This is a genomic window from Mesorhizobium sp. M1295 (assembly GCF_040318135.1).
In the GTDB taxonomy this organism is placed as follows: domain Bacteria; phylum Pseudomonadota; class Alphaproteobacteria; order Rhizobiales; family Rhizobiaceae; genus Mesorhizobium.
This window is the reverse complement of sequence record NZ_JAMYLU010000014.1, coordinates 56,451-113,603: the sequence shown is the minus strand read 5'-3', so window position 1 is coordinate 113,603 and position 57,153 is coordinate 56,451. Positions and strand designations below refer to the sequence as shown.

The window sequence follows — 57,153 nt, the reverse complement described above, 5'->3', positions numbered from 1 at the left end:
TCGGATAGCTCGCCGTGCCGCCCGGCACATAGAGCCCGACGGCCTCGATCGCCGTCCAGCGCGAGCCGAGCTCGACGCCGGCGGCGTCGGTATAGCGATCGTCTTTAGGCAGCTGCCGCTGGTGATGGGAGCGGATGCGCTCGCGGGCGAATTTCAGCGCCTCGACCGTCTGCGGATCGGCTGCATCGTAAGCCTTGGCAATGTCATCCTTGGACACCGCAATGCCGAGCCTTGTCAGGTCGCCGCCGCCGAATTTCTGCGTGTAGGCGACGAGCGCCGCGTCGCCGTCGGCGCGCACCTTGGCGATGATCTCGCGCACCACGGCGTCGACGTCGGCCGAGACTTCCCGCTTGGTCAGCAGGAACGCGGCAAAGCGCTGCTCGAAATCGGCGTCGGACTGGCGAAGCGTGATGGCCATCGGCTCAGACCCTGTGGACCGGGCGCGACGTCGCTTCCCAGGCACCGCCGACATCGGCAAGCCGCGCCTCGATGCATTCGACATCGAGCATGATGGCGCCGCCTCCCGCAAAGATCAGCTCGACGATGCCGGCCGGCTTGTCTAGCGCGAGAAAGCTGATCGCCAGCAGCGACAGCACCTCGTCCGGTTTGTCGCGGGCAATGCCGCTGGTCTTGGCGGCGAGCACCCGGTCGAAATGCAGCACGGCTTGCCGCCGCTCATTGTGCTGGCGCAAGAAGCCCGATTTCGCCTCCCAGACGAAGCGGTTCATGGTCAGCACGAAGCGCTTGACCGAAGGCAGGTATTCGAGATCGCTGACCTTCATCACGGCATCCTGGACATGCGCCGAGATGATGCTCAGATCCTGATCGTCGAGCGCGACAAGCTTAAGGCCATTCATGCGGAATTCGCACCTGCGAGTTGACTATTCGACCTTCTGTTAGGCGGTCTTTCCGGCTCGTGCAACCGCACCGGAGGTCTTGGCCAGGCAATCGCCCCGGTCAGCGCCGCCCCTCGTCCGCCTGCCGGGACCTTCTCCCCGTATAGGGACGGGGAGAAGAGGCTGGCCGCAACCTCGGCACCCTCTCCGCAACGCTGGAGATTGGCGAAATCCTTCGCCAGGCGGTCCTTCTCCCGTCCCTATACGGGGAGAAGATGCCGGCAGGCAGATGAGGGGCGGCGCTGACCTGAGCCTGCTATCGTTACCCCGAAATGCGCTCGATCTCCGCGCCGCAGCCGGACAGCTTTTCTTCCAGCCGCTCGAAGCCGCGGTCGAGATGATAGACGCGGTTGACCGTGGTCTCGCCTTCTGCCGCAAGGCCGGCGATGACCAGCGACACCGAGGCGCGAAGGTCGGTTGCCATGACAGGCGCGCCCTTCAGCTTCGCCACGCCGTCGACGATCGCCGTCTGGCCGGACAGCGTGATGTGGGCGCCGAGCCGGGCGAGCTCCTGGACGTGCATGAAGCGGTTTTCGAAGATCGTCTCGGTGATGCGCGACTTACCCTTGGCCATCGTCATCAGGCCCATGAACTGCGCCTGCAGATCGGTCGGGAACGCCGGGAACGGCGCCGTCGTCACGTCGACCGGCGAAATGCCGGCGCCGTTGCGCCTGACGCGGATGCCGGAATTGGTCTGCGTGATCTCAGCACCGGTCTGCGAAATGATGTCCAGCGCCGTCTGCAACAAGTCGGGCCGCGCGCCTTCCAGCACGACGTCGCCGCCGGTCATCGCCACCGCCATCGCATAGGTGCCGGTCTCGATACGGTCGGGGATCACCCTGACGCGGGCGCCCGACAGCGCCTCGACGCCGTCGATGGTGATGGTCGCGGTGCCAGCGCCGGAGATCTTCGCACCCATGGCGTTGAGGCAGTCGGCAAGGTTGACGATCTCGGGCTCGCGGGCTGCGTTTTCGAGCACCGTCTCGCCCTTGGCCAGCGAGGCCGCCATCATCAGCACATGGGTGGCGCCGACCGAGACTTTCGGGAACACGTAGCGGTTGCCGACCAGCCGGCCGTTCCTGGTCTTGGCGATGACATAGCCGGTATCGACGTCGATGTCGGCGCCCAGCGCCTGCAGGCCTTCCAGGAAGAGGTCGACCGGCCGCGTGCCGATGGCGCAGCCGCCGGGCAGCGACACCTTGGCCTCGCCCATGCGGGCCAGCAGAGGGCCGATCACCCAGAACGACGCCCGCATCTTCGACACCAGCTCGTAAGGCGCCGTCGTGTCGACGATGTTGCGGGCGGAGAAATTGATGGTGCGCGAATAGCCCTCATGCTGCTTTTCGCGGCGGCCATTGACCGAATAGTCGACGCCGTGATTGCCGAGGATGCGGATCAGCTGCTCGACGTCGGCCAGATGCGGCACGTTTTCCAGCGTCAGCGTGTCGTCGGTCAAAAGCGCGGCGATCATCAGCGGCAGCGCGGCGTTTTTCGCGCCCGAGATCGGGATGCTTCCGGCAAGCTTGTTGCCGCCGACAATTCTGATGCGATCCATGAAGAGCGTCCCCTCGGCCGAAAAGCCGGTTTAAATCGGTTGAGTCAGTTGCGGCCCATCTAGACCATTGGCCGGCTTGGTTCAAGAAACAGGCTATTTCCCCGCGTTGGCCCACGATACCTTGGCCAAAATACCGGCGACCAACATAGCCGATTCGCGTTAATCCTTCTGCTTTGCCGCCTGCAGCCCGTCCGGCCGCTGGTCGGCCCCGCCGGTTCGCCGTGAGCGCGATTGCGCCTTGCGCTTCTGCAGATTGGCACGCAACTGCTCGGCCAGCCGGTCCTTCCGGCCAGCCTTTTTTGGTAGACCATCCTTGTTCGGAGAAATTGTCTTGTCGTTCATCGTCCCGTCCCCGGCCGGCGACCCGCCCGTGCGGATCAAGGGATAGCCAACATTGTGGCATGGCCATGTCCGGAACAATCGCCTGGTGCTGCCTTTCAACCCGTCTTTGTCTTGGCCTTGCGCTTGCCGGTTCGATATGGCAGAAGCCCCGCCATCGGCGGCTGCGGTAGCTCAGTGGTAGAGCACTCCCTTGGTAAGGGAGAGGTCGAGAGTTCAATCCTCTCTCGCAGCACCAGATCGTTTTCGCTAGCGCACCTTCCAAGGCCGCTTGACCTGCTCGATGATGATTGTGCACGGTTGGCGAGGTTGCCGAAAAATAGGCGCCCCGCGACCTGCCGAGTGCCACGCGCGCAGGCTTGTCAAAAATGATCGTCTTGCACGCTCACCTCCCGAGTCTCGAACGCGACTCAATCCTCTGTGATGTGATAGCTTACCGCCATGTCGGATCATATTCTGCCTGGCCAGAAGCAGCCCAAGCTGATCGTCGTCGTGGCGTTCGATCGTGGCGAGGACGGCGAACTGTTTCCCACCTTTGGTCCGGCTGATCAGCAAAGCGAGGAACGCGCCATCCGCACCGCTAAGACGCTCGCAGGGAAGCACGTTGGCGTAATCGCATGGAGCCGTGACGCGAACCCGGCGCTTGGTGACTACGGCCCGCCGACCGTGCTATTCACCAGCGGTGACGTGCCGGATATGGAGTAAATTCAGTCGGGGTCTATCTCACGGTGCTCGATGGGACGTGCTTTACAAGGACGATGAGCCTTTTTGCTCGATTCATCCTCGCCCTTTCAGTCTGCTTGATCTGTCTGCCTTTGGAATCCAAAGCGGCTCCAGGCTCCACAGCATCCCGCGATGTGCAGGAGGCCGAGGCGTGCAGTCCTCTAAACAAAGCCAACGAAAGAGTATTAAGGACGCCCGCCATTCAGGTTACGGACCACTTAATTAGGTATGGTGACCAACCTGGGTTTCTGCATCAAGAAGAGATCTACATAGGCGATATGGTATACTCACGACGCCAGCCTTTTGGGCGCTGGATCGCGACGGCACGTCCTCCGGGCAGCGACTTTAATCCGGACGGGACGCCGATAAACCGAACTTGCAGCCGCGTCGGTGAAGAGAAGTTGGACGGCATAAATACCGTGGTCATCAGATATGATAAAATGATCAACGACCAACACCAGTCGTACCGCTGCACCACTTGGCTTGAAACTCCAAAATACAGACCCCTAAAGATGGTGTGTAAAGGACCCTTTGAGTGGACAAGATATTGGTTCTACCGGACCGACATTAAGCCGCCGATGCCACCACCGAAGTGAGCGCCTCTCGCCGTTTCACCTCTCAAGTTCCGTTCATGCCGCATCATCGCATCCGCGATGACCTCGCGGTGGCGTGTATAGATGCCGGGGCTCGACACAATTGATGCAGGCGTGCCGAAGACGCACGGTTGATCGTTCCAAGCGATTGTGGCGGGACGGTCCATGTGCCAATTAATTGCGGTACACTGACGTGCCCGATTTGGAGAGCCTCATTTGAAATGCGCCGGCAAATTGATCGTCGCAACAGCACTGCTGATTGCTGGCTGTCAAAGCGATGGTAGAACCCAGTTTGAAGCAGGCAGAGCGAAACTGCAGAGTCCGGAACAGAGGCGCGCTGCAATTCAGCACTGCCTCAAAGGCGTAACATCGAAAAAGAGATGGGTTCGAGGACGACCTCCTCCCGGAGGCGTGAAGTGGTGCACCGACTTTGTCAATGCTTGGGCCACCGGCCGCTGGACCTATAACGACTATCGCAACGGAACTCCGAAGACCGGCTATGACTACAGAAGAGACAAGATCGTGAAACTTCCCGCCCCATGAAGGCCTGGACCGTCGTTGTCAGGCCTCGCTGGAAATATGAGCCCCGAGCGGGAAATGGACGGCTATGCAGGTCAGGCGAACCCAATCCGATGGCGTTGGGGTCAAAACCCACCACGCTGAACGACCCGAGTTCGACCCAGGGCAGACATTCACAGCTCGTTGACCGACTGTCTGCAACAGGTGGAGAGCGGAAGTACCACCCCGGGAAATGTCGCCTCAGTCGAGGCTGGCCGGCGACGAGAACGGCTGCTTGGCGTCGACCACGAAGATGGCCAGCTCATCGAGATCGGTTGTGCCGGCGCTGAACACCTCCATCGGCGTGTTGGCCCCGTGTCCGATCATGGCTGTGCCAGCTTCAGCATAGGTCACTCCGTGGGGCGTCCTCTGGCCGACCTTGCCGGCCAGCACATAGAAGGCCTCCGGTCCCGGATGCGTATGGATCTTCGTCTTGACGCCGGGCGCTCCACCGGCGCGGTTGACGCGCAGCAAATACTCGCTTGCACTGATCGGAGGGATCGGTCCGATCTCGATGACCTTGGTTCCGCCGGTTGTCGAGCCATCCTTCGGTCCAAGCGTGAACAGCCAGACCTTGCCTGCGATCTCCGCCGCAAGCGAGGTCGGGCCCGCCGCGCTTTGGGCCTGCGCCAGCGTTGGCAGATTATCCAGCCGCCAGTACAACGGTCCGGAGGGCAGTTCCGTCACCTTTTTCTCAACCACCGGCTCGACGGCGAATTTGCTGTCTGCGGGCATTGAGACTGACGTCATCAGCCCGAAAGCACACACCGAGAATATAAGCAGGCTAATACGGCGCGCGCTGAGGGAATGCGGCTTCATGGTTGGTCCTCCCTGTTCATGGTCACCCCCTCGACACAATATTAGCTATAGCATATGTACCGCCTTACGGGGCGGACCAAATTTCGGGCCACCCTAGTGCGCCTGCCGCCAAAGAAGACTGTTCATGATGCCAAACCGTCTCGGGAGAGTTTTCAAGTATTGGAACTAGGTCGTCGCGGTGGCATTGGCTGCGATGACGAGTGCCAGCAGAGGAACGCGTGGCTCCTCCGGTCGTCAAATGGGTAGCCGACGGCCCCGTTTAGGGTTCGAAGCAGTCTTGCCCCCAGGCTACTGTGTCTGACGTGAGTCCAACGGTCCTGCCGTCCAAGATCGGCCCGCGCATGGCAGCCAGAGCCGCTCAGGCGGGCGCTCGAAAATGTCTGAGGTGCCAAGGTCGGCGCACAGCTCCGCTCGCATGCGCCATGATGCGTGCGGGGAAAGGCTTCTGGTCTGCCCCTGCTGCAGGCGGCTTAGCAAAGCTTGCAGCCGGGAACAACCACTCAACGACTCGCGTTTCTGCCAGGGCCCGCTTCTTTTGCAACAGGGCGGCGGGCGTCGAAGGCTCGCAAATGTCGCGCCGGCGTTTCAATAGCACTCGCCTCAGCCCTCACGATTTGGCTATTTGTGAACGCGTGTTTGATCAGGTTTGCGCAGATGAACACATTGACCTTTTAAGCCTGGATGCCGAAGCCTTAGCGGTGATGATTGTCGCAATCTTCCGAAACTTGACTACCAATGAGCGCGAACTGCTGGAGGAAGTTAGGTCTCTTCGTCGCTCAAAAGGCAGAGAGAAGGCGCACTAGCTTTGCGGCGTTCCGAGGTGAATTGGTCTAATCCCGCTTTGGCACAGCCGTTTGGCATCTGAATTGCCCATTGAGAATCGCCAGAGTGTAGCCACCGAGCTTGCGAAGGGGATGGAAATGGGCTTAGCCAAAGACTTATCGGATGTCGCGCTCACATTCGAATGTCCGGATTGCTCGCATCCGGCGGTAAGAAAGGGCTCTGCACTCAGAACAATCGCGCACTTCAAATGCGACGGGTGCAACGCAAAGGTGCGGATCACCTATCCGCAGAAGCTAGCGATTTTTGAAAAGCACAGGCTATTGGCCGCAGGCGACCGCCGCCAGCGAGGCCAGGAACACTACGGTGCCCGCAACATCGATCGGGCCGATGCGGCCGAAGTGGCTTCGCGACCTCTGCCGCGTGCAGCGACGCGTGCTTAAGCCTTCCTCATCCGCGCGGCCTTCGCCCTTTTTACGCATGTTGACCGTGAGAATGCCGTCCATCGGAATAATTCGGGCGAAGGGCTCGTTTGTTCCTTAGACGATGCTAAAATATAGCAAAGTGTCCGAATGTCACTTCATGAAGCCCGCCAGACAGGCTGCGGCTTGCTCTGGCCTAACCTCGAAGGGAACCAGGGATGAAAACGGCTGTTTCAACCTCTTTGACAAGACGAAGTGTTGTTGCCGCGCTGGCGCTGGCCGCCGCGTCGACGGCGGTATTGCCCGCCGACAACGCACTCGCCCAGGCCAAGAAAACCACAGCTGACAAAAGTCTGTATGAGCGGCTGGGGGGCGTATTCGCCATCGCAGCGGTGATCGATCATTTCAGCGACGCCGTCGTGAAGAACCCGATCGTCGGCAAGAAGTCGAAGAACCCACAATTGCGCAAATGGCACACCAAGAACCTTGAAAGGTTGCCCGGCCTCAAGTTCATGCGCACGCTGTGGGTCTGCGACGTTTCTGGCGGGCCCTTCAAGTTCGTCGCCACCAAGCCCGGCACGACGCCGCTCGGCCTCGAGGAGGCGCATCGCGACCTGCGGATTTCCCCCGCGGAATTCGATGAGGTCGCAGCGGAACTCGGGCGGACCCTGGATCATTTCAAAATTCCGAAGCCTGAGAAAACCGAAGTCTTGGAAGCTTTCGCCGCCCACAAAGACGAGGTCACCGCCGGCAACGTCAAGCGGGGCTGAAGCGCTTATATCGTGCGGGCGGATGCATTCGCATGGCGCCAGCGTCGCCCTGAATGCAGCGCGGCCCTGACCTCGAGGTCAGAGGGGCCTCGGGACATCGTCGACCCACCTCTACGAACCTTGCAGCTCAAGGTGAGAACGCGGAATTTTCGACAGACGCCAGGGAAGGTTCGGCCTGGACCTCCTCCGTCACGACTTCGAAGCGGGTAAGCCGCGAAAAACCGAAACTGGTTGAGATGGCGACGTCGGTCGCGTCGCGCCCGGTTGCCATCAATATCCGCCCGATGCGCGGGCGGTTGTGGCGAGGATCGAATGTGAACCAGGTGCCGGCGAGATAGGCCTGGAACCAGGCGCTGAAATCCATCGGATACGGCGCCGGCGGTACCCCGATGTCACCGAGATAGCCGGTGCAGTACCGCGCGGGAATATTCATGCAACGGCATAGCGCGATCGCCAAATGGGTAAAGTCCCGACAAACGCCGGCCTGGTCGGTGAAGCTGTCGTGAGCCGTCCGCAGCGGGTCGGCTTTCTGGTAGTCGAAGACGATGTGATTGTGAACGAAATCGCAGATCGCCTGGACACGCGCGCATCCAGGCGCGGTATTGCCGAATTTCGCCCAGGCAAAATCTCCAAGACGATCGGTATCGCAGTAGCGGCTGCCGAGAAGAAAGACGAGCACTTCGTCCGGCAGGTCCTTGATCTTGTGCTGCACAGCCTGCTCGGCGACCGCATCGGGCTCGCCGCTATCGTAGATATCGAAGGTGGTTGAGATCGTCGTCAGGCCCGAGGGCGCCTCGATCCTCGTGCAGGCGTTGCCGAAACCGTCGACGTAGCCGCGTGCTTCGACGGGACGATCGAAATCGATGACCTGTTCCGTCAACAGATCGACCCGGCGCGATGGATGGATTTCGAGCGCCAACAGCATCGGCGTTGGCTGCGGACATTCGTAGGTGAGGGTGTAACCTGCGCGGATCCGCATCGACGCTCCGATTGTTGTCATTCAGCAACCGGGCAAACTCCGCGTCGGCCAAACAGTTCCGGGAAAACATCAGCGGATGCTAATTTTCCTACGCACCGATCTCCTTCGCCACATTCACCTCGACGGTCATTGCAAGAAAGCTCGACGCGCTTCCCGAATAACTCCCGGAAAGCGGAATGGCTTGACGAGGATGCCGGGCCACGGCCACCCTGATCAAATCCCGATTGCCGACAATGCCATTGGTGGGGTCGAACTCGACCCAGCCGGCACCCGGCAGGTAGACCTGGCACCAGGCATGCGTCGACCCGCCGCCAAGAACCGTCGCGCTGTCGCGGCTCGGCACATAGACGTAACCAGTCACAAAACGGGCGGCAAAGCCGAGCGAACGAACCGCCTCCATCATGAACAGCGCAAAGTCCCGGCATGTGCCGCGACGCAGGTGCAACGTCATCAGCGGCGGCTGCGTCCCAGGCTCGCTTCGACGGGAATACACAAAGCTCTCGTGGATGGCATAGCAAAGCGTCATCAACAGATTGCCGGTCCCGGTGTGCCCTGCGGCACTGAGGAACTGTCGTGCCCAGTTGCCAACCTCGTCACTGTCATCCTCGTATTGACGTTCCATCGTCTGGGAGAGATCTGCGGCTTCGTCGGGATCGTAGGAAAACGGATAGTGAAGCGCAGCTTCGTCGATACGGAAATCAGGCGCATGCTGCGGCGTGTGGTCCAGCCGAATGTCTGTCGCAAAGCGCAGTTCTTTCGCGGGATTCTCGAAATCGATCACCGCCACGCAGTTTCCGAAAACGTCATGGATCCAGCGAACCTCTTTCGGCTCGGGATCGACAGACAAGGCGTGGTCCAGGAGTCTTTGATCGAAGCTGTCGCGCGGTCTGAACATCAGCCGATGCTCGCCGAACCTCACCGGCCGGCTATAGCGATAGACCGTCGTATGCTGGACTGAGAAGATCGGCATCAGTTTTGGTCGACAAGTTTACCTGCGATGTTGGCGCAATCATATAATCTTTTCCACGCTCATTCGATGGTTCCTACTCGGAACCTGCGCGAACTGTTTCTGCTCTGAGCGACCCTTCCGGCAGCGGCCGCATGAGTTCAGCCTCGGACTTCGTCAGATGGATCCATGCCGCCCAGTCCGATGGCCGCAGCACAACCACTTGGCGGTTGTGATATGGCGCCACGTCCGGCCCCGGATCGGTCGTCAGCATCGTGAACGTCGGCGGCTTGTTGCCGACCCCCTCGCGCCAAAGCCCGGCAATCGCCATGAACGAATGGCCATTCAGCGTGAACTTGTGCTTGGCTTTCGGATATTTCGTTCCCGTGAATTCGAAGAATGCCGACGCCGGGACGAGGCAGCGTTTGCTGTTGCCGAATTGTCGACCCTCCGAGCGAAAGTTGAATACAGGTCCGCCTTTTGGTCCGGCCGGAGGAAAGCCGAACGTCATCGACGCCAGTTCGATTGTGTTGCCGGCAGCCCGCATTACAGGCGCGGGGTCGTTGATGTGGATGTCATCCGCCTGCGGCAGATCCAGTTCGGTTTGATGGCTGGGAATATTGAGCGCCAGCAAAGCCATCATCCGGCAATACTCGGCCCAGGCGATGTGCTGCTCGTAGTCATTGCACATTAATATGGCTCCGGACGCTCGATCGAGATCAGTTTCAATATAGCGTTATCGGTTCGCGCCGATTGCTGGCGGACTTGCCCTATTTGGGCCGGCGTGCGGCGGCGATGGCCTGCAACAGATTGATGCTGTTCATGTCGGGTTCGCTGGATGCGGCAACGGCAAGTGCGGCGGCCTCGGCTATTTTCGCGACGTCGTCGCTGCTGATTGTTCCGCGCTTTTCCAGCAGATTTATAAGTTCGACAACGAGAAGAAAGGCGTTCACGCCATATCGTTCGGCTTTGAGCTCGAACTCGCCTCGAGCCAATCTCTCCGCGTCTCCTTCAGCCCGTTTGTCCATCTCGGCGTCCTCTCCTATGGCGACAAGCTGTGAACGCTTAGCACGAATGGTTTAATCCTTCGAACTGGCCGCACCTTTCGCCAGTTGCCGATTGCCGGAGCTTGGCACCGTGTCGCCGGCGGCAGGGCACGGCTTCAGCCAAGGATGAGACCTGCCAATAGAACGGTAAGGATAAGGGACAGCACGACGGCAAGCAGCCGGCATGCCTCCAAGGTGTTGGTTTGCCAAACTTTTGTCGGGCGCCTCCGGTTTGAATTCCCATTTCGCGAAACAAACTTCATCGGGCACCAGATTGGACGCGGAGCCGGCTTGAATTTGTGTAAGCGCTCGTCTTCATCTGTCCGGAACGGCAGATGCGCCGCGGCATCTCCACGGAACTCCGAAGCACTGCCTGCGCGGCGCCGGCCTGCTTTTCATCGACGCGGGCCATCACCAGAACGACACCCTCTGCGATCTTCGGCTTGCCCGGCTTCTGGGCAAAATTGGCGAAGGTTCCGAGAAGCCCGCCGCCAAAGCCGCCCCACGCCGCACCGACCAGAGCCATGCCGGTCATCCCCGCGGGATCAATGCCCTGAGCTCCAAAAGCGCTAAAACCGGCCAGCAGACCAGCCGTCGCGCCAAGTGCGGCGCCTGCGCCCGCACCTTGCCAGAGAGCGCTCATCTCATCGTTGTAATATCCAGCAACGCTGATCGGTTCATCGTTGTCATTGTAAGATCCGACCACGCTGATCTGCCGGCGACGAATCTTGGCGGCCTGAAGCCTGGCAACAGCACGTGCTGCCTGGGCATGGGAATCGAATAGTCGGCTGATCGTTTGCATTTACGCCCAAACCCGACGCTCGTTCGGAGCGTCGGGCTTCTCCTCTCTGGCTTGAACTCTTCCGCCCAGACGCATCTTGGTCGCGCCAAAGCTCACTACAACGTGAGCCAGCCGGCTACGTTCCTCAGCCGGGGCTTCGGTCCATTTCTGGAGGGTATTGCTTAGGACCTAAGTCTGATCTGTTGGGCGCAGCGGTCAGTGAGGCCACGCCGACCGGGGAGCGCTGTCGGGTCGAAGAGAAGGCCCAGATGCTACCGCAGACCCAAAAAGCTCAAAATGGCTATTACGATCACGATGGCGCCGACCAGCCAGATAATGTTGTTCATGATTACGCTCCTTCGCCTCCGGGTCGGGCACACGCCAAGGCGAAGCCCGCCACGCAAGTAGAACATTAGATATAGCTAAAGGTTCCTCGCGGGCCTCGCTGTCGAAAGAGCCCGCCGCACCATTCGGCACGGCGGGTGACTCAGAGGTTAACCCGGTGGTGGGCAGCAGACAGCGTTACGTCCAAGGCTCAGCCGATGCTTCTGGACCAGTCATCTACCTGGCGCTCCGCCTCTTCCTTGGCGATCCCATATCGCTCCTGGATACGTCCCAAGAGCTGGTCTCGGTTACCCTCGATCCGATCAAGATCATCGTCGGTGAGGTCACCCCACTGCTCTTTCGCCTTGCCTTTGAACTGCGTCCATTTTCCCTTGATTTGATCCCAGTTCATATGTTCCTCCTTGCTTCCTGGGCCCGCACTAAAGCGGAGCGCGGACCGATCGAGCATTTCGATGTCGGTGACGAATGAAGATTAGCGGCCGCTAAAAGTTCCGGAGCCGGCGCAAAAAAGCCCGCCGTGCCCGTGCCGGACTGCGAGCTGATGTTGATGATGTCCAGAGCTTGATGCTCTCTCGCAGCGCCATCCTATCCCGTTGAAGGCGCTGAGCTTCTCGCTGGGTGGCCTTGGCTGGCAAGCCTCGAAAGGCTGCCCAGCAGCATTGTTCTGTCCTTGCCGATCATCAGCACGCCGCTGTCGGGCGCCAACAGTGCCGAGAACGGCAGCATCGCGGCGCCGATAGGCGAGGCCTCGGGGCCGAATTGTCCCGATACGATTTCCGGCGCCACGATGCCGATGGCGCTGATCGTGTTGAACTGGGTCTGCACCTTTGCCAGCAGCTCGAGATGGATCGGCCGCGGCAGGATGCTGTCGAGGACGATCGCCTCGATGTCGATGACCGAGGTGATGGCGATGATCGCCTCGACCAGCGCATTGGCACAATCGTCGATCCATTCGGACAGCGGCTCGCGCGCCCCCGGCGGCAAGGGATTCAGTTCGCGCACACGATTGATCTCGATGCCGCGCGATTTGAGATGATTGACCAGCACATAGATCGAGGCGCGATGCAGCAGACTTTGGTAACGCGCCGGCTTGGCCGCCACCGAATCGAGGCTTGAAGGCGAAACCGGCAAAGGACCGAGCGCGGCGCTGTTGCCGTGCGGACCGGTATGGACCTTGCCGCCTTGCACCAATCCGCCGCCGACAAAGGTGTCGATCGAAATATGCATGAAGTCGCGGAACCGCGCGCCGGTCCCCTGGATGAGTTCGGCGAGTGCGGCCGATGACGCGTCGTTTTCCACGAAGACCGGGGTCTTCGGTTTTGTGGCGAAGAATGTCGTCAGATCGATTGCTTCCCAGCGGCTACCGAGGTCATCGGGAAAGCCGAGTTCCTCGCTCCAGCCGCCGAGGAAATATGGCGAAGCGATGCCGACACCGACGATGCTGGCATCGCCAAGCCCCTCGACCAGCTTGTCGAAATTGGCCAGCGACATGTTGCCGGCCTTGAGCACCAGATCGGGGTCCGGAAAGCGATATTCGTGCGACTCGCGGGAGCGGACCTCGCCGGCGAAGTCGACGAGCACGGCTTCCAGCGCGCGCCGGCCGATCTTGATGCCGGCGCTGTAGATGCGCTCCGGTGTAAGCCGGTAGAGGGTGGACGGCGATCCGCGTTGCCCGAACCTTTTTCCCACTTGCTTTACGAATCCGGACGACTCCAGCCCGTCGACAATGGTGGCGACCGCGGCCGGCGTCAGATTTGCGGCGCGCGCCAGATCGGACTTGGATGCCTCCTTCAGACGGCGGATGGCATCAAGCACGAAGCGCTCGTTGTAATGCCGAACCTTGACCGAATTGCTGCCTTTTCCGGACAAAACCGGCGCCTCCCCATTCATTCTCGCGGAGCCACTCTGGCCGCCTGCAGCTTTTAGGCTGCTGGGTCGAGCACTCCAGCTGCACCCGTGCGCGACGCGACAGTGCCCTTCGGGGTCATGGAAGTCAATTTTCCAGTTGCGGCGTCAAACCATTTAATATAGCAAATTGAAAAAACAGGACCAGGGAGGAAGGGTGCTGCACTTGGGCGCATTAGGCGAAGCCGATGCCGTGGTGAAGAGCGACGTGGCTGTCCCCGTTGCCCTGGTTCAGGCGACAAAGGCCTTCGGCGGCACGATTGCCCTCAAGGACGCGTCCTTCGAATTGCGCTCAGGCGAGGTGCTGGCTCTGCTTGGCGAAAACGGTGCCGGCAAGAGCACCTGCGTGAAGCTGCTGGCCGGCGTGTACCTCCCTACCGGCGGCCATATCGAAGTCGACGGCAAGCCTGTGGTCTTCCATTCGCCGCACGATGCCCAGGCTGCCGGCATCTCGGTCATGCACCAGCACCCCGGTCTTTTCCCGGATCTTTCGGTGGCGGAGAACATCTATCTCGGCCATATACCGCGCGACCGCTTCGGCGGCATCGACAACGCCGCCATGCTTGCCGGTGCGCGTAAGGTGCTGGCGACAGTCGGCCTCGACGTGCCGGCCGAAACCCGGCTCGGGATGTTGCGCACCTCTGAACAGCAACTGGTCGAGATCGCCCGCGCCCTGTCGCTCGACGCGCGGGTGCTGATCATGGACGAGCCGACGGCCGCCCTGTCGCAGCGCGAGGTCGAGCGGCTGTTCACCGTCGTTGCCGACCTGCGGCTGCATGGCGTGGCGATGATGTTCGTCGGCCACCGCATGGACGAGATCTTCCGCATCGCCGACCGCATCGCGGTGCTGCGCGACGGGCGCCTCATTGGCGTCAAGCCGAAGGCCGAGCTTGGCCGCGCCGCCGCCATCGGCATGATGGTCGGCCGCGAGGTGACCGACCTCTATCCGCAACGAAACCACGCAACCGGCGCGCTGGTGCTGGAGGCGAGGGGGCTTTCGCACGCCGGCGGCTTTTCCAACATCGACCTCAAGCTCCACGCCGGAGAGGTGCTCGGGCTCGGCGGCCTGGTCGGCAGCGGGCGGACCGAGATCGCGCGCGTGCTGTTCGGAATCGACCAGCCCGATGCCGGCGAAATCCTGATCGACGGCGAGGCTGTGCGCTTCGCATCGGCACGCGACGCCATGGATGCGCGCATCGCCTATGTCTCGGAAGACCGCATGGGCCAGAGCCTGGTGATGGATTTTTCCATCCTCGACAACGCGGTGCTGCCCGTCCTCGACAAGGCAGCCCGCTCCGGCTTCTACGGCACGGACCGCGCGATCGATCTGGTTTCGGACTGGCTGAAGCGGATGAAGCTTCGCTTTTCCGGCTACGCGCAGCCGGTGAAGGAACTATCCGGCGGCAACCAGCAGAAGGTGGTGCTGGCCAAATGGCTGCGCACCGAACCGCGTGTCCTCATCCTCGACGAGCCGACGCAAGGCATCGATGTCGGCACCAAGGCGGAAGTGCATGCGATGATCGCCGACCTTGCCGCGCAAGGCATGGCTATCATCCTGATCTCCTCCGAAATGCCCGAGCTCATCGGCATGTGCGACCGCATCATCGTCCTGCGCGAAGGCCATCGGACGGCCGAATTTACCAGGGGCAAAGCCACCCAGGAAAAGGTGCTGGAAGCAGCGACCAAGGCCGGCGAAAGCACCGACCGGGCAGCACAGCCTGCCAGCGAGGAGAAGAGAAAAGGACCGTTCGACATACTGAAGCGGCGGGAGTTCGGCCTGCTCGCCGCGATGCTGGCGGTGGCCATCCCGGTCACCATCATCAACCCGCGCATGGTGAGCGCGGCAAACCTGACCGCCGTGTCGATGGATGCCGCCCTGCTCGTGGTTGCAGCGCTCGCGCAGATGCTGGTGCTGATCACCCGCAACATCGACCTTTCGATCGCGGCGGTGATTGGCCTGTCGGCTTACATGGCGGCCAGCATGGTTCAGGCCTATCCGGGGCTCGACATCGGCATCGGCCTGATGACGGCATGTGCCGTCGGTGGTGTCGCCGGCCTGATCAACGGCCTCGTCGTCACCAGGGGAAAGATCCCGGCCATCGTCGTCACGCTGGCCTCGATGTCGATATTTCGCGGCTTCAACTCGATCTGGGCAGCCGGCGACCAGATCAGCGCCGACGAAGTCACGCAAGCCTGGCTCGACATGACCGGCCTGAAGATCGCCGGCGTGCCGCTGATCGTCATTATCGCGATCGTCATCCTGTGCCTGGGTTATGTGCTGCTCTATCGCACCGCCATCGGGCGCGAACTGTTTGCCGCCGGCTCCAATCCCGACGGCGCACGTCTTATCGGCATCCCCGTCGACCGGCGGATTCTGCTGGCCTTTGGCATGGCCGGCCTGCTCGGCGGCCTGTGCGGTGCGCTGTGGGCATCCCGCTATGCGACCATCGATGCCCGCGTCGCGCTCGGTTTCGAACTCACCGTGATCGCGTCGGCGGTGGTCGGCGGCGTCGCCATCCGCGGTGGTTCGGGCACGCTGCTCGGCATCATCCTCGGCGCGCTCACGCTGCTCGTCATCAAGAACGGGCTGACGCTGGTGCGCGTCGACCCGCTGTGGCTGCAGGGCGTCTACGGCCTGGTGATCCTGGTCGCCATCGGCATCGACACGTTCATCGTGCGGCGTGCCGAGCAGGCAAGACAGGCGAGGGCGCGGTGAGAAAGTTCCTCCGTTCGATCGACTTCTGGGATCTGCTGCTGGCGACCTCCTGCGTGGCCATCTTCCTCTACGCGGCGATCTTCGTGCCGAATTTCGTCTCCGGCTTCAATCTCTCGCAACTGGCCGCCAGCGCCTCGGAAAAGGCGCTGCTGATCCTGCCGATGACGCTGCTCATCATCACCCGCGAAATCGACCTGTCGATCGCCTCGGTGCTGGCGCTGACGTCCGTCGTCTTTGGCTTGCTGGTACAGGCCGGCGTGCCAACGCTTGCCGCAATCCCGCTGACGCTCGTCGCCGGCGGCCTGCTCGGCGCTTTCAACGGCTACCTGGTCTCGGGCCTTGGACTGCAGTCGCTGGTGGTGACGCTCGGCACGATGGCGCTCTATCGAGGTATTGGCTACATCCTGCTCGGCACCGGTTCGGTCAACATCCTGCCGCCCGCGGTCGTGGATTTCGGCATCAACAATCTGCCGGGCACCGAGATACCGTGGACCATCGTCCCCTTCCTGGCGCTGGCGCCGGTGTTTGCGGTCGTGCTGCAGAAGACGCCGACCGGCAAGCGCATCTACGCGCTCGGCGGCAGCCCCGAGGTGGCGCGCTATTCCGGCATAAACACGCGCCGGATGGTGCTGAACCTGTTCGTCGTCTCGGGCGTCGTCGCGGCGATAGCCGGCATCGTCTATACCGCGCGCCTTTCCAATGCCCGCGCCAACAATGCGCTCGGCATGGAGCTCGACGTCATCACCATCGTGCTGCTCGGCGGCGTCAGCGTCTTTGGCGGCAAGGGCCGCCTGACCGGCGTCATGCCGGCGCTGGTCCTGATCGCCATCATCCGCAATGTGCTGGCGCTCAACCAGATCGGTGGCGACGCGCAGGGGATGATCATCGGCCTGCTTCTGATCGGCTCGCTGCTGGTCGGCAATTACTGGCGCTCCACACAGGAGATGCTCAGCAGATCCCGCGCAATGCGCGAGACCAAGGGGTGATCTCGGGCCCCTTCCTTCAAGCCCGAATTTTAAACGGAGGAGTCACAATGAAAGCGTTTAGATTAGCCCTGCTCGCATCCGCGGTTCTGCTCGCGCCAACCTCGCTGGCGTTCAGCCAGGAATGCGCCAAGGAACCCGTAACGGTCGGTTTCCTGCCCAAGCTCGACACCGACCCCTACTTCAAAGTGGCCTTTGGAGGCGCACAAGAGGCAGCCAAGGAAATTGGCGGCACCGCTACGCAGGTCGCCCCATCGCAGGCGACTGCCGAGGCGCAGATCGAATTCATCAACAGCCTCGTGTCGCAGAAGGTTGGGGTCATCGCAATTGCCGGCAACGACGCCAATGCCGTCGCGCCTGCGCTGAAGCGCGCCGTTCAGCAGGGCGTCAGGGTGATTTCGTATGACTCCGATGTGGCCGCCGATGCCCGCGCGGCATTTGTCAATCAGGTCAAGGGCGACAGTCTCGCCGAGATGATGCTGGAAAGTGCATTCGCCCTCAGCGGCGGTGAAGGCGAATTCGCGATCCTGTCGTCGACGCCGACGGCGACCAACCAGAACGCCTGGATCGACTTCATGAAGGCGAAGATGGCTGCCGAGCCGAAGTTCTCCAAAATGAAGCTGGTGCAGGTGGCCTATGGCGAAGAAAGCGAACAAATCAACCAGCAGCAGGCGCTGGCGCTGGTCCAGGCGTTTCCCGATCTCAAGGTGATCATCGTCCCGGCAGGCATCGGCCTTCCGGCGGCCGCGCGTGCGCTCGAGGAGGCGGGCATGATCGGCAAGGTCAAGCTGACCGGCCTCGCGCCGGCTACTCTGATCTCGAAATACATCAAGGACGGGGCGGCCCAGGATATCTGGTGGAACGTCACCGATCTTGGCTATCTTACCTACCAGACGGCCCAGGCGCTTGCGCAGTGCAAGATCACCGGAAAGGAGGGTGAGAAGTTCACGGCAGGCAGGCTCGGCGAATACACGATTGGCGCCGGCGGCGAACTGATCCTTGGTCCAGCCAAGATCGTGACCCCCGAAAATCTGGCCGAGTTCAAGTTCTGATCCTTTGGAGTTCGAACTCCGCGGGGCGCCGGTCCAACCGGCGCCCTTCCTAAACCTCTCGAATGAAAACAGTGCGGGGGCGGCAATGAAGATATTGCTTGCGGGCGAAACCTTTGCGGCGACGACGTCGGTCGCCGTCGGTAGCGATGTGCTTACAAGTGCGACCTCGACAAATGGCGCGACGGCCTTCAATGCCGCGCTGGCCACTGAGGGCATCGCCGTCACGCAGATCGGCGGTGAGCGTTGCAGCGCGGAGTTTCCCTATGACCTCGATGGGCTCGCCCAATATCAGGCGGTGGTGATCTCCGACGTCGGCGCCCTGACATTGCTGGTGACGCCGGATGCCCGCGCCGGGCGTGTCGGCGTCAACCGCCTCGATCTGCTCAAAGCCTATGTCGAAGGTGGCGGCGGGCTGATGCTAGCCGGCGGCTATATGGGCTTTCAGGGCATGTTCGGGACGGCGCGGTTCCACGACACCCCGGTCGAGGACGTTCTGCCGGTCCGTTGCCTACCCTACTGCGACGGCATGGAGGTGCCGCAAGGCCTGCAGGCCTCCATCCTGCAGCCGTCACATCCGATTTTTTCCGGGGTGGAGGGGCCTTTGCCGCCGATCCTCGGCATGAACAAGCTGGAATTCAGGCGCGACGGTTCATCCCGGCTTCTGGCGACCTGCCACCACCGCGGCACCGACTGGACGCTCCTTGCCGTCGGCAGCCACGGCCGCGGCCGCACGATTGCCTGGGCAGCCGATATCGGCCCGCATTGGCTCTCGCAGGATTTTCTCGCATGGCCGTTCTACGGAAAACTGACGGCGAACATGGTCCGTTGGCTCGCCGGCAATGAATGAGAAAGCCGGACACCAGGTTTGACCACTGCAGTCCGCCTGCCGCTGCCTCCGATGCCGCGCGAGGCGCCGGTGACCAGCACCACCTTGCCGGCCAGGTCGAATTTCGGCGTGAACTCATTTGTCATGCAATTCCACCTTGTTCTTCAAATCGGACCGGCTGCCGTGTCGAACCGAATAGGCTCGCGTGAATTCGGCGCCCAGCAGAAATATCTCGGCCGAATAATAGACCCACAACAGCACGACGAGCAGGGCGCCGGCCGCGCCGTACGACGATGCGAAAGCGCTGGTTCCGATATACCAGCCAATCAGCGACTTGCCGATGGTGAACAGAAACCCGGTGACGACGGCGCCAAGGCCGACATCGCGCCATTGCAGACTGCGGTCGGGCAGCACCTTGTAGATCGCGGCAAACAGCAGCGCGATCAGGGCAAACGAGACAATCCCGTTGACCGCGCTCAGGATGATGGTGCCGAACGGCAGATAGGCGTTGATGACGTCTCCGAGCGCCGAAATCGCGGCGCTTACAACCAAGGACACCAGGAGCAGGAAACCGAGAGCGGCGACCAGGCCCAGGCTTGCAATGCGTGCCCGCACCAGCCGTGAGATCGTTGCTGCCCTCGGTTTGACTTTCCAGATTTCGTTCAGCGCCAGCTGCATTTCGCCGAACACGCCGGATGCGGCGACGAACAGCGTGACCAGCCCCAGAATGCTGGCAAGGGTTCCCGCTTCCTTCTGCGAAGCGTTTTCGATCGTCGCCTGCAGCAGCTCGGCACTTTGCGGTCCCATCAGGCCGGCGATCTGTGCCGAAAGGGCGAGTTGTGCCGCCTCGTGCCCGAAGGCCATGCCGGCGATAGCGACGACGATCAGCAGGATCGGCGCAAGCGAGGTCGTGGCATAAAAAGCTATCGCCGCCCCATGGCTCAGCGCATTGTCATCGATGAAGCCGAGGACGCTCTGCTTGAGGAGCCTCCAGCTCTCTGCTGCCAAATTCCACATGTGGGCCTCGCATGCTGTCAACAAACAAGTAGCGGCGGCGCAGCGCTGGGCGAGGGAGGGGCGCGAAGATCGCAACGGAGCGGCACGACAGGCCACGACAAGAACACCTCTTGCCCGAACACTTGCCAAGCGCCGGCCATCATGATGCCATGGCGCTGTGGAAGATTGCACGCTGGGTTGGGGTGGGCGATGTTGTTTCCAGGTGCAACAGGGCGCATAGGCGTGGCGTTTGCCGCGCTGCTTTTGTGCGCGCTGGTTCCTGCTCGGGGCGAGGAGCCGAAGGCGCTAAAAGGCGTCGCGCTCGTCATCGGGCAGTCCGACTATGAGCATGTCGGCAAGCTGCCCAATCCGGAAAACGACGCCCGCGCCATCGAGGAGATGTTCGACAGGCTCGGCTTCGAAACCGATGTCGCCGTCAATCGCGACGCGCGCAAATTGCGGCGCGACCTCGAAGGCTTCGTCGACGATGCCGAGGGTGCCGACGTCGCCATTATCTACTATTCCGGCCACGGCATCGAAGCCGGTGGCGAGAATTTCCTGGTGCCCGTCGATGCCGACATTGCGGCGCTCGAGGATGCCGGCGAGAAGCTGGTCCCGCTGTCGTCGATCGTGGCCGAACTGAAGGCCAAGGTGCCGGTCACCATCGTGCTGCTCGATGCCTGCCGCAACGACCCGTTTCCGCCGGGCACGCTTTTGAAACTCAAGCCGGGTGAAGCGGGCAAGCCGATCGGCGCCGGCGGCCTCGGCGATACCCGCAGCGTCGTGGCGTTAAAAGACAGCGCGCCGGCCAAGGGTTCGGCCGACGACAGCGGTTCTGGCAACGACAGCTTGGGCCAGGTCATCGGCTTTGCCGCCGAGCCCGGCAAGGTGGCGCTCGACGGTCCCGCCGACGGCAACAGCCCCTACGCGGCAGCCATATTGCGTCACATCGACACGATGGGCGGCGAGGAATTCGGCACTGTGCTGCGCATGGTCGGCGAGGAGGTCTATCTCAAGACCGGCGGCCGGCAGCGGCCCTGGGTCAATGAGAGCCTGCGCCGGCTGCTCTATTTCGGCACGCCCGCCGAGGTGCCGAAAGGCGAGGAGGGCGAGATCCTCACAGAGCGCCGCCGGCTGCTGCTGACGATCTCGACGCTGCCCGACCCGCAACGCCGCCAGATCGAGACGATCGCCCGCGACGGCGGCGTACCGATGGACGCGCTCTACGCCATGCTGAAGACGCTGGGCACCGAGACACCCAGGGATGCAGCCGAACTCGACACATTGCTGCGCGGCCAGACCGAGCGGCTGAAACAGGTACTGGCCGAGCAGGCGACGCTGAAGAGCCAGGATCCGGAAATCGTCCGGCTTTCAAAACTGGCCGAACAAGCGGTGCAGGAAGGCGCGCTGGAAGCAGCGCAGAAAATCCATGAACAGGCCAAGGCCCGCGTTGGCGAACTGTCGAAGACCGTCGACCGGGCTGAAGCCGACCTCAAGGCGCGTCGTTTCGAGTTTGCCGAGGTTTTCGGCGACAGCGCCAAAACCTACGAAATCTCCTTCAGCTATCAGGCGGCAGCCCAGGACTATGCCAAGGCCTATGAGCAGGTCGAGAAATGGGACGACCATGAAGCCTGGTTCTACAAGGCAGCCGAGGCCCAGGCGCTCTCCGCGCATGGTTCTTTCTCGGGCGACAACGCCTTTCTGGTGCAGGCGGTCGCTGCCTATGAAAAGGCGCTGACCTATGTGTCGCGCGAAAACAGCCCGCGGCAATGGGCGGCCACGCAAAACAATCTCGCCACCACACTGTCGACGCTGGGCGAGCGCGAGGCCGGCCGCGAAGACCTCGACAAAGCGGCAGCCGCCTTCGATCAGGCGCTGAGCGTCTACACGCGCGACGCCAATCCGGACGACTGGGCCTCGACGCTAGGCAATCTCGGCACCGTCTATTGGCGGCTCGGCCAGCGCGAGAACGGCACGACGTTGCTCGACAATGCCGTTGCCTCGTTCCGCGCGGCGCTCGAGGTGCAAGTGTCGAAAAAGCTGCCGCTCGAATGGGCGGCGACTGAGGATAATCTCGGCATCGTGCTCTCCGAACTGGGTGAGCGCCAAGCCACCAGCGACAGCTTTCGCGCCGCCATCGAAGCGCATCGCGCCGCGCTGACCGCATACCGCAGGGAGCGCGTGCCGCTCGACTGGGCGTTGAGCCAGGTCAATCTCGGCACGGCCTTGTTTCGCCTTGGCGAGCGTGAACAAGACGTACCGACGCTTGAGCAGGCCGTTGCCGCCTATCAGGCGGCGACGGAGGAAATGACGCGCGAGCGCGCGCCGGCGCAATGGGCGACGATCCAGAACAATTTGAGTTCGGCGCTGGAATCGATCGGCCAGATCAATGGCGACATTGCTACGCTTCAGCGTGCTCGGGAGGCGGCAGAGGCCGCACTGACGGTGTGGACGCGCGACCATGCGCCGGCCAGCTGGGCAAACGCCCAGTTGACGCTTGGCAATGCCTTGCAGCGTCTCGGCGCCAGGCAGGCCGGCAATGACGCGCTGCTCAAGGCGGTCGCTGCCTATGAGGCCGCACTTTCTGAATATCCGCGCGAAAAGCTGCCGCTCGACTGGGCTTCGTTGAACCAGAATCTGGGCTCGGTCTATGCGACGCTTGGCGATCGGGACACCGGCATCGACTATCTCCGGAAGTCGGCGTCCGCCTATCGCGAGGCCTCGCAGGTCTATACCGTCGCCGCCGCGCCGCTCGAATTCGCCTCAATAGAGCACAGTCTCGGCAACTCGCTGTCGACCTGGGGCGACCGTGCTCGCGACAAAGCGGTCCTTGAAGAAGCGGTCGCCGCCTATGATGCAGCGCTCACCGTGCGAACCAAGGAGAGCGCCCCGAAGGACTGGGCGAAGACGCAGTACCGGCTGGGCGCAGCACTTTCCATGCTCGGCAAGGCCGATGGCGGTTCGGACGAGGCGCTCCAGCGCTCGGCGGTGGCCTATCGCGCGGCGCTCGAAATGCAGAGCCGTGACAGCGACCCCGACGCTTGGGCGGCAACGCAATGGGGTCTCGGCCATGTGCTCCTGGTTCTGGGCGACCGCACGCAGGACGGCGAAGCGTTCAACCAGTCGGCGACGGCGCTTGAAGCGGCGCTGCCCTTCTACGACCTCGCCACGGTGCCGGAAGATCACGCCCAGCTGCAGAACGAACTCGGCAGCGCCTATTACTACCTTGCCGGCAGCGCCAATGACCCGTCGCTCTACCAGAAGGCGGCGGCCGCGCATGAAAAGGCACTGGCCGTCTATGCCACGCTGCCCGACCGCTCGCTCTGGGCTTCGGTCGAAGGCGACCTCGGCAATGTCCGCATGATGCAGGCAAACGCCAGTTCCGACCCGGACGCCATGGCCAAGTCTGTCCAGGCCTATGAGGCGGCACTGACAGTGATAAGCCGCGACAGGGATGCCGACGAATGGCTGCGCAACCAGACCAATCTGGCCAGCGCGCTTTCGACGCTGGGCTACTGGCGCGACGACGTTGCCCTGCTGAAGCGTTCGGCCGGCATCTATCGTTCGATCCAGAGCGTGCGCACGCGCGACCGCGCCCCCGAACGTTGGGCCAGCACGCAGGCAAGCCTGGCCAATGTGCTTGGCATGATCGGCGCGAAAGAGCCTTCGCCGGCTTTGTTCCACGAGGCGGTCGCCGTCAATCGGGCGTTGGCAGACCAGGTCGACCGCGACCGCGACCCCGAGCGCTGGGCGAGCCTGCAAAACGAGATCGGCTATCAGCTGACGCTCGCCGGCCGCGCCGAAAACGACGTCGCCAAAATCGAGGAGGCGGTGCCGATCCTGCGCGAGGCCATCGCCGTGCAGAAGAAGATCGGTTCGGTGCCGGGCATTGCGTTCACCGAGGACAGCCTGTGCGACGTGCTTACCGATCTGGGTGCTGCTCGCAAGCAGAAGGCAATGGCCGAGGAAGCGATAGCCGCCTGCCAGCATGCGCTCGTCATCTTTCGGGATGGCAAGATGGACGACCTTGCCGCCGGCTCCGCAAAGAACCTTGCCAAGGCACAAGCGTTGCTGGCCGAATTGCAATAGCGCACAGGAAAAGGTGGCCGCGACCGGTTTCGATTGGCAAAGGGTTGCCGTTCCCTGCTATTCCCGCTTCAAATCAAAAAAGCAGTGGACGTTTCCAGCATGACCAATGTCGCCTTGACTGGGCTTGCCCGGGATCTTGCCAAGCGCGCGGCGGAAGGCCGCCCGGTGCGCATCGGTGTCATCGGTTCGGGCGAGATGGGCACCGATCTGGTGACACAAGGCATGCTGATGCCGGGCATTTCGGTTTGCGCGATTTCGACCCGCCGGCCGCATACAGCGCGTGACGCCATCCGCATCGCCTATGGCGACGAGGCAATGGCAGCCGAAGCGGACAGCGCTTCGAAGGTCAGCCAGGCGATCGAGAGCGGCAAGATCGCAATCACCTCGAACGAGATGCTGGTCACCAATCCGCTCATCGATGTTGTCATCGATGCCACCGGCAAGCCCGGCGTCGCCGCCGATTTCGACCTGATGGCGATGCAGCACGGCAAGCATCTGGTGATGATGAATGTCGAGGCCGACGTCACTATTGGCTGCTACCTCAAGCAGCAGGCCGACCGGCTCGGCGTCGTCTATTCGGTCGGCGCCGGCGACGAGCCGTCGAGCTGCATGGAGCTGATCGAGTTCGCCTCGGCGCTCGGCTACACCATCGTCTCCGCCGGCAAGGGCAAGAACAACCCTCTCAACCACGACGCCGTTCCCGACGACTACCGCGCGGAAGCGCTGCGCCGCAACATGAATCCGCGCATGCTGGTCGAGTTCGTCGACGGCTCGAAAACCATGGTCGAGATGTGCGCCATCGCCAACGCCACTGGGCTGGTACCCGACGTTCCCGGCATGCACGGCCCCAAGGCCGACCGTGACGAGCTGGTCAAGGTGCTGATCCCGCGCGAGCAGGGCGGCATCCTGTCGAAGAAGGGCGTTGTCGACTATACCGTCGGCAAGGGCGTGGCGCCCGGTGTCTTCGTCATCGTCGAGGCGACTCATCCGCGGATCATCGAGCGCATGGACGATCTGCACATCGGCCACGGCCCCTATTACAGCTTCTTCAGGCCCTACCATCTGACCTCGCTGGAAGTGCCGCTGACGGCCGCCCGTATCGCGCTTTACGGCAAGCCCGACATGGTGCCGCTGCCGAGGCCGGTGGCCGAGGTCTGCGCCGTGGCCAAGCGCGATCTGGCGGCAGGCGAGACGTTCGACGCGATCGGCGAGACCTGCTACCGCTCCTGGACCATGACCGTCGAGGAGGCTCGCGCCCACCACGCCGTGCCCGTCGGCCTGCTCGAAGGCGGCAAGGTGCTGAAACCGGTGAGGAAAGGCGAATTGCTCACCGCCGACAATGCCGCGCCCGACCCGACGACCAGGCTATTCGCCTTGCGCCGGCTGCAGGACGAGATGCTGTATGGGGCGGGTTAGGTGCGGTGCAGAAACTTTGACGTCGGCGGGACAGCGCCCCTCTCTGTCCTGCCGGACATCTCCCCCACATGGGGGGAGATCGGACGTCACGCCGGCTTTCGCCAATCTCCAACATCGCAGTTCGTGAGCGGAGCGCCCAAACTGCCAATCTCCCCCCTTGTGGGGGAGATGTCCGGCAGGACAGAGGGGGGCGCGAAGGATCGCTACAGAGCGTTTGCTATTGCCCCTGAAACGCACGGCCGACCCACGCCTCGACAGCTGTTACTTCCCCAGCTCTACCGACCGCAGCCGCGCCGCTTCCACCGCCTCGGTGAGCAGGCGTGTCAGCCGGTCCTCGCCCATCAGTACTGCAAGGGCCGCAGCCGTGGTGCCGTTGGGGCTGGTCACCTGCTGCCTGAGCACGCCGGGCTCCTCGCCGCTTTCGGCGGCCAGCGATGCGGCGCCGTAGACCGTCTGCATGGCCAAGAGCTTGGCAGTCCTGGTCGGCAGGCCAGCCTTCTCGGCGGCCACGGTCAGCGCTTCGATGAAATGGAAGATATAGGCTGGACCGGATCCGGAGACTGCCGTCACCGCATCCATCAGGCCCTCGTCATCGATACCGGCCACTTGCCCGCTTGCCGAAAGCAGGTCGGCGACAAGGCGTTTGGTGTCCTCGGAAACCAGCCTGTTGGAAAACACCACCATCATGCCCTTGCCGATAGCCGCCGGCGTGTTGGGCATGCAGCGCACGATCGGCGCGCGGTCGCCGAGAATGCCTTCGAACGTGGCGACCGGCGTCCCGGCGGCGATGCTGAGGAAAGTGGTTCGGCCATCGTTGAAGCGGATGTAGCCAGCCGTCACGTCGCGGATCACCTGTGGCTTGACCGCAAGGACGACGAGGGCCGGCACGGCGTCCGCCGGGATGACGCCGGCATCCGCGGCAGCAGCGCAGCCCAGTGCTTCGGCACGCTTGCGCAACTCGGCATTGGGCTCGACCACGAACACCGCAGCCGGAGCGAGCTTGCCGGCTTTCAGCCAGCCCGAGAGCATGGCGTAGCCCATATTGCCGCAACCGGCGAGAACAAGCCTGATCGTCATCGAAGCTCTCCATTCGAAAGGTTGGCTTTGCCATAGACGTTCATGGGCGGACGGGGAAGCCCCTCTCGGACCTTGATCAGGGGCCGGGTTATGTCGCCGCTTTCGCCGCCTGATCGGGCTCGGTCGGTCCTGACCCGATCACTCTGGACGGCCAGGTTCGGCCCATCCCAGACTAAAAACAGGGATTGCAGACGAGGTGGGAGCGATAGCCTGGATTCTCCAACAGCGCACCAAAGCCGACAAGAAATCCTCCCCAACCAAGCACAACTGCCACGGCAACGACGCCGACTCCCATAGCCATCTTGCAAGCCGCCACGGCCCCTGAAGAAAAGCGCCATGGGCGTATCAAAGCAAGGATTGCGGTCCCTGCCAGCAGACTAAGCACCGGAACTCCGAAGAGCACAGCGTGCATCTCCAGCATCAGCGCAAACGGAGTGTCTGGCGTTATCATACGGATAGCCTCCCCCGAATTCTGACGGTGTTCAAGATGGCGACTTCATGAACAATGGAACGTCTGCCTCCAACCCTAACCGACATCCCGCCATTTTTCGAGTGATCGACCAATCGCGGGCGACGAACTCGATGGCATTGTCTTAAGGCGGGAAACGAGGTCTCTCAGCCGACCAAATTAACCTTTTATTTCCTATGCCTGTTTAGCATCGCTTAACCAGTGGGCGGTCGCTACGTCCCAGCCCTAGGGGAAAGCTCCAGGAACCATGGCTTACAGGGATAATCGTCAACACCGGAGGAACGAGCTGTCCTTGCTGTCGCTCGTCGAGGCAGTGCGCGACGAGGACGAAGCATCGCTGGTTTCGCTAGAGGACCGTGCAGGCGCGTCATGGCGCGAGGATGCCGCCACACGGCATCGTCTCGCCCGGTCGCGCCGCGAGGCGCGTGCCAGTCCGATCCTGTTGGCAGCCGCCGGCACAAGCCAGCTCCATCCTGATGGGCCGGAGGCCGCCACCATACTGACGGAAGAGCCTGCAGCTGCCGATGTATTGTTCGACCCCGCTGGCTCCGTTGGCGGCCGCGATGCCGGTCCCGCTGAGGACAAAGCGTACCGGGCAGCGCGTCGGGGTCCGATCGGTACCGTGTTGTCAGCGCTGCGCAGGCTCATGCCCGGCAGAGCGCCGGAGGAGATGGCGTCCGGCGAGACTTCCGCCGCGACAAATTCCGGCGCAGCGATGCCGCCTGCCTTCGATCTACAGCCGCTCTATGCCGGACAGCCACCTTATCCGCAGCAACCCACGCCGCAGCATTCGGCCTATACTCAGGCCTGGTCGAAGGAGGCAAATCAGGTTTCGGAAGCCGCCGATCAGCAAAGCCAGATCGAGGAAATCCGTGCCAGCCTGCGTGAATTCCGCGAAGCGGTTCGCGAGCTCACCGAAAACCGCACGCGCCGCTATTTCTAAGCGTCGAATAAAACATGCCGGTTTCGAGTTAGCGGCATGGGACGGCGCATTGACGGGATTGCCCGGCTCGATTTTCGTGAAAATGCCGCGCTGCATGTCCGCCCGGCTGCGCATGGTTCTGGGCAACGACATGCATAAAAGGTATCTGGAGTACGCCGCGGGATGCTTTAACGCGGCAGGCTTAGGCGATCGGCGTCGAGGGTGGTTCATGGCTGAGTTGATTGACGGAAAAAGCGTCGCCGAAGACGTGGTGCGGCGGGTCAAGGCCCTGGTCGCCGAACTGGCGGAAAAGGGCGGACGGCAGCCCGGCCTCGCGGTGGTCATCGTCGGCGAGGATCCGGCGAGCCAGGTCTATGTCGCCTCCAAATCCCGCACCGCCAAGGAATGCGGCTTCCATTCGGTTCAGCACACGCTGCCGGCCGAGACCTCCGAGCCGGACCTGTTGAAGATCATCGGCCAGCTCAACGCCGATCCGGCCATCAACGGCATCCTGGTGCAGCTTCCGCTTCCCGGCCATATCGATGCCGGCAAAGTCATCCAGACCATCGCGCCGGAGAAGGATGTCGACGGCTTCCACTTCATCAATGTCGGCAAGCTCGGCACCGGCGAGCTCGAGACCGCCTTCGTGCCTTGCACGCCGGCCGGCTCGATGCTGCTGATCGAACGGGTGCGCGGCAAGGATCTGTCCGGCCTCAATGCGGTCGTCGTCGGGCGCTCGAACATCGTCGGCAAACCGATGGCGAATCTACTGCTTGCCGCCAACTGCACGGTCACCATCGCACACAGCCGCACCAGGGACCTGCCGGCGCTTGCCCGCACCGCCGATATTCTGGTCGCAGCCGTCGGCCGGCCTGAAATGGTCCGCGGCGACTGGGTCAAGCCTGGCGCCACCGTCATCGACGTCGGCATTAACCGCATCGCCGCACCTGAAAAGAGTGAAGGCAAGGCCCGCCTCGTCGGCGATGTCGAGTTTGCCGAAGCAGCGAAGGCGGCCGGCGCCATCACGCCGGTGCCTGGCGGCGTCGGGCCGATGACCATTGCCATGCTGATGGCCAACACGCTAGCTTCCGCCTACCTCGCAGCCGGGTTGAAACGGCCTTCCTTCTGACCAGAGAGCAGCGTCCTTGCCGAACCTCACTGTTCCCTTAGAACGGCCGGTCACCAATGATCCCGTTCAGGGCGGCCGGCAGTTCGGGTTTCTGCTGGTCGACAAGTTCTCCATGTTCTCGCTGGCCGCGGCAATCGACACGTTCCGGTCGGCGAACCGGCTGCTCGGCCGCGATTTCTATGGCTGGACGACGGTGTCGGCCGACGGCGATGCCGTCATGGCTTCCAACGGCCTGCCGCTCAAGATCGACTACGCCGTTGTCGATCTGCCGCCGGTCGATATCCTTTTCGTCTCGGTCGGGCTGACGACGGAATTTCCCGGCAAGAGCAAGGTGCTGGCTGCGCTGCGCAGCTGGGGTCGGCGCGGCAATGCGCTCGGCGCGCTTTCGGTCGGCTCCTATCTGCTTGCCGAGGCAGGCCAGCTCGATGGCTATCGCTGCACTATCCATTGGGAAAACCGCGCCGGGTTCCTCGAACGCTTTCCGGACATCAACTGCACCGGCAACGTCTTCGAGATCGACCGCAAGCGCTACACCTGCGCCGGCGGCACCACCTCGATCGACCTGATGCTGGAGATCGTGCGCGGTGATTTCGGCTCGAGCCTCGCCAACGGCGTCGCCAACCAGTTCCAGCATGAGCGCATTCGCTCGGCCGGGGACCGCCAGCGCGTCGGCCCGGAACGCGACCTGACCGGCAAGTCGGAGAAGCTTCGCCGCATCGTCGAGCTGATGGCCGATCATCTCGACGAGCCGCTGTCGGCGGTGCAGCTCGCCAAGTCGGCGGGCCTGTCGGTGCGCCAGGTCGAGCGCCTGTTCCTGCGCCATCTCAGTGTGACGCCCGGGCGCTATTACATGCGGCTCAGGCTCGAGCGGGCGCGCGAATTGCTGCGCCAGACCAACATGCCGATCCTCGACGTGGCAATCGCCACCGGCTTCACCTCGCATTCCTATTTTGCCCAGAGCTACCGGCTGCAATTCGGCCGGCCGCCTTCCGAGGAACGCCGCACGACCTATTGAGGGTTTGGCAGAGAGGCGACGCAGCTTCGTACTCCGTCCGGGCTTGTGTCGCGACGCGGCGTCAAATAGCGTTCCGGCGCCGAGCGGCGGCGACTGACGGGGGAGATTTTTGATGGCGGGATTTGTGCGGAGCGTCGCTGCGGCGGCCCTGTTGCTCTGGACGACGGGGTTCGGTTTCGCCGCCGATCGCGTCATCGTCATTCTCGATGCCTCCGGCTCGATGTGGGCGCAGATCGACGGCAAGCCCAAGCTCGAAATCGCCCGTCAATCGCTGCGGAACGTGCTGCAATCGGTCCCGGCCGATGAGGAAATCGGCCTCATGGCCTATGGCCATCGCGAGAAGGCCAGTTGCGACGACATCGAACTCATCGTGCCGCCGCAGGCAGGCTCGGCAAGTGCGATCTCAGCCGCGGCCGACAGCTTGAAATTTCAGGGCAAGACGCCGCTGACCGCCGCTGTCAAGCAAGCGGCGGAAGCATTGAAATACACCGAGGACAAGGCGACGGTCGTTCTCATCACCGATGGCATCGAGACATGCAGCGGCGATCCCTGTGCGCTCGGCAAGGAGCTTGAGGCTGCCGGCATCGACTTCACCGTCGATGTCGTCGGCTTTGGCCTGACGGCTGCCGAAGGCAAGCAGGTCGCCTGCCTGGCCGATAACACCGGCGGCAAATATATCGAAGCATCGGATGAAAAGGCATTGCAGGACGCCCTCGTCGAGACCGTTGCGCCGCCGCCATCCGCTCCTGAACCGGCTGCCGCCCCGGAGCCTGCTCCCCAGCCGGCGCCTGCCCAGCCGGCGGAGTCCAATTTCGTGCCCACCGTCGTGCTTGCCGAAGGTGGCGATCCCGTCACCGACGGCAATGCCTGGGAGATCTATAAGGCGAATTCCGACGGCACGCGCGGCGATCCCGTCGCCACTGAGTACGGTGCCTACAAGGGCAATCTGGAGGCGGGCGACTATATCGTCGTCGCGCGCGCCGGCGAGGCCAAAGCCGAACAGAAAATCAAGATCGAGCCTGGCCAGGTCGCCAAGCCGCTCTTCACGTTGAATGCCGGCACGCTGGTTATCCACCCGCGGCCAAGCGAAGGGGCGGACGTTGACGGCGGCGCGGCGGTCGTGATCGCCTATCCAGGCGTCGACACCCTGCCGACCTACTATGGCGACACGAAAGTCGTGCTGCCGGCCGGCGACGAGAAGGTGACCGTCACGATCGGCCAGGGCGTGGTTACCGAGACGGTCCCGCTTGCCGCCGGCAGGGTCATCGACAAGGATATCATCGTCGGCGTCGGGCATGTCGTCGCCAACGCCTACTATGCTGCCGGTGGCGACAAGGCCGAGGGTTCTGGCGTCGGCTTCAAGGTGTTCCAGGCGAAAAAGGACATCGGCGGGACCAGGCAGGAGGTGACCTATGCCTACGGCCCCGACAGCAAGTTCGATCTGCCGCCCGACGATTATGTAATGGTCGCGACCGTCGATCTCGCGGTGGCCGAGCAGCCGTTCAGTGTCAAAATTGGCGAACATCAGGATCTGAAGATCGCCATGAACGCCGGCGTGCTGGCGATCACCGCGCCAGGGGCCTCGAAGATCGAGATATTCGAGGCCAAGAAGAACATCGATGGAACCCGCAAGTCGGTCGGCTACGCCTATGACCAGAAGTATCAGGCCACCTTGTCGGTTGGCGACTACGCGGTGGTTTCGGAGAAGTCGGACAGCAGCTCGAAGGAAGGCGCGGTAACGGTCAGGGCCGGCGCGCGAGCCGAGCTGACGGTTCAATAGATCCAAGGGAGAGCGGCCACCAGCCGCTCTTCCTCATGGCCGAAAAAGTCACGCCACGCCGAAGGCGCTCGCGCCATGGTCGGCGCGGCCCACCATCTGCCGGAACCCGGCGAAGAGCTCCCGGCCGAAGCCGAATTCATTGCCTATGAGGTCGCTGTCCGCGGGCCGGCGCAGTGCGAAATCGCCGGCCGGCACCAGCACCTCGAGCGTTCCGGCCTCGGCGTCGAGCCTGATAATATCGCCGTCATGAATCCTGGCGATCGGCCCGTCCTCCGCCGCTTCCGGCGTCACGTGGATCGCCGCCGGCACCTTGCCGGAGGCACCCGACATGCGCCCGTCGGTAACCAGCGCCACATGCTGGCCGCGGTCCTGCAGGATGCCGAGCACGGTGGTCAGCCGGTGCAATTCCGGCATGCCGTTGGCCTTCGGGCCCTGGAACCGAATGACGGCGATGAAGTCGCCGGTCAGCGACCCCGCCTTGAACGCCTCGTTCAGCCCTTGCTGGCTGTCGAACACCTTGGCCGGTGCCTCGATGATGCGCCGCTCCGGCTTGACCGCCGATGTCTTGATGACGGCGTGGCCGAGATTGCCTGAAAGCACTTTCAGCCCGCCGCTCGGCTGGAACGCCTTCTTGAACGGCGCCAGCACCTTCTCGTCGCCGCTCTGGCGCGGCGAGGCCTCGCGCACGACGCCGCCATCGGCGCCGAGCTTGGCCTCGACCGCGTAGGGGCGCAGCCCTTCGCCCCACACCGTCTGCACATCCTCATGTAAAATGCCTGCGTCGAGCAGTTCGCGGATCAGGAAGCCGAGCCCGCCGGCGGCGTGGAAGTGGTTCACATCGGCAAGGCCGTTCGGATAGACCCGCGCCAGCAGCGGCACCGCTTCCGAGATGTCGGAAATATCCTGCCAGGTAATGGCGATGCCGGCCGCCGCCGCCATGGCGATCAAATGGATGGTGTGGTTGGTCGAACCGCCGGTGGCGTGCAGGCCGACGATACCGTTGACGATCGAGCGCTCATCGATCATCCGCCCGGCTGGCGTGTAGGCGTTGCCGAGCGCTGTGATCGCCAGCGCCCGCTTGGTCGCTTCCCTGGTCAGCGCGTCGCGCAGCGGCGTGCCCGGATTGACGAACGAGGCGCCAGGCGTGTGCAGGCCCATGATCTCCATCAGCATCTGGTTGGAATTGGCGGTGCCGTAGAAAGTGCAGGTTCCCGGCCCGTGATAGGATTTGGATTCGGCTTCGAGCAGTTCGGCCCGCCCCGCCTTGCCCTCGGCATAGAGCTGGCGGATCTTGGCCTTTTCGTCGTTCGGAATGCCGGTCGTCATCGGCCCGGCCGGGATGAAGACCGCCGGCAGATGACCGAAGGTCAGCGCCGCGATCACCAGCCCCGGCACGATCTTGTCGCAGACGCCGAGATAGACGGCGGCATCGAACATGTTGTGCGACAGGCCGATCGCCGCGGCCATGGCGATCACGTCGCGCGAGAACAGCGACAGCTCCATTCCGGGCTGGCCCTGGGTTACGCCGTCGCACATCGCGGGCACGCCGCCGGCCACCTGGGCGATGCCGCCGGCCTCGCGGGCCGCGTCCTTGATCAGTGCCGGAAACGTCTCGAAAGGCTGATGCGCCGACAGCATGTCGTTATAGGAGGTGATAATGCCGAGGTTCGGCACCCGGTCGCCGCCAAGCGCCACCTTTTCGGAAGGACTGCACACGGCAAAGCCATGGGCCAGGTTGCCGCAGGACAGCACGGCCCGGTTGGCGGTGCGGTTCGAGGCTTCGGCGATGCGGCCGAGATAAGCCTCGCGACCGGGCCTGGAGCGCTCACGGATGCGCTGGGTGATGGCTTCGATGTCGCGTCTTGCGGTCATGGCGGTCGGTCCTTTCAGGCGAGGTCCCGCAAACACCTTCCGGCTGTTGCCGGGACCTGCAGCCAAGTTGAGATCAGGGTGCCCAGAAAACCTCTACGGGCTTTTGAGTTGCATCGAGCACGGCGCGAATGGGCTTTCGTGTTCCAACTCCAAGCGCGGCCTCGAATGCGGTGCGTTTTTCCGCGCCCTCGATATGCAGCGCGATGAAGCCGGCATTGATGATCCGCGCCAGTGACAGCGTCAGCCGCGGCTCGCCGGCGCTTGCCGCGTGAACCGGAAGCACGATCCTTTGCGACGACGGATCGAGCAATCTTGCCAGGTTGTCGGCATCCGGAAAGAACGAGGCGGTGTGGCCATCAGTTCCCATGCCGAGCACAACAACATCGAGGGGCCAGGGCAGCACTTGCAGCGTCTCACTGTCGGAGACCGCTGCGCCCGCGATAGTTGCCGCAGCGTGGTAGAGCGGCACGAAATTCGCGGCGGCGGCCGCGTTCTGCAGCAGGTTGGCGGCAACCAGACCGGCATTGGAGCGCGGCGACGAGGGCGGCACGAAGCGCTCGTCGACCAATGTTATCGTCACCTTTTCCCAGGCGATAGGAACGGTCGAAAGCGCCGCGAAGAATTTCGCCGGCGTCGTGCCGCCCGAGACTGCAAGCAGTGCCGTGCCGCGCTCGGCGATCGCCTTTGACAGGCGGCCGGCGACGTGGCCGGCAAGCGCTGTCGCCAACTCCTGGCGTCCGGCAAATTCGTGCCAGTTGTAGGCGCCGCCTAATTGCTCTCGTGCCATGTCCGCCCATCGCGTTCGATCAGCGCAATCGAGGCCGAGGGGCCCCATGTGCCTGCGGTGTAGCCTTGCGCCTCTTGCCTTCCGCTTTCCCAGGCGTCCTGGATCGGGTCGATCCATTTCCACGCAGCCTCGACCTCGTCGCGGCGCATGAACAGCGTCTGGTTGCCACGGATGACGTCCATGATCAGCCGCTCATAGGCATCGGGCGCGCGGCCGTCGAAGGATTGCGCAAAACTCATGTCGAGCGGGATCTGGCGCAGCCGCATGCCGCCCGGGCCCGGATCCTTGATCATGATGAACTGCTTGACGCCTTCGTCGGGCTGCAGCCTGATGACCAGTTGGTTGGCGGAGATCGGCCCGGCGCTCTCGCCGAAGATCGAATGCGGGATTGGCTTGAATTCGATAACGATCTCCGAAACGCGGGTCGCCAGCCGCTTGCCGGTGCGGAGGTAGAACGGCACGCTGGCCCAGCGCCAGTTGCCGATCTCGGCCTTGAGCGCAACGAAGGTCTCGGTGTTGCTGTTCTTGCCGAGTTCCTCGACATAGCCCTTCACCGGCCCGCCGGCCGAGGCGCCGGCACGGTATTGCCCACGCACCGTGTGCTTGGGCGCTTCGTTGCCGTTGATGCGTTTCAGCGCCCGCAGCACTTTCAGTTTTTCGTCACGGACGGCATCGGCGTCCATCGACGACGGCGCCTCCATGGCGACGAGGCAGAGCAGCTGCAGCATGTGGTTCTGTACCATGTCGCGCAACGCGCCAGCCTTGTCGTAATAGGTGACGCGGTCTTCCAGGCCGACCGTCTCGGCCACGGTGATCTGCACATGATCGACATTGGCGGAATTCCACAACGGCTCGTAGAGCGCGTTGGCGAAGCGCAGCGCCATCAAATTCTGCACCGTCTCCTTGCCGAGATAGTGGTCGATGCGGAAAATCTGGCTTTCATGGAAATCGTCGCCGACCAGGTCGTTGAGCGCGCGCGCCGAAGCGAGATCGCGGCCGATCGGCTTTTCCAGCACGATCCGCGAATTCGGCGTGATCAGCCCGTGCTCCTTCAGCTTGTGCGAGATGTCGCCGAACAGCGCCGGCGCCACCGCCAGATAGAAAGCGCGGATGTGTTCGCTGTCGCCGATCGCCTTCTTCAGCCTGTCGAAGCCGGCACCTGTGGTTGCGTCGGCCGGGACATAGGAGAGCCGTGCGAGGAACGTTTTCAGTTCCGTGGCGTCGATATCTTCCGGTTTCACATGATCGGCAATCGCCTGCCTGGCGAAAGACTGGAATTCCTCATCGGTCATCTTCGAACGTGATGTGCCGATTATGCGCGTCGGCTCGGAAAACTGGTGGTCGCGCTGCCGGTGGTACAGTGACGGCAGAAGCTTGCGTTCCGACAGATCGCCGGTGCCGCCGAAAATGATAAAGTCGAAAGGGTCGACGGGGATGATCTGGCTGGTCATGGTCTGTCCGCTCTGACGCCGGTCGCGATAACGCGGCTGATATAATCTAATCGATTTAAACTTGCCAGTGTCATTGCGTCACATCCGCGTGTGCTCTTGACACCGGCTCTGGCCGGAGGCTTGTCGGCAAGCGATGCTTCCGGGAGCGTTCGCAGGTGCAGCATAGAGCGGGATCAAGGCGAAAGCCAAAGGAGAAATCGGCAATGGACACACATCTTTCGATGGCCATGGCCAAACGCGTCGTCGATCGTCTTCAACGATGAGTGAGAAAGGCATGCGCCTCCAAAACAAGGTCGCCATCATCACCGGCGCTGCCTCGGGCTTTGGCGAGGGCATGGCCAGGCGCTTTGCCGAGGAGGGCGCGCGGGTCGTTGTCGCCGATCTGAACGCCAAGGACGCAGAGCGCGTCGCCGGCGAGATCGGCGAAAAGGCGATCTGGACCCAGACCGACGTCTCGCTGCGGTCCGAATTCGACGACATGGTCCATGCTGCAATGAGTGCTTTCGGTCGCATCGACATCATGGTCAACAATGCCGGTTACACCCATCGCAACGGTGACATGCTGGAAGTCGACGAAGCGACCTTCGACCTGATCACGTCAGTCAACATGAAGGCAATCTACAACGCAGCACTTGCCGTGGTGCCGGCCATGGAGCGGCAAGGCGGCGGCGTCATCCTGACGACGGCTTCCACGGCCGGTATCAGGCCGCGGCCTGGTCTCACCTGGTACAACGCATCGAAGGGCTGGGCGATCACCGCGACCAAATCGATGGCGGTGGAACTCGCGCCAAAGAACATCCGTGTCAACTGCCTGTGCCCGGTCGCCGGCGAGACCGGCATGCTTGAGAAATTCATGGGCGCCGACACACCCGAGATCCGCGAGAAGTTCCGCGCATCGATCCCGCTCGGCCGGCTTTCGACGCCGCTTGACGTGGCCAATGCCGCGCTTTGGCTCGCATCGGATGAAGCAGCTTTCATCACCGGCGTGGCGCTGGAAGTCGACGGCGGCCGTTGCATTTGAACCCCTAGGCCATCCGGCGACAGGCGGCTGATGGCGAGCGATCCGAGCCGCGATCGCTCTGTCTGTCCTACGCCCCGGTTTTGACGTAGCTCTTGTAGACCCAGCCGCGCTTGCCGTTGTAGACGATCTGGCACCACTGCTTGCAACTCATCACTTGCACCGAGGTCTTGGCCGGCACGGTGAGAATGGCGGCCGCATTCTTCTTTGGGCCGGTGCGCATGGTGACGGATCTCAGGATGCGTCCGGTACCGGCAGTATTGGTTTTTCCGGATTTTGCCTTGGTGCTGTTGTCGTCTTCGCTCGCGGACTGCGTCGGCAGTTGCGGCTTGGGTGTGGGGATGGCAGCGGTCTGCGCACCGTCGGGCCCTGTGTTTTTCGTCGAGCTGCCGGGAGCCGCCACCTTGGCAAACAATGCCGCAGCGTCGGGTTTCGCTGCCGGATCGGCGAATGCCACCGAAGCAGACGATTTATCGGCCGCCTGATCGGTCTGGCTTGCCAGTTGGTCGGATGCTGCTGTGGCGGCGGCCGATGCCGTCTTTGGTCCCGTCCAGCGGGGATCGTTGGGAGCCAGCGCCGGTATGTCGGCTTCCGCCGCGGCCACCGCCGGGGAAACCGCGTCGGCCTTGCCCGTCGTCCGCGGCGCCGCAGCGACCTTGGAAGGCATGATCTTCGTCGTCTTGACCGGAATGGTCGGAACGGTCTGCTCAGGGCTCGCCGCCGCCTGTCGTTCATTGGCCGGCAAGGCCAGCCACAGCGCCACTGCGGCAACGCCGAGCAGTGCTGCCGTGCCAAGCGCAGCGATCACGAGATGCGCGTTCGACCGGACCCCGTGCCAGAACGTCGGCCGCATATCGTAACCGAATTGCATCGCAAGGCGCCGTCGTTCCGGCGCACCGAAACTGAAGGGCTCTCTCACACTTGCCACCTCCATTTGCGGGCCGATGTTCTGACGACCGATGCCGGAGAGCCGGCATTTCGATCGGCATCGTTCCCAAACCAAAAGCGGGCAGGCCCGCAAAAATTCCCCGTTCAGCTGCCCACGAGCATCATCTTTCGCCCGCGATTGTGGCATCACTGCGCCCTTGGCGGGGATTCTGCGCCCTGGTTAAGGATTCTGCAACGCCTGGTTAAATCCTGTCCCGCAACGCGTACCAGTTGAGCGCAAGAAAGAGCAGTGGCGCGCGGAAACGCCGGCCGCCGGGGAAAGGCGGAATCTTCAGATCCTCGATCAGCTTCAGCCGGTCGCGGTTGCCGGCGACCGTCTCGGCATAAAGCTTGCCGAAAAAATTGGACAGCATGACGCCGTGGCCGGAATAACCACCGACCGAGATCACATTGGGCATGACTTCGCGCACGAACGGCTTTCTCGGTACGGTGATGCCGACATAGCCGCCCCAGCCATGGGTGATCTCAATGTCCTTCAGTGCCGGATAGATCTCGGCGATCTGCCGGCGGATGTGGATGTGAATGTCCTTGGGATCGTTGACTGCGTAGATCTCGCGCCCGCCAAACAGCAGCCGCCCATCCTTCGATTTGCGGAAATAGCGCACGACGAAGCGCGAATCGTCGACCGCCTCGCCACCCGGCAACACTTTGGAATCGGCGCCCAGCGGTACCGTTGCGCCGATGAATGAGCCGATCGGCATGATATGCGAAGCACTCACCGGCTCGAGCGTGCCGCCATAGGCGTTGACCCCGATCAAGCACTTCCCGGCGATGATCGTGCCCTTCGGCGTCGTCACCCTCACTTTGCCGCCGCCGGAGGTGATGCCGGTCGACGGTGTCTGCTCGAAAAGCTTTGCGCCGGCCTGTGCCGCGACTTTTGCGGTGCCGATCACCAGCTTCAGCGGATGGATGTGGCCGGTGCCCGTGTCGCGGGTGCCGCCGAAATAATGCGTCGAGCCGAGCCGCTCGGCTGTCTCCGCGGCATCCATGAATGAGATGTGCGGATAGCCGAACCGGCTTGCCATGATCTCGGCATGCGCCTTGTAGTCGTCGACATAGCGCTTTTTGTGCGCCACCGACATTTGGCCGGGCATATAGTCGATCTCGATCTGGTGCACCGCGGCGAAGTCGAGGAGATGCGCCTTGGCCTCTTCGGCCAGGTCGAACAGCGCCTTGGCGCAGGAAAAGCCGTATTCCGCTTCCAGCTCCTCTGCCCAGGCCCGCTGTCCGGTGCCGAGCTGGCCGCCATTGCGGCCCGATGCGCCGTCACCGAAACGATGCGTTTCGATAAGCACGACATCCGCGCCTGACTTGGCGAGATGAGCCGCAGCCGACAGGCCGGTAAAGCCGCCGCCGACGATCACCACGTCGCATGTCCGGTCGCCGTCGAGCGCCGGATATTCGGGCCTTGGTCCGGCCGTGTCCTCGTACCAGGAGCGGCCGGGGGAGATTGGGGATTGGTAAGTCATGATGCTCGGCTAGGGGAGTAGGGGAGTAGGGCAGTAGGGCAGTAGGGCAGTAGGTGTCTATTCAGCCGACAGCTTGCGGATGAGAAGCCGCAAGAGCTTTCCTACGCTCTCGCTGTGAGGCATCAATGATTCGACTGCCTCGCGAGAGGTAATTCCAACCCGTTGCGCGATTAGAAGGTGTGTCTCCAGTTCCTTGAGTGATCCCTGGGCGATCCTGAGAAACTGCTGGTAGGAAGCTCGGCTTTCTCGGCCGTAACCCTCGGCGATGTTGGCTGGCACAGACGTTGCTGCCCGACGCACCTGACCCGTCAGCCCGTAGAGCTCGTCCTTCGGCCAGGTCCTTGTGACTTGGGAGATTGCAACCGTTAGGTCCATGGCTTGCTGCCAGACGATCAGATCCCTGTACGATGCGATCTTGTCCGTCATCCTTGCCCTACTGCCCTACTGCCCTAACTGCCCTACTGCCATATTGCCCTACTCTCCTACTACACATTCAGCAGCAAATACTCCCGCTCCCATGGGCTGATCACTTCCATGAAGGTCTCGAATTCCGCCCGCTTGATCGCCGCATAAGTCGCTGCGAAGGATTTGCCGAGTAGGGCGCAGAGTTCCTCGTCGGCCTCGAACAGGTCGACGGCTTCGAGCAGGCCGCGCGGCAGGTCGATCTCATCCTCATTGGCGGTCGTCAGTACCGGCGGATCGGCCTTGATCTTATTGGTCATGCCGATCAGCCCGCAGGCGAGCGATGCGGCCAGCGCCAGATAGGGATTGGCGTCGGAGGAAGGAATGCGGTTTTCGACGCGCCGCGCTGCCGGGTCGGAGCGTGGCACGCGAAAGGCCGTGGTGCGGTTGTCGTAGCCCCATTTGTTGTTGACCGGCGCCGAGGCCGCCTGCGTCAGCCGCCGGTAGGAATTGACGTAGGGCGCAAACATCACCAGCGCGTTCGGCACATGTTTCTGCATGCCGCCGATGAAGTGGAAGAAGGCCTCGGTCTCCGAGCCGTCCTCCGCGGAAAAGACGTTCTTGCCGGTCTTCTTGTCGATGATTGACTGATGGATATGCATGGCCGAACCGGGCTGCCCCTGGATCGGCTTGGCCATGAACGTGGCATAGATCTCGTGCTTCAGCGCCGCCTCGCGGATGGTTCGCTTGAACATGAACACCTGGTCGGCGAGCTCGATTGGATCGCCGTGACGCAGATTGATTTCGAGTTGGCCGGCGCCCTCTTCGTGGATCAGCGTGTCGATCTCCAGGCCCTGGCTTTCGGAGAAATGATAGATGTCGTCGATCAGTTCGTCGAATTCGTTGACCCCGGCGATCGAATAGCCGGCGCCGCCGCCGATCGGCCGTCCGGAGCGCCCGACTGGCGGGGTCAGCGGGTAGTCCGGATCGGGGTTCTTGCGCACCAGGTAGAACTCGATCTCGGGCGCCACCACAGGTCTCAGCCCGCGTCTGTCATAGGCGGCAAGCACGCGCTTCAGAACGTTGCGCGGTGTGAACTCGACCGAGCGGCCGTCCTGGTGGACGAGGTCGCAGATGACCGCCGCCGTCGGGTCCTCCTCCCACGGCACCACCGTCAGCGTCGAGAGGTCAGGCATCAGCTTGAGGTCGCCATCGTCCTCCGGATAGTGGAAGCCGTTGCCGTCCTCCGGATAACCACCCGAGATCGTCGTCATGAACACCGCCGAAGGCAGGGCAAGCGAGGTGTTGGAGGTGAACTTCTTCGACGGCATCATTTTGCCGCGCGCAACCCCGGCCTGGTCGGGCGTGATGCATTCGATGTCTTCGATGCCGCGCCATTCCAGCCAGGCGCTGACTTCCTTCCAGTTCTTGACGCCACGTTGGTTTTTCACGAAGGCAGGCGTGCGGGCGCGTCCTCCGCGGCTCGACGGACGGACTTCCTTTTTTGCAGGCGGCATCAATCACCAGATTTGTTGCAGATTGTGGAGTATAGCCGTTGCCGGCGACCAAAGGGAAGGGGAGCCGGCTGGCGTGCGCCTCGATTACCGGGGGAACACAACGACTTCCGGATAAAAACATCCTGGTCTAGGGTCGGCGTCCCGCAACGCCGCAATTGAAGACGCCGAATGCAACACAGCTGCAAACTGACGACGATCGGCTTCGACGCCGACGACACGCTGTGGCAGAACGAACAGTTCTTCCGCATGACCGAGAAGCGCTTTGCCGCGCTGCTCGCCGACCACGCCGAGGAGGACTGGATTTCGGCAAGATTGCTGGAGGTCGAGAAGCGCAACCTCGCGGTCTACGGCTTCGGCATCAAGGGATTTACGCTGTCAATGATCGAGACGGCGATCGAGGTCACCGAAGGCCACGTGCCTGCCTCAACCATTGCCGAAATTCTCGCCGCGGGCCGCGAGATGCTCAGCCATCCGATCGAGCCGCTTCCCTATGCGCGCGAGACCGTGGAAAAGCTGGCCGGCGCCTACCGCCTGGTGCTGATCACCAAGGGCGACCTCTTCGACCAGGAACGCAAGCTCGCGCAATCCGGACTGGGCGAGCTGTTCCATGCGGTCGAAATCGTCAGCGACAAGAGCGCTGCCACCTATAGCCGGATCTTCAGCCGCTACGGCGATGGCCCGGAAAAGGGCATGATGGTCGGCAACTCGCTCAAATCGGACGTCGTGCCGGCAATCGAAGCCGGCAGTTGGGGCATCCACGTGCCGCATGAACTGACCTGGGTGCTGGAGCATGTCGAGCCGCCGGTCTCAGCACCGCGCTTTCGCCAGATAGCCAATCTCGGTGAACTGCCGGGCCTGATCGAGCGTATCGGCGAGATTGATTGATCAGGTCTGCAGTCGACGCGTCGCGGTAGAGGTCAGTTGCGGCCGAGCCCGACCAGCCGGTCGATCACCGGCTGCAGCCGTTCGGTGGTGATCGGCTTGACGACCACCGCATCGATGACGCTCGACAGGCCCAGGGTCTCCGGAGTGCCGGTCTTGACTGAGAGCAGGATCACCAACGGAAGCGATTTGCCTGACGCCCTTCGCAGCGCATCGATGCCCGACAGCAAGGCGTCGCAGTCACCGTTCTCCGCTCCGCCGTCGAGAACGACAGTGCCGGGAATCAGCGCGTGCAAGGCCTTTGCCGCGGTTTCGGGAGTTTCCGAGATCGGTTTGAGGCCGGACCGCTCAACGATCTTTGAAACCACGACCCGGTTGATCGGTGATTTTCCGACCACCAGCACCCGCGAGAAATCTGGGAGCATCCGCGTCTCCACGCCCCGGCTAACGAACGCCGCCTGCTTTGCAGTCTCGATTTCGCGATTCGCTGGGCACATGGCGGGGCAGGCCGTTGTTCAGTGTTTCAATGCAGGGTTGAAACTTGAGAGGTAATTGGCGTGAGATCGCTGCTCATGTCAAGCTGAAATGGCATATCAGGAGAATATCGCAAGAAACATTAAAATTAAAATTAAGTGCTTTTCTTTGCCGCCGCTCGAAAGGAGAAGTCGCCATTACAACTGGGCAGGCTTCAGCGAAGTTTGGCTGTGCAGCGCGAACGCATCAACTCGCAGCCGTAGCCGGATTGAAGCAGGTTGGATGAAGGCGAGGCAAGTCTGTCGCGAGCTTGTCGCATCGCCTCGCTGGACTATCCTTCCTCGTTGGCTAAGCACGTCTCTTTGAGCGACGGGAGATGACAATGGAACTCGTGACTCATAAGAAATTTAAAAACGGCCGGTTGATGCCATGGGGAAAGGGTACGGTCGTTACCGGCGCAAAGGGGTTTGTCTACCTTTCCGGAAATACCGCGACGGCCGAGGACTACGATCCGATCGGCAAAAGCGGCGGCGGCGCCATTGGCGACGCGGCAGCACAGTGGCGCGCAGTTCTCACCAACATCAAATCAGATCTGGAGGAGCTTGGCAGCGCGCTCGAGCATCTCATCCGGCTGACCTTCTTTGTTAAGGGGCCATTTCCCGATGGCGGCGTTCTGAGCTCCCCCAATTTCCGCTTGGACGTCTTGGACGAATTCTTTGCGGTGCACTGCCCGAAGCACTGCAGCTACAACAACCCGCCGCCCTCGGAAGTTATTGGAGTTGCAGCGCTTGCTCAGTCTGATCTTGTCATTGAAATCGTTGCATTAGCAGCTCTGCCGGACTAGGCAGAGCCGCAGCCTGCGAGGTGCGATAGCATGCGTTCAAAAAGGCGCGGTGCGGTAGAATTCATTAGTCGTGGCTCCGCTGTGTGACGATGACCGGGATCAGCAGATCGCCCCAGTTGCCATCGCCGCCATGGTGACGTGCCGAGCGCACCAGTTCGACCGAGACGCCGGCCTCGACCGCCTTCATCACCGACTGATTGAGCCTGTGCAGATCGTTCGCCAACATGCGAATGGTCGCCTGCTGGTCGACATTCATGCTGGTGGCTTGCTCTTCGGCCCGTTCCTTGACGCGGCTTATCGATGCCATTGGTCTTCTCCTTGTGTTGTCATGCCCGTTTGGGCGTTCCCTCTGTTTGTCTGCTATTCCGCTATTCCGCTGCCGGCCTGAATTGGGCGTGCTCGGTCGATCCATGCATGGCCGTGGTCGAAGACTGGCCACCGGTGATCGCCATCGAGACGGCGTCGAAATAGCCGGTGCCGACCTCGCGTTGGTGCTTGGTGGCAGTGTAGCCATTGGCTTCCGCGGCGAATTCCGCCTGCTGCAGTTCCGAATAGGCAGCCATCTGCCGCTCCTTGTAGCCGCGGGCGAGCTCGAACATGCCGAAGTTGAGCTGGTGGAAACCGGCCAGCGTAATGAACTGGAACTTGTAACCCATGGCGCCGAGTTCCTTCTGGAACTTCGCAATCGTCGCGTCGTCGAGATTCTTCTTCCAGTTGAAAGACGGCGAGCAATTATAGGCAAGCAGCTTGCCGGGATGGTGCTTGCGCACACCCTCGGCAAACGTCCTGGCCTGCGCCAGATCGGGCTTGGAAGTCTCGCACCAGATCAGGTCCGCATAGGGCGCGTAGGCGACGGCGCGGGCGATGCAGGGCTCGATGCCATTGCTGACACGATAGAAGCCCTCCGCGGTGCGGCCGGCGCCATAATCGACGAAGGGCTGGTCGCGCTCATCGATGTCGGAGGTCAAGAGCTGTGCCGCTTCCGCATCGGTGCGGGCCACGACCAGCGTCGGCGTGCCCATGACGTCGGCGGCAAGCCGCGCAGCGTTGAGGTTGCGGATGTGTGCAGCGGTCGGGATCAGCACCTTGCCGCCGAGGTGGCCGCATTTCTTCTCCGAAGCCAGCTGGTCCTCGTAATGGACGCCGGCCGCACCCGCCTCGATGAATGCCTTCATGATCTCGAAGGCGTTGAGCGGCCCGCCGAAGCCGGCTTCGGCATCGGCGACGATCGGCGCGAACCAGGTGTCGACCGACAGCCCCTTGCCTTCGGAAGTCTCGATCTGGTCGGCGCGCTGCAAGGTGCGGTTTATGCGCTTGACCAGTTCGGGCGCCGCATTTGCGGGATAAAGCGACTGGTCCGGGTACATGGCGGAAGCGGTGTTGGCATCGGCGGCGACCTGCCATCCCGACAGATAGATCGCTTTCAGCCCGGCCCGCACCTGCTGCATTGCCTGGTTGCCCGACATGGCACCGAGCGCGTTGACGAAATCCTCTTCATGGATGAGCTGCCACAGCCGGTTTGCCCCCATTTCGGCGAGGCTCTGCCGAATCTGCACCGAGCCGCGCAGCCGTCTCACGTCCTCTGGCGAATACGGCCGTTCGATGCCATCGAAGCGCCCTTGGGGCGCCGACGGGACAAGGTTGTAAAAATCGGTCATTGGTCACTCCAGGCTGGCTTTAATGCCGGTTTCGGAAACGCCGTACAGAAGGAATATGTGCGCCGTGTGCGTGACATCATTTACATGTCGGCACTAGGCAAGCGAGACAAACTCCGAAATTGGCCATAAAATAAGAGAAAACCTGTGTTGTGTTTGACTGATGAGAGCTGTAAATTTGTCATGATTGTAAACGCCGCCATGCCATCAGCGGATGTAAATTCTTGTCAAGGACAGTCGATTGGCCGACCATAAAATCTTTGCCGGGCCGCGCATTCGTCGCATCCGCAACGCCAAGGGCCTGACCCAGACGGCGATGGCCGAAGGGCTCGGCATCTCGCCGTCCTATCTCAATCTCATCGAGCGCAACCAACGGCCGTTGACGGTGCAACTGATCCTGAGACTGGCGTCCGTCTACAAGGTCGACCCACATGAATTGCAGGGCGAGGCGAGGGGTTCGGTCGCCGATTTGAAGGAAGTGTTTTCAGATCCGTTGCTGGCCGGCGAACTGCCAGGCGACCAGGAACTCATCGAGCTTGCCGAGGCGGCGCCCAACGCTTCCGCCGCTGTGATAAAGCTGTTTCGCGCCTATCGCGAGCAGGCCGCGCGGCTATCCGATCTCAACGAGCTGCTCGCGCGTGAGGGCAAAGCCACCGCACTCTCCGGCGCCCGGCTGCCGATCGACGAGGTGCATGAGATTTTCGAACGCCGGCCGAACCATTTTACCGCGCTCGAAGAGGAAGCCGAGGCATTCACGTCGGTGCTCGATCCCGGCGACGATCTGTTCAGTGCGTTGAAGGCTTGGCTGCGGCGTGAATTCGGCGTCGTCGTCAAAGTACTGCCGGTCGCCACCATGCCCAACTGGCGCCGTCGCTATGACCGTCACTCGCAGCGCCTGTTCCTGTCCGAGCGCCTGTCGCCATTCGATCAGCTGCGCGAGGTGGCTATGGAGGCCTGCCTGATCCGCATGAGCGTTGCTGTCGCTGTCGAGATCCAGGCGCTGAAGCTGGCCACGGACGAAGCCCGCCGGCTCGCCCGTTTCGAGCTCGGCCGCTATGCCGCGCACGCGCTGATGATGCCCTATCAGCCTTTTCACGCCGCTGCGGTCCGCGCCCGCTATGACATCGACATGTTGCGGTCGCGCTTCGGCGTTTCCTTCGAGCAAGCGGCGAACCGGCTGACCACGCTGCAGCGGCCGGGTGCGTCGGGCGTGCCATTCTTCATGCTCGAGGTCGACAGTGCCGGCAATCGCTTCCGCAAGGCGGGCAGCCACGGCTTTCCGCAAAGCCGCTTCGGCGGCGGCTGTCCGAAGCTGCCGGTCCATACCACCTTCGGCCAACCCGGCCAGATCCTGGTCGAGGCCGTGGAAATGCCAGATGGTGCGGCGTTCCTCTGCATCGCCCGCACGCTCGAAGGCCCGCAGGGCTCGTTTGCCGAGCGACCGCGCCGCACAGCGCTGCTGCTCGGCTGCGACATCGGTTTTCGCGATGAGATCGTCTATGGAGCAGCGTTGCCGGGGCCGGCCGCCATCGGCAAGGCCGGACAGAACGCCGCTGTGTCGGCTACGCCGGTCGGCGCTGCCTGCCGGCTGTGTGAACGCATCGGCTGCCTCGCCCGCGCCGAGCCACCGGTGACACGCCCGCTCGGCCTCGACGAAATGGTGACGGGACTGTCGGCGTTCGATTTTCAGTGACGGCAAACAGAGTTGCCGGGGATCGTGCCGCGGGCGCATTCTTCTATCGGCTACCGCTGCCTATCAGAACGTCCATTTCAATCGTCAGCGGCTCTCCAGGGCTCGGCGAAGCTAGCCCGCGCCAGACCTCCTCGCGCACGATGTGCTTCATATCCGGAGGAAGCTGGACATACTCCTGACCGCTCAATGTTGCGCCCTTGGCGATGCCTCTGAAATAGTCGTCGAAGGACGAGAACTTGATGGGCCACGTTTCGAGCTGGACGTCAATCTTTCGAAACCCGGCGCGATGGAGCAAGCTGTGCAAGCACGTCGCGTCAGGGATGGAAAAGAAGCGATTTAGCTTTTCAGCTTTCTCAGGGGCATAGCGGGCGATTACCGCACCTATTCTGGCGAACAAAGAACGCTCTGGCGTCGTCGTCACGCTAACTGCAGTCCAGCCGTTGGGGCGCAGAACCCGGCGAAATTCCGAAAGCGCTCCAAGCTGGTCCGAGAAGAACATGAGCCCAAGCTAACAGGTCACTGCGTCGAACCGACGGTCCTCATAAGGAAGCGCGTGAGCGTCGAACGTAGCGAGGGTGATTGGCTGGTCTTTCAAATTGCGTTTGGCGGATTCGAGCATGGCCGGCGAGATGTCGCCGCCAATCACGGCGCCGGAAGGGCCTACAATGATGGCAGCGGCTTGCGCTGCCGCTCCGGTGCCCGTTGCGACGTCGAGCACGCGATGGCCAGGCGCAATCCGTGCTGCCTTCAGCAAGGACGGGATAAACGAGTTCGTCGCACGGGCGAACAACTCGTCATAGCCAATCGCCGCCGTTTTGTAGAATGGCTCATCCATGGGGGCGCCCTATACATTTGCACCGTACGTCGAGCATGGGGCGTCTGTCGATGATCGGGCATCTCTGTGCACCTGTCGGTGCGCCAAATGGAACACGATGCTGGATCACTCCCCATCCCCGTCTTTGCGTTACGCGATTAAGGCACGTTTCTGTCGTCCGCTGTGCATCGTGCCGCCTCGAAATCGCCGACAGTCCGACTCATGACCGACATATCATCACCGCAGATCGCTGTTTCGCCTCCGCGAAATGAGGAGCGTATCGGTTTCCTGCTGGTGTTCCTGTCGGCGCTGATGTGGAGCCTCGGCGGTACCATTGCCCGTTTCATCGATGCCGGCGACAGCTGGACGGTGGTGTTCTGGCGCTCGGTCTGGGCCGCCGCCTTCCTGCTCTGCTTCATGGTCTGGCGCGACGGCTGGCGTGGCACGCTGAAGCTGTTTCGCGGCATGGGCCTGGCCGGCCTTGCGGTGGCGTTTTGTTTCGCCACGGCGTCGACCTCTTTCGTCGTGGCGCTTGCCTATACCACCGTCGCCAACATCCTGTTGATGCAGGCCGGTGTGCCGCTTCTGGCGGCGTTGTTTGCCTGGGCGCTGTTTCGCGAGCGGGTGGCCGTGGCGACCTGGCTGGCGATCGCCGCCGTCATTGCTGGCGTCGCCATCATGGTCTCGGAATCGCTCGATGGCGCCGTATCGCCGATCGGCGACGGGCTGGCGCTGCTCATTGCCGTCATGTTCTCGATCGCCACCGTCATCACGCGCCGCTTTGCCCATGTGCGTATGACCCCGGCGACCTGCCTCGGCACGATGCTGGCGGCCGCCTTTGCGGCATCGCAGGCGTCGGCACTGGGCGTTTCCAGCCACGACATGGGCTTCCTTTTTGCCTTCGGCGTGGTCAATCTGGGGCTCGGCCTCGCCTTCTTCGCCACCGGCGCCCGGCTTGTTCCGGCCGCCGTGGCGGCGCTACTCGGCACGTTCGAGCCGATCCTAGGCCCGATCTGGGTTTGGCTCATTCATTCCGAGGTGCCGTCGGCGCGCACCATCGTCGGCGGTGCGGTCGTCATCACGGCGCTCCTCGTCCATATCGGGCTCGAATTCAAGCGCCAGACGCGGCCGCAGCGGGCGGGCGTCACCGGTGTGCCTTCGCCTAATTGATGCAGCGCGCGCGCCAAAGCGAGATGGACCATTGACAATGTCGCAGCCGCGCGGGCAGGCTGCGATCACGGCAACAACAAGACAGGCGTATCTTGCCAAGTCTCCATGCCGGCTGCATCGAGGCCGGACAACATCGTCGTCTCCCTGCGCGCGCCGTAGCGAAAGCTTCTGACGGCGCCGCAACACCACCAGCGCCACGCCAAGTCTTCACTGTCGCCTCGTCGCCGAACCATAATGGCGCCGGCAATTCGCGCTTGTCGCCTGCCTGCAAGCTCAATACCCTGAAGCAAATGCCCAGCCGGGCGCACGCCGCGACGAGCTGGCGACGGAACACTCATCAAAGGAGAATAGCATGACCCGCAAAGCGCTCTGGCTTTCGGCGACTTCGGCGTTTCTGGCAGTTTTTACCTTGGGCGCGCATGCCGAGGACCGTGTCGTCAATGTCTTCAACTGGTCGGACTATATCGACAGTTCGATCATCGACGACTTCACCAAGGAAACCGGCATCAAGGTCGTCTACGACACCTATGATTCCAACGAAATTCTCGAAACCAAGCTGCTTGCCGGTGGTAGCGGCTACGATGTCGTGGTGCCGACGGCAAGCCCGTTCCTGGCCCGTCAAATCCAGGCCGGGGTATATCAGAAGCTGGACAAGTCGAAGCTGCCCAACCTTTCCAATATGTGGAACGTGGTGATGGAGCGGGTTGCGAAGTTCGACCCCGGCAACGAATACTCGGTCAACTACATGTGGGGGACCACAGGCATTGGCTACAACACCGAGAAAGTGAAGGAAGCCCTCGGCGTCGACAAGATCGACAGCTGGGATGCGGTCCTGAAGCCGGAGAATATCGCCAAGCTCGCCAATTGTGGCGTGTACTTCCTGGATTCGCCTACAGACATTTTTCCGACTGTGCTGAACTATCTTGGCCTCAAGCCTGACTCGACCTCTCCTGACGACCTTGCCAAGGCCACAGAACTCATGCTGAGCATCCGGCCTTCTATCCGCAAATTCCATTCGTCGGAATACATCAACGCGCTCGCCAATGGCGACATCTGCGTGGCTGTCGGATTTTCGGGGGATCTCTTCCAGGCCCGCGACCGTGCGGCGGAAGCGAAAAAGGGGGTCGACATCGCCTACACGATTCCAAAGGAAGGTGCGGAAATGTGGTTCGACGAAATGGCGATCCCGGCCGATGCACCGCATGTCGCCGAGGCACACGAATTTCTGAACTACATGATGAGACCAGAAGTTATTGCCAAATCCACCAACTTTGTCTTCTACGCCAATGGCAACAAGGCCTCTCAGCCGCTCGTCAGCAAGGAGATCCTTGATGACCCGGGCATTTATCCGGATGACTCGACGCTGGCCAAGCTGTTCACTGTCGGTCCATATGACCCCAAGACGCAACGTCTCGTCACCAGATCGTGGACCAAGGTCATCACGGGACAATAGTGATCTGACGCGACCCCGGTGGCTGACTGCCGGGGTCGTTTTTCAGGGGCAGAATCAGGCACGGAGTGGGACATGAAATCGCTTGGCAGCATCCGCAGGGATTTCGCGCCATGGAACGATCCGAATGCCAAGCCATACATCCAGTTCGACAACGTCACCAAGAAGTTCGGCGACTTCACTGCCGTCAACAATCTGTCGCTGACCATCTTCGAACGCGAATTCTTTGCCCTGCTCGGGGCCTCGGGCTGCGGGAAATCGACGCTGCTCAGGATGCTTGCCGGCTTTGAGGAACCGACCGCCGGCCGTATCCTGCTCGATGGCCAGGATCTGCGCGGCATCCCGCCATATCGGCGGCCGGTCAACATGATGTTCCAGTCCTACGCCTTGTTTCCGCACATGACGGTCGAGAACAACATCGCGTTCGGCCTCAAGCAGGAAGGCATGGCCAAGGCCGATATCGACAAGCGCGTCGCCGACATGCTGAAGCTGGTCAAGCTCGAGCAGTTCGCCAAACGCAAGCCGCACCAATTGTCGGGCGGCCAGCGCCAGCGTGTCGCACTGGCCCGCTCGGTGGCCAAGCGGCCGAAAGTCCTGCTGCTCGATGAGCCGCTTGGCGCGCTGGACAAGAAGCTGCGCGAGGAAACGCAGTTCGAGCTGATGGACCTGCAGCAGAACCTTGGCCTCACCTTCGTCGTCGTCACCCATGACCAGGAAGAGGCGATGACGATGGCCGACCGCATCGCCATCATCGACAAGGGCGAGGTGATGCAGGTGGCGACGCCGGCCGAGGTCTACGAGGCGCCGGGTTCCCGCTTCGTCGCCGGCTTCGTCGGCAATGTGAATATGTTCGACGGCAAGATCGCGGCTGGCGAGGCCGGCAGCGCAAGCATCGACGCCGGCAACGGCATCACCATCCGCACCGAAAATGCCGGCCGTGCCGCCGCCGGAACGTCCGTTACCTTTGCTATCAGGCCGGAGAAGATCAAGGTTTCCTCCACGAAACCGGCTGGTGCCGTCAACGCCATCGAGGGCGAGGTCTACGACATCGCCTATCTCGGTGACATGACCATCTATCACGTCAGGCTGGATGACGGTCAGGTGGTGCGGGCGAGTACCATGAACGCGGCACGCATCACCGAGGATCCGCTGACCTGGAACGACCGCGCCTGGGTTTCCTTCCGACCCGACGCCGGCGTCGTGCTGACACGGTAGGGACTGATCATGTCCGCTGTCACCGCCGCAACAAGCTCCTCGGCAAGCGCTGCCGGCAAATCCGCCTTGGCCAGGCTGGGAGCGGCTTTGGTTAGCCGTCTCGTCATCATCATCCCCTACCTTTGGCTGCTGTTCTTCTTTCTCGTCCCCTTTATCATCGTCTTTAAGATTTCGCTGTCGCAGACCGCGATAGCCATGCCGCCCTACACGCCGGTGCTCGATTTCCGCGACGGCGTTTCCGGGGTTGTCGCGTGGTTTGGCGCGCTCAATTTTGACAACTACATCTGGCTGACGCAGGACGCGCTCTACTTCAACGCCTATGTGACGAGCGTCATCGTCGCCGCCATCTCGACGGTCCTGACGTTGGTGATCGGCTATCCCATCGCCTATGGCATGGCACGCGCTCCGGCGACGATCCGCCCGACCTTGCTGATGCTGGTGATCCTGCCGTTCTGGACCTCGTTCCTGATCCGTGTCTACGCCTGGATAGGCATTCTCAAGCCCGAGGGCCTGCTCAACGAGTTGCTGCTCGCCACTGGCATCATCAGCCATCGGCTGATCATCCTCAACACCTACACGGCGATCTTCATTGGCATCGTCTACTCCTATCTGCCGTTCATGGTCCTGCCGCTCTATTCGGCATTGGAGAAGATGGACAATTCGCTGATCGAGGCCGCCAAGGATCTCGGCTGCCCGCCGACCAGCGCCTTCTGGAAGATCACCTTCCCGCTGTCGCTGCCCGGCGTCATCGCCGGCTGCCTGCTGGTGTTCATTCCCGCCGTCGGCGAGTTCGTCATCCCCGATCTGCTCGGCGGCTCGCAGACACTGATGATCGGCAGGACGCTGTGGAGCGAATTCTTCGGCAACCGCGACTGGCCGGTGTCGTCTGCCGTTGCCGTCATCTTGCTGCTGCTGCTGATCGTGCCGATCATGCTCTTCCAGCGAGCCCAGGCGCGTGCCCAGGAGCAGGACCTATGAACGCTACCTGGAGCCGCTTCAACATCGTTTCGATCGTGCTCGGCTTTGCCTTTCTCTACCTGCCGATCGTCCTGCTCGTCGTGTTCTCTTTCAACGAGTCGAAGCTGGTCACCGTCTGGGGCGGCTTCTCGACGAAATGGTACGTGTCGCTGTTCCACAATCAGGGTCTGATGGACGCCACCTGGGTGACGGCGCGCGTCGGCGTCATCTCGGCCACCGTGGCGACCGTGCTCGGCACTCTGGCGGCGCTCACCCTGACGCGCTACACGCGCTTTCGCGGCCGGCTGCTGTTTTCCGGCATGGTGTTTGCGCCGCTGGTCATGCCGGAAGTCATCACCGGCCTGTCGCTATTGCTGCTCTTCGTCGCTGTCGGCTTCGACCGCGGCTTTCTCACGGTGACGCTTGCCCACACCACGCTGACCATGTGCTTCGTCGCTGTGGTGGTCCAATCGCGCCTGATCACGTTCGATCGTTCGCTGGAAGAAGCCGCGATGGATCTCGGTGCGCCGCCGGTAAGGACCTTCTTCCAGATCACGCTGCCGGTCATCATGCCGGCGATCGTCTCTGGCTGGATGCTGGCCTTCACGCTCTCGCTCGACGACCTGGTTATTGCCAGCTTCACCTCGGGGCCCGGCGCCACGACGCTGCCGATGAAGATCTACAGCCAGGTCCGCCTTGGCGTGACGCCGGAAATCAACGCGGCGTGCACCATTCTGATCGCGATCGTCGCAGTTGGCGTGATCATCGCTTCGCTCGCAAACAAACGCCGCGAGGTGCAGCGCCAGCGCGACGAGCAGGCGGCGCAGCGAGGTTGAGTTCCTGCTGCTTACTCGCCTGAAACACCGCGACTTATCGGCGAGATGAACGGCGTGCTCCAGGTGCCGCCGACGAAGAACGACGACTGCTTGGGCGCTTGGCCGTTCGTCTGCGTGGCAGCCTGGCTCGGCTGGACGATGCCGCCGGACAGCGCCAGCCCGCGTCCGGCATAGGATGCGATGCCGGAAAGCCAGATCTTGTATTGCGCGGAATTCACCTCGGCCTTGTCGATGCGCGCCACGCCGTTCGAAACGCTCGCCTTGAGCTCGGCCCCGTCGATCGGCAGCGTTCCGTCCGAGACGTCGTCAAGCGCAAAGAATCCACCCTGTTCGGTGTGCTTGAGGAACGCCGGCAGGTTAAGCCGGCTCAGCGCACCCGCGCCGAAGGTCGCGGACAGCGAGCCATTGGCGTTTTCGAAAATGGAGTCCCAGGTTCTGCCCGGCCCCTTGAGGATGACCGAAACGGTTCCGGTGCCGATCGGCACCAGCCGCGTCATCCCGGCCGCGGTGCCGAAAGCGCCGCCGTCGATGTCGGAAGCAAGCAGCCGGATCTCGACTTCCGTGCCGGCGGGCTTGCGGTCGAAACGGACGCTGCTTTGGACGTTGCCGCCAAAGGCGGACGCATCGGAGATGTCGAAGACGGCGAGGCCGTTCTTGACCTGGGCGGTGGCGGCGACGTCGGCAAGCTGGATTGCACCTGCCGTGGCATGCGCGGCGGACAGCCTGAGATCGAGATTGATCCGGTCGGCGAAGCTTGTGTCGATCTCGCCCGGGCCGGCGGCGCCGGCGGATGGTACGGGGGTAAAGGCGGAGAGAAACGATCTGAGGTCGAGCGTATCGAAGGCAAGTGTGCCGGAGATCACCGGCAGTGCCTCGCCGTAGGTGAAGTCCAGCGCGCCCATTCCGGGGTTGTTGTCGAGGGTCAGGGCCGTATTTTCGAATTTGATGCGCCCGGCCGTCGCCGTGATCTTGCTTGAAACCGAGATCGAGCCGATTGCCGCACCGGGCGCGATGCCGGCCTGCGACCATTCGAGCACGCGTCGCAGCGAAGGTGCGGCAAATTTTGCCTGGCCGTCGAAATAGCCGTTCTCCGACATGCTGGCCAGCCCGTCGAAGGAAAAGCTGGCCGGCGCCGCCTTGAAGGAAAGCGTGACCGGTGCTGCGCCGCCGCCAAACAGCACAAGCGGGTTCGGCGATGCGGCGTCGACGGAAACGCTTTCGCCGCGCCATATCCCGGTCGCCGACAGCGTCGCATTGCTGTTCATCGCGGCCCAATTCGCCTGGCCGCTCAGGCTGCTCAATATCTCCTGGTCCTTGCCGCCGATGGCGGCGACCACGCGGCCATCCCTGAACTCGACTGTGCCGAACGGATCTGCCGGCAGCTTGCCGAGATCCGGCTTGGCGGGATTTGTGTTGATCACCGCGCGGGCAGCATCGATCGAACGCGTAATGCGCCCGCCGCTCGGAATCGCAGGCAGGAAAAACCCGCTCGCGGTACGCTGAACCCTGATCGTCGGTCGCACCAGCCGCGCCGTCGAAAACACCACGTCGCCACGCAGCGCCGCCATGGCCGAGAGGTCGACCTCGACCCGTTCGGCCTCGATCACAGGCGGTGCATCCGTCTCTGTCCATTGCGACAGCGTCACGTCGCTCAGGATCGCCCGGAAATTCGGCCAGACCTCGATGCGCGGCGCGCCGTCGATGGTGACCCTGAAACCGCTCCAGGCGCTCATTTCCCACGCGATGCGGTCACGCACGATACGGGTCGAGGCGATCAACGGCAAGGCTGCAACGACCAGCGCGACGACGGTGACGGCTGCGCCGATCGCCCATATTCCGCGTCGGATCAAAGGTGATGGCATATCGCCCCGTATGCTTCCATTCCGACAAAATCGCCCGACGGGTGTAACCGACGGCTGACGCATTTCAAGTCTTTATGGCCCGGCGATGGCATTTGCGCACACCCTGACCGGCGCGGTCCAACAAAATCTTGCTCTGCTGCATCGCGATATGCATAAGCGATGCAGCCTGCGGAGGAACAATGATGGCCGACGACGCACCGCTCTGGATGCCGACGCAAGAGCAGATCGACGCAGCGCCGATGACCGCCTTCATGAACGCCGCGGCGAGCAGGGCCGGCAAGGCTTTCTCCTCCTATGCCGACCTGCATCGCTGGTCGATCGATGACCGCGAGACCTTCTGGAGCCTGGTCTGGGACTTTTGCGGCATCGTCGGCGACAAGGGCGAACGCGTGCTGGTCGATGGCGACAAGATGCCCGGCGCGACCTTCTTCCCTGACGCGAAGCTGAACTTCGCCGAGAATCTTCTGAAGAAAACCGGGCTTGGCGACGCAGTCGTCTTTCGCGGCGAGGACAAGGTCGAGCGGCGGCTGTCCTGGAACGAGCTGCATGCGCTGACCTCGCGCCTGCAACAGCTCTTCCTGTCGCTCAAGGTGAAGAAGGGCGACCGCATCGCCGCGATGATGCCGAACATGCCGGAGACCGTTGCGGCGATGCTGGCTGCCGCCTCGATCGGCGCCGTCTGGTCGTCCTGCTCCCCAGATTTCGGCGAGCAGGGTGTTCTCGACCGGTTCGGCCAGATCGAGCCTGTCGTCTTCATCGCGCCGGACGGCTACTGGTACAATGGCAAGGCGATCGAAGTCGCCGACAAGATCGCGGCTGTGGTGGCGAAGCTCGCCACCGTGCGCAAAGTCCTGATCGTCGATTATCTCGGCACGTCGACCGACGTCGCGGCAACCATCGGCAAGGCGGCTGCGCTGGAGGAGGCGCTGTCACCCTTTGCCGCCAGGCCTGTCAGTTACGAAAGGCTGCCGTTTTCGCATCCGCTCTACATCCTGTTTTCGTCAGGCACGACCGGCATCCCCAAATGCATCGTCCATTCAGCCGGCGGAACGCTGATCCAGCACGTCAAGGAAGAGCGGCTGCATGCCGGCCTGCTCGACGGCGATCGCTTCTTCTATTTCACCACCTGCGGCTGGATGATGTGGAACTGGCTGGTGTCGGGCCTGGCGTCGGGCGCCACCTTGCTGCTCTATGACGGCTCGCCTTTCTACCCGGACGGCAATGCGCTGTTCGACTTCGCCGATGCCGAGAAGATGACCTATTTCGGCACCTCGGCCAAATTCATCGATTCCGTGCGCAAGGCCGGCCTCAAGCCGATCCACACGCATGATCTTTCCAGTGTGCGCACCATCTCCTCGACCGGCTCGCCGCTGTCGCCGGAAGATTTCCGTTTCGTCTATGAAGGCATCAAGAAGGACGTGCATCTCGCCTCGATCTCCGGCGGCACCGATATCGTCTCCTGCTTCGTGCTCGGCGTGCCGATCGAACCGGTATGGCCCGGCGAGATCCAGGGACCCGGCCTCGGCCTTGCCGTCGACGTCTGGGACGATGATGGCCGTCCGCTTCGCAAGGAGAAGGGGGAGCTCGTCTGCACCAAGCCGTTTCCGGCAATGCCGATCGGCTTCTGGAACGACCCTGACGGCAAGAAATACGAGGCCGCCTATTTCGAGCGCTTCGACAATGTCTGGTGCCACGGCGATTTCGCCGAATGGACCGCCCATGGCGGGCTGATCATCCATGGCCGTTCCGACGCCACGCTCAATCCGGGCGGTGTTAGGATCGGCACGGCGGAAATCTACAATCAGGTCGAGCAGATGCCGGAAATCCTCGAAGCGCTATGCATCGGCCAGGATTTCGACAATGACGTGCGTGTCGTGCTGTTCGTGCGGCTGGCTGCCGGCGTCGAGCTC

At 62.5% G+C, this 57,153-nt stretch carries 51 protein-coding genes and 1 tRNA gene (2 of these 52 running past the window's edge); 23 read left to right on the top strand and 29 right to left on the bottom strand.

Features of this window, described 5'->3' with window-relative positions; all coding sequences use genetic code 11:
* From hisD to NKH29_RS19915, 4 genes are all read right to left on the bottom strand, one after another.
* On the bottom strand, positions 1-418 hold the 5' end (the start) of the coding sequence (gene hisD / locus NKH29_RS19930; RefSeq protein WP_023719443.1) for a histidinol dehydrogenase. The gene continues 875 nt to the left of window position 1, outside the view; the window shows 418 of its 1,293 coding nt (coding positions 1-418); its start codon is at positions 416-418; the stop codon falls past the left edge of the window.
* 4 nt (positions 419-422) lie between these two features.
* Positions 423-857 (bottom strand): DUF2948 family protein, encoded by a 435-nt coding sequence (locus NKH29_RS19925; RefSeq protein ID WP_352482425.1) that lies wholly within the window; start codon positions 855-857, stop codon positions 423-425.
* A 301-nt stretch (positions 858-1,158) separates the two neighbouring features.
* Positions 1,159-2,451 (bottom strand): UDP-N-acetylglucosamine 1-carboxyvinyltransferase, encoded by a 1,293-nt coding sequence (murA, locus tag NKH29_RS19920; protein ID WP_023719441.1) that lies wholly within the window; start codon positions 2,449-2,451, stop codon positions 1,159-1,161.
* Between the two features lie 159 nt (positions 2,452-2,610).
* The gene (locus NKH29_RS19915) at positions 2,611-2,793 is read right to left on the bottom strand and encodes a hypothetical protein (RefSeq protein WP_023719440.1); all 183 of its coding nucleotides are present in this window, start codon (positions 2,791-2,793) and stop codon (positions 2,611-2,613) included.
* A 160-nt stretch (positions 2,794-2,953) separates the two neighbouring features.
* Here NKH29_RS19915 and NKH29_RS19910 point away from each other — a divergent pair.
* A tRNA-Thr gene (locus NKH29_RS19910) sits at positions 2,954-3,028 on the top strand.
* Between the two features lie 203 nt (positions 3,029-3,231).
* A complete protein-coding gene (locus tag NKH29_RS19905) occupies positions 3,232-3,495 on the top strand; it encodes a hypothetical protein (protein WP_023719439.1) in 264 nt (87 codons plus the stop codon).
* Positions 3,496-4,865: 1,370 nt separating this feature from the next.
* Here NKH29_RS19905 and NKH29_RS19900 read toward each other — a convergent pair.
* Positions 4,866-5,483, bottom strand: coding sequence for a cupin domain-containing protein (locus NKH29_RS19900; protein ID WP_352482423.1), 618 nt, complete (start codon positions 5,481-5,483; stop codon positions 4,866-4,868).
* A 1,100-nt stretch (positions 5,484-6,583) separates the two neighbouring features.
* Positions 6,584-6,769, bottom strand: a complete 186-nt coding sequence (locus NKH29_RS19895; RefSeq protein ID WP_352482421.1) for a hypothetical protein — start codon at positions 6,767-6,769, stop codon at positions 6,584-6,586.
* Between the two features lie 134 nt (positions 6,770-6,903).
* On the opposite strand from NKH29_RS19895, the gene NKH29_RS19890 reads away from it, so the two are divergent.
* Positions 6,904-7,455, top strand: a complete 552-nt coding sequence (locus tag NKH29_RS19890; RefSeq protein WP_352547877.1) for a group I truncated hemoglobin — start codon at positions 6,904-6,906, stop codon at positions 7,453-7,455.
* A 127-nt stretch (positions 7,456-7,582) separates the two neighbouring features.
* Here the strand turns inward: NKH29_RS19890 and NKH29_RS19885 are convergent, their stop codons facing one another.
* The 7 genes from NKH29_RS19885 to NKH29_RS19855 all read right to left on the bottom strand — a co-directional run bounded on the left by NKH29_RS19885 (position 7,583) and on the right by NKH29_RS19855 (position 13,421).
* Entirely contained in the window at positions 7,583-8,434 is an 852-nt protein-coding gene (locus tag NKH29_RS19885) for a transglutaminase-like domain-containing protein (protein ID WP_352547875.1), read from the bottom strand.
* 88 nt (positions 8,435-8,522) lie between these two features.
* Entirely contained in the window at positions 8,523-9,404 is an 882-nt protein-coding gene (locus NKH29_RS19880) for a transglutaminase family protein (RefSeq protein ID WP_352817581.1), read from the bottom strand.
* 73 nt (positions 9,405-9,477) lie between these two features.
* A complete protein-coding gene (locus NKH29_RS19875; RefSeq protein ID WP_352852428.1) occupies positions 9,478-10,071 on the bottom strand; it encodes an SOS response-associated peptidase in 594 nt (197 codons plus the stop codon).
* A gap of 79 nt (positions 10,072-10,150) precedes the next feature.
* The gene (locus tag NKH29_RS19870; RefSeq protein WP_023719431.1) at positions 10,151-10,408 is read right to left on the bottom strand and encodes a hypothetical protein; all 258 of its coding nucleotides are present in this window, start codon (positions 10,406-10,408) and stop codon (positions 10,151-10,153) included.
* Positions 10,409-10,685: 277 nt separating this feature from the next.
* A complete protein-coding gene (locus NKH29_RS19865; protein WP_352817584.1) occupies positions 10,686-11,132 on the bottom strand; it encodes a hypothetical protein in 447 nt (148 codons plus the stop codon).
* Positions 11,133-11,742: 610 nt separating this feature from the next.
* Positions 11,743-11,943, bottom strand: a complete 201-nt coding sequence (locus tag NKH29_RS19860; RefSeq protein WP_352817585.1) for a CsbD family protein — start codon at positions 11,941-11,943, stop codon at positions 11,743-11,745.
* A gap of 194 nt (positions 11,944-12,137) precedes the next feature.
* A complete protein-coding gene (locus tag NKH29_RS19855) occupies positions 12,138-13,421 on the bottom strand; it encodes an ROK family transcriptional regulator (RefSeq protein WP_352817587.1) in 1,284 nt (427 codons plus the stop codon).
* A gap of 193 nt (positions 13,422-13,614) precedes the next feature.
* Between NKH29_RS19855 and NKH29_RS19850 the strand changes: the two genes are divergently transcribed.
* From NKH29_RS19850 to NKH29_RS19835, 4 genes are all read left to right on the top strand, one after another.
* Positions 13,615-16,173: an ATP-binding cassette domain-containing protein gene (locus tag NKH29_RS19850; protein WP_502897687.1), complete on the top strand. Its 2,559-nt coding sequence runs from the start codon at positions 13,615-13,617 to the stop codon at positions 16,171-16,173.
* Positions 16,170-17,159, top strand: a complete 990-nt coding sequence (locus tag NKH29_RS19845) for an ABC transporter permease (RefSeq protein WP_353000441.1) — start codon at positions 16,170-16,172, stop codon at positions 17,157-17,159. The genes NKH29_RS19850 and NKH29_RS19845 overlap by 4 nt, the downstream gene beginning before the upstream one ends.
* Positions 17,160-17,206: 47 nt before the next feature.
* The gene (locus NKH29_RS19840) at positions 17,207-18,208 is read left to right on the top strand and encodes a rhamnose ABC transporter substrate-binding protein (protein WP_352488291.1); all 1,002 of its coding nucleotides are present in this window, start codon (positions 17,207-17,209) and stop codon (positions 18,206-18,208) included.
* A gap of 85 nt (positions 18,209-18,293) precedes the next feature.
* Complete coding sequence (locus tag NKH29_RS19835; protein ID WP_353000440.1) at positions 18,294-19,055, top strand: glutamine amidotransferase; 762 nt, start codon at positions 18,294-18,296, stop codon at positions 19,053-19,055.
* 114 nt (positions 19,056-19,169) lie between these two features.
* Here NKH29_RS19835 and NKH29_RS19830 read toward each other — a convergent pair whose 3' ends face one another.
* On the bottom strand, positions 19,170-20,051 hold the full coding sequence (locus NKH29_RS19830) for a YihY/virulence factor BrkB family protein (protein ID WP_023719423.1): 882 nt from the start codon (positions 20,049-20,051) through the stop codon (positions 19,170-19,172).
* A gap of 222 nt (positions 20,052-20,273) precedes the next feature.
* Between NKH29_RS19830 and NKH29_RS19825 the strand changes: the two genes are divergently transcribed.
* Together NKH29_RS19825 and NKH29_RS19820 are read left to right on the top strand one after the other, a co-directional pair.
* On the top strand, positions 20,274-24,119 hold the full coding sequence (locus NKH29_RS19825) for a caspase family protein (protein ID WP_352817596.1): 3,846 nt from the start codon (positions 20,274-20,276) through the stop codon (positions 24,117-24,119).
* Between the two features lie 99 nt (positions 24,120-24,218).
* On the top strand, positions 24,219-25,535 hold the full coding sequence (locus tag NKH29_RS19820; protein ID WP_352791931.1) for an NAD(P)H-dependent oxidoreductase: 1,317 nt from the start codon (positions 24,219-24,221) through the stop codon (positions 25,533-25,535).
* 261 nt (positions 25,536-25,796) lie between these two features.
* On the opposite strand, the gene proC is transcribed toward NKH29_RS19820, so the two are convergent.
* On the bottom strand, positions 25,797-26,612 hold the full coding sequence (gene proC, locus NKH29_RS19815) for a pyrroline-5-carboxylate reductase (RefSeq protein WP_352939309.1): 816 nt from the start codon (positions 26,610-26,612) through the stop codon (positions 25,797-25,799).
* 172 nt (positions 26,613-26,784) lie between these two features.
* On the bottom strand, positions 26,785-27,063 hold the full coding sequence (locus tag NKH29_RS19810) for a hypothetical protein (protein ID WP_352856321.1): 279 nt from the start codon (positions 27,061-27,063) through the stop codon (positions 26,785-26,787).
* A gap of 310 nt (positions 27,064-27,373) precedes the next feature.
* Between NKH29_RS19810 and NKH29_RS19805 the strand changes: the two genes are divergently transcribed.
* The 4 genes from NKH29_RS19805 to NKH29_RS19790 all read left to right on the top strand — a co-directional run bounded on the left by NKH29_RS19805 (position 27,374) and on the right by NKH29_RS19790 (position 31,927).
* Positions 27,374-28,024, top strand: coding sequence for a hypothetical protein (locus NKH29_RS19805; RefSeq protein WP_352592534.1), 651 nt, complete (start codon positions 27,374-27,376; stop codon positions 28,022-28,024).
* 208 nt (positions 28,025-28,232) lie between these two features.
* Entirely contained in the window at positions 28,233-29,132 is a 900-nt protein-coding gene (gene folD, locus NKH29_RS19800; RefSeq protein WP_352817603.1) for a bifunctional methylenetetrahydrofolate dehydrogenase/methenyltetrahydrofolate cyclohydrolase FolD, read from the top strand.
* A gap of 16 nt (positions 29,133-29,148) precedes the next feature.
* The gene (locus NKH29_RS19795) at positions 29,149-30,147 is read left to right on the top strand and encodes a GlxA family transcriptional regulator (protein WP_023719415.1); all 999 of its coding nucleotides are present in this window, start codon (positions 29,149-29,151) and stop codon (positions 30,145-30,147) included.
* Between the two features lie 112 nt (positions 30,148-30,259).
* Positions 30,260-31,927, top strand: coding sequence for a vWA domain-containing protein (locus tag NKH29_RS19790; protein ID WP_352791927.1), 1,668 nt, complete (start codon positions 30,260-30,262; stop codon positions 31,925-31,927).
* A gap of 48 nt (positions 31,928-31,975) precedes the next feature.
* On the opposite strand, the gene edd is transcribed toward NKH29_RS19790, so the two are convergent.
* The 3 genes from edd to zwf form a co-directional block, all read right to left on the bottom strand.
* Complete coding sequence (gene edd, locus NKH29_RS19785; protein ID WP_352482395.1) at positions 31,976-33,799, bottom strand: phosphogluconate dehydratase; 1,824 nt, start codon at positions 33,797-33,799, stop codon at positions 31,976-31,978.
* A 73-nt stretch (positions 33,800-33,872) separates the two neighbouring features.
* Complete coding sequence (pgl, locus tag NKH29_RS19780) at positions 33,873-34,586, bottom strand: 6-phosphogluconolactonase (RefSeq protein WP_352817607.1); 714 nt, start codon at positions 34,584-34,586, stop codon at positions 33,873-33,875.
* On the bottom strand, positions 34,568-36,037 hold the full coding sequence (gene zwf / locus NKH29_RS19775; protein WP_352482393.1) for a glucose-6-phosphate dehydrogenase: 1,470 nt from the start codon (positions 36,035-36,037) through the stop codon (positions 34,568-34,570). Before zwf ends, pgl begins: the two co-directional genes overlap by 19 nt.
* A gap of 274 nt (positions 36,038-36,311) precedes the next feature.
* Between zwf and NKH29_RS19770 the strand changes: the two genes are divergently transcribed.
* A complete protein-coding gene (locus tag NKH29_RS19770; protein WP_023719410.1) occupies positions 36,312-37,058 on the top strand; it encodes an SDR family oxidoreductase in 747 nt (248 codons plus the stop codon).
* 67 nt (positions 37,059-37,125) lie between these two features.
* Here the strand turns inward: NKH29_RS19770 and NKH29_RS19765 are convergent, their stop codons facing one another.
* The 4 genes from NKH29_RS19765 to NKH29_RS19750 form a co-directional block, all read right to left on the bottom strand.
* Positions 37,126-37,926, bottom strand: a complete 801-nt coding sequence (locus NKH29_RS19765; protein ID WP_245278604.1) for an SH3 domain-containing protein — start codon at positions 37,924-37,926, stop codon at positions 37,126-37,128.
* A 259-nt stretch (positions 37,927-38,185) separates the two neighbouring features.
* Positions 38,186-39,472, bottom strand: coding sequence for an NAD(P)/FAD-dependent oxidoreductase (locus tag NKH29_RS19760; RefSeq protein ID WP_352493830.1), 1,287 nt, complete (start codon positions 39,470-39,472; stop codon positions 38,186-38,188).
* Between the two features lie 57 nt (positions 39,473-39,529).
* A complete protein-coding gene (locus tag NKH29_RS19755) occupies positions 39,530-39,898 on the bottom strand; it encodes a four helix bundle protein (protein ID WP_023719407.1) in 369 nt (122 codons plus the stop codon).
* Between the two features lie 59 nt (positions 39,899-39,957).
* Positions 39,958-41,391, bottom strand: a complete 1,434-nt coding sequence (locus tag NKH29_RS19750; RefSeq protein WP_023719406.1) for a glutamine synthetase family protein — start codon at positions 41,389-41,391, stop codon at positions 39,958-39,960.
* A 168-nt stretch (positions 41,392-41,559) separates the two neighbouring features.
* Between NKH29_RS19750 and NKH29_RS19745 the strand changes: the two genes are divergently transcribed.
* Entirely contained in the window at positions 41,560-42,276 is a 717-nt protein-coding gene (locus NKH29_RS19745) for an HAD family hydrolase (RefSeq protein ID WP_023719405.1), read from the top strand.
* Positions 42,277-42,308: 32 nt separating this feature from the next.
* Here NKH29_RS19745 and NKH29_RS19740 read toward each other — a convergent pair whose 3' ends face one another.
* Complete coding sequence (locus NKH29_RS19740; protein WP_156948085.1) at positions 42,309-42,698, bottom strand: ANTAR domain-containing protein; 390 nt, start codon at positions 42,696-42,698, stop codon at positions 42,309-42,311.
* A 431-nt stretch (positions 42,699-43,129) separates the two neighbouring features.
* Here NKH29_RS19740 and NKH29_RS19735 point away from each other — a divergent pair, with 431 nt between their 5' ends.
* The gene (locus NKH29_RS19735) at positions 43,130-43,591 is read left to right on the top strand and encodes a RidA family protein (protein WP_023719403.1); all 462 of its coding nucleotides are present in this window, start codon (positions 43,130-43,132) and stop codon (positions 43,589-43,591) included.
* Positions 43,592-43,655: 64 nt separating this feature from the next.
* On the opposite strand, the gene NKH29_RS19730 is transcribed toward NKH29_RS19735, so the two are convergent.
* Positions 43,656-43,898 (bottom strand): SMc00767 family acetate metabolism repressor, encoded by a 243-nt coding sequence (locus NKH29_RS19730; RefSeq protein WP_023719402.1) that lies wholly within the window; start codon positions 43,896-43,898, stop codon positions 43,656-43,658.
* Between the two features lie 61 nt (positions 43,899-43,959).
* A complete protein-coding gene (aceA, locus tag NKH29_RS19725) occupies positions 43,960-45,249 on the bottom strand; it encodes an isocitrate lyase (protein WP_023719401.1) in 1,290 nt (429 codons plus the stop codon).
* Between the two features lie 238 nt (positions 45,250-45,487).
* Between aceA and NKH29_RS19720 the strand changes: the two genes are divergently transcribed.
* A complete protein-coding gene (locus NKH29_RS19720; RefSeq protein WP_023719400.1) occupies positions 45,488-46,939 on the top strand; it encodes a helix-turn-helix domain-containing protein in 1,452 nt (483 codons plus the stop codon).
* A gap of 43 nt (positions 46,940-46,982) precedes the next feature.
* On the opposite strand, the gene NKH29_RS19715 is transcribed toward NKH29_RS19720, so the two are convergent.
* The gene (locus NKH29_RS19715) at positions 46,983-47,438 is read right to left on the bottom strand and encodes a class I SAM-dependent methyltransferase (protein ID WP_352817611.1); all 456 of its coding nucleotides are present in this window, start codon (positions 47,436-47,438) and stop codon (positions 46,983-46,985) included.
* Positions 47,439-47,447: 9 nt separating this feature from the next.
* Entirely contained in the window at positions 47,448-47,774 is a 327-nt protein-coding gene (locus NKH29_RS19710) for a methyltransferase domain-containing protein (RefSeq protein ID WP_023719398.1), read from the bottom strand.
* 201 nt (positions 47,775-47,975) lie between these two features.
* On the opposite strand from NKH29_RS19710, the gene NKH29_RS19705 reads away from it, so the two are divergent.
* The 5 genes from NKH29_RS19705 (at position 47,976) to NKH29_RS19685 (ending at position 53,381) form a co-directional block, all read left to right on the top strand.
* The gene (locus tag NKH29_RS19705; RefSeq protein WP_023719397.1) at positions 47,976-48,923 is read left to right on the top strand and encodes a DMT family transporter; all 948 of its coding nucleotides are present in this window, start codon (positions 47,976-47,978) and stop codon (positions 48,921-48,923) included.
* Positions 48,924-49,275: 352 nt separating this feature from the next.
* Positions 49,276-50,376 (top strand): polyamine ABC transporter substrate-binding protein, encoded by a 1,101-nt coding sequence (locus NKH29_RS19700; protein WP_023719396.1) that lies wholly within the window; start codon positions 49,276-49,278, stop codon positions 50,374-50,376.
* A gap of 72 nt (positions 50,377-50,448) precedes the next feature.
* A complete protein-coding gene (locus NKH29_RS19695) occupies positions 50,449-51,588 on the top strand; it encodes an ABC transporter ATP-binding protein (RefSeq protein WP_023719395.1) in 1,140 nt (379 codons plus the stop codon).
* 9 nt (positions 51,589-51,597) lie between these two features.
* Positions 51,598-52,566, top strand: a complete 969-nt coding sequence (locus tag NKH29_RS19690; protein WP_031194151.1) for an ABC transporter permease subunit — start codon at positions 51,598-51,600, stop codon at positions 52,564-52,566.
* The gene (locus tag NKH29_RS19685) at positions 52,563-53,381 is read left to right on the top strand and encodes an ABC transporter permease (protein WP_023719393.1); all 819 of its coding nucleotides are present in this window, start codon (positions 52,563-52,565) and stop codon (positions 53,379-53,381) included. The genes NKH29_RS19690 and NKH29_RS19685 overlap by 4 nt, the downstream gene beginning before the upstream one ends.
* 11 nt (positions 53,382-53,392) lie before the next feature.
* Here NKH29_RS19685 and NKH29_RS19680 read toward each other — a convergent pair whose 3' ends face one another.
* A complete protein-coding gene (locus NKH29_RS19680; protein WP_023719392.1) occupies positions 53,393-55,243 on the bottom strand; it encodes an AsmA family protein in 1,851 nt (616 codons plus the stop codon).
* Between the two features lie 182 nt (positions 55,244-55,425).
* Here NKH29_RS19680 and NKH29_RS19675 point away from each other — a divergent pair, with 182 nt between their 5' ends.
* Positions 55,426-57,153, top strand: partial view of an acetoacetate--CoA ligase gene (locus tag NKH29_RS19675; protein ID WP_023719391.1) — the 5' portion only. Its footprint extends 231 nt past the window's final position; 1,728 of the gene's 1,959 nt are visible here — the first part of the coding sequence; the start codon lies at positions 55,426-55,428; its stop codon lies beyond the right edge, outside the window.

Excerpts from the sequence above, each read along its gene's own strand:
- NKH29_RS19925 (WP_352482425.1), bottom strand. The coding sequence starts at position 857 with ATGAATGGCCTTAAGCTTGTCGCGCTCGACGATCAGGATCTGAGCATC.
- murA (WP_023719441.1), bottom strand. The coding sequence starts at position 2,451 with ATGGATCGCATCAGAATTGTCGGCGGCAACAAGCTTGCCGGAAGCATC.
- NKH29_RS19915 (WP_023719440.1), bottom strand. The coding sequence starts at position 2,793 with ATGAACGACAAGACAATTTCTCCGAACAAGGATGGTCTACCAAAAAAG.
- NKH29_RS19905 (WP_023719439.1), top strand. The coding sequence starts at position 3,232 with ATGTCGGATCATATTCTGCCTGGCCAGAAGCAGCCCAAGCTGATCGTC.
- NKH29_RS19900 (WP_352482423.1), bottom strand. The coding sequence starts at position 5,483 with ATGAAGCCGCATTCCCTCAGCGCGCGCCGTATTAGCCTGCTTATATTC.
- NKH29_RS19895 (WP_352482421.1), bottom strand. The coding sequence starts at position 6,769 with ATGGACGGCATTCTCACGGTCAACATGCGTAAAAAGGGCGAAGGCCGC.
- NKH29_RS19890 (WP_352547877.1), top strand. The coding sequence starts at position 6,904 with ATGAAAACGGCTGTTTCAACCTCTTTGACAAGACGAAGTGTTGTTGCC.
- NKH29_RS19885 (WP_352547875.1), bottom strand. The coding sequence starts at position 8,434 with ATGCGGATCCGCGCAGGTTACACCCTCACCTACGAATGTCCGCAGCCA.
- NKH29_RS19880 (WP_352817581.1), bottom strand. The coding sequence starts at position 9,404 with ATGCCGATCTTCTCAGTCCAGCATACGACGGTCTATCGCTATAGCCGG.
- NKH29_RS19875 (WP_352852428.1), bottom strand. The coding sequence starts at position 10,071 with ATGTGCAATGACTACGAGCAGCACATCGCCTGGGCCGAGTATTGCCGG.
- NKH29_RS19870 (WP_023719431.1), bottom strand. The coding sequence starts at position 10,408 with ATGGACAAACGGGCTGAAGGAGACGCGGAGAGATTGGCTCGAGGCGAG.
- NKH29_RS19860 (WP_352817585.1), bottom strand. The coding sequence starts at position 11,943 with ATGAACTGGGATCAAATCAAGGGAAAATGGACGCAGTTCAAAGGCAAG.
- NKH29_RS19840 (WP_352488291.1), top strand. The coding sequence starts at position 17,207 with ATGAAAGCGTTTAGATTAGCCCTGCTCGCATCCGCGGTTCTGCTCGCG.
- NKH29_RS19835 (WP_353000440.1), top strand. The coding sequence starts at position 18,294 with ATGAAGATATTGCTTGCGGGCGAAACCTTTGCGGCGACGACGTCGGTC.
- NKH29_RS19830 (WP_023719423.1), bottom strand. The coding sequence starts at position 20,051 with ATGTGGAATTTGGCAGCAGAGAGCTGGAGGCTCCTCAAGCAGAGCGTC.
- NKH29_RS19820 (WP_352791931.1), top strand. The coding sequence starts at position 24,219 with ATGACCAATGTCGCCTTGACTGGGCTTGCCCGGGATCTTGCCAAGCGC.
- proC (WP_352939309.1), bottom strand. The coding sequence starts at position 26,612 with ATGACGATCAGGCTTGTTCTCGCCGGTTGCGGCAATATGGGCTACGCC.
- NKH29_RS19810 (WP_352856321.1), bottom strand. The coding sequence starts at position 27,063 with ATGATAACGCCAGACACTCCGTTTGCGCTGATGCTGGAGATGCACGCT.
- folD (WP_352817603.1), top strand. The coding sequence starts at position 28,233 with ATGGCTGAGTTGATTGACGGAAAAAGCGTCGCCGAAGACGTGGTGCGG.
- NKH29_RS19790 (WP_352791927.1), top strand. The coding sequence starts at position 30,260 with ATGGCGGGATTTGTGCGGAGCGTCGCTGCGGCGGCCCTGTTGCTCTGG.
- edd (WP_352482395.1), bottom strand. The coding sequence starts at position 33,799 with ATGACCGCAAGACGCGACATCGAAGCCATCACCCAGCGCATCCGTGAG.
- pgl (WP_352817607.1), bottom strand. The coding sequence starts at position 34,586 with ATGGCACGAGAGCAATTAGGCGGCGCCTACAACTGGCACGAATTTGCC.
- zwf (WP_352482393.1), bottom strand. The coding sequence starts at position 36,037 with ATGACCAGCCAGATCATCCCCGTCGACCCTTTCGACTTTATCATTTTC.
- NKH29_RS19770 (WP_023719410.1), top strand. The coding sequence starts at position 36,312 with ATGCGCCTCCAAAACAAGGTCGCCATCATCACCGGCGCTGCCTCGGGC.
- NKH29_RS19765 (WP_245278604.1), bottom strand. The coding sequence starts at position 37,926 with ATGCAATTCGGTTACGATATGCGGCCGACGTTCTGGCACGGGGTCCGG.
- NKH29_RS19760 (WP_352493830.1), bottom strand. The coding sequence starts at position 39,472 with ATGACTTACCAATCCCCAATCTCCCCCGGCCGCTCCTGGTACGAGGAC.
- NKH29_RS19755 (WP_023719407.1), bottom strand. The coding sequence starts at position 39,898 with ATGACGGACAAGATCGCATCGTACAGGGATCTGATCGTCTGGCAGCAA.
- NKH29_RS19750 (WP_023719406.1), bottom strand. The coding sequence starts at position 41,391 with ATGCCGCCTGCAAAAAAGGAAGTCCGTCCGTCGAGCCGCGGAGGACGC.
- NKH29_RS19745 (WP_023719405.1), top strand. The coding sequence starts at position 41,560 with ATGCAACACAGCTGCAAACTGACGACGATCGGCTTCGACGCCGACGAC.
- NKH29_RS19740 (WP_156948085.1), bottom strand. The coding sequence starts at position 42,698 with ATGCTCCCAGATTTCTCGCGGGTGCTGGTGGTCGGAAAATCACCGATC.
- NKH29_RS19735 (WP_023719403.1), top strand. The coding sequence starts at position 43,130 with ATGGAACTCGTGACTCATAAGAAATTTAAAAACGGCCGGTTGATGCCA.
- NKH29_RS19730 (WP_023719402.1), bottom strand. The coding sequence starts at position 43,898 with ATGGCATCGATAAGCCGCGTCAAGGAACGGGCCGAAGAGCAAGCCACC.
- aceA (WP_023719401.1), bottom strand. The coding sequence starts at position 45,249 with ATGACCGATTTTTACAACCTTGTCCCGTCGGCGCCCCAAGGGCGCTTC.
- NKH29_RS19715 (WP_352817611.1), bottom strand. The coding sequence starts at position 47,438 with ATGTTCTTCTCGGACCAGCTTGGAGCGCTTTCGGAATTTCGCCGGGTT.
- NKH29_RS19710 (WP_023719398.1), bottom strand. The coding sequence starts at position 47,774 with ATGGATGAGCCATTCTACAAAACGGCGGCGATTGGCTATGACGAGTTG.
- NKH29_RS19705 (WP_023719397.1), top strand. The coding sequence starts at position 47,976 with ATGACCGACATATCATCACCGCAGATCGCTGTTTCGCCTCCGCGAAAT.
- NKH29_RS19700 (WP_023719396.1), top strand. The coding sequence starts at position 49,276 with ATGACCCGCAAAGCGCTCTGGCTTTCGGCGACTTCGGCGTTTCTGGCA.
- NKH29_RS19695 (WP_023719395.1), top strand. The coding sequence starts at position 50,449 with ATGAAATCGCTTGGCAGCATCCGCAGGGATTTCGCGCCATGGAACGAT.
- NKH29_RS19690 (WP_031194151.1), top strand. The coding sequence starts at position 51,598 with ATGTCCGCTGTCACCGCCGCAACAAGCTCCTCGGCAAGCGCTGCCGGC.
- NKH29_RS19685 (WP_023719393.1), top strand. The coding sequence starts at position 52,563 with ATGAACGCTACCTGGAGCCGCTTCAACATCGTTTCGATCGTGCTCGGC.
- NKH29_RS19680 (WP_023719392.1), bottom strand. The coding sequence starts at position 55,243 with ATGCCATCACCTTTGATCCGACGCGGAATATGGGCGATCGGCGCAGCC.